The sequence below is a fragment of the Pseudoduganella sp. LjRoot289 genome (genome assembly GCF_964252925.1).
GTDB lineage: Bacteria > Pseudomonadota > Gammaproteobacteria > Burkholderiales > Burkholderiaceae_D > Rugamonas.
Window position 1 is genome coordinate 4946403 of the sequence record NZ_CAXUPN020000001.1, and the last position, 54974, is coordinate 5001376.

Here is a 54974-nt window from a genome sequence, read left to right on the forward strand (position 1 = left end):
TCAGCGCGCCCAGCGCGCTGCCGGTGGCCTTGTTGCCGATGCCGACGGGATTGCTCACGCGCGAACCGCCCTGGGCGTAGCCGTAGCAGCCGGCATGCGCCTGGGTCGGCACCGCGAAGCCGGCGGCGGCCACGCCGTCCAGGCCGGTCAGGGCGGCGCAGGGAGCGGGCAGGCCCAGCTGGGCGGCGACCAGTTCGGTCCAGTTCTTGCCGGTCAACGCCGCGTTGATGCTGGTGTTGTTGCCGTTGATGTTAAAAAGGCCGCCGCCCATGGCCTTGACGCCGCCGACCGCGTAGGTGCCGACGTCGGACAGGCTGTCGCCGAAGGAAACCTGGGACGCGAACTTGACTTTGGGGGTTTGGTCGCCGGGGCGGGGATCGCCGCCGCCGCAACCGGCAATGACAATAGCCGCCATTGCTGACAGCGCGAGCTTGGTGTGACGCATGTAGTCTCCTGAATGGGAATTTATTCTGCTTTGCGAACGGACGTGCTATTCGCAACCCAGCTAATATGCCAGCCCCCGCCGGGGTTGTATAGCCCATTTTTGTAACACGAAGGATTAGTCTAAACGCCGTTCCTGGTTGTTGAAAGCCAACAACTTCTCCGCAGATGGCCTAGCGGGCCCGGAAGAAGTCGCGCGCGGCGCGCAGGCAGAACGGCGCCACGAGGCCGGCATGGTAGGCGTCGCGCACGGCGGCCTCGCCCGAGCCGCCGGTGACGGCGGCGTTGGCGCGCACCGCCGTCTTGGCGGCGAGGAAGCCCAGCTTGGGCTGGGCATAATCGTCGCCGAACAGCGACGGCGTGGAATCGACGTTGACCACGTGCAGCGTGCCACCCTTGTTCCGGGCGCGGAAGTAATCGGCTGCGGCGCTGGTGTTGTAGTACGGAACGATCGGGTCGGCGTCGCCGCCGCACAACAGCATGGGCGCGCCCGGCAGGAAGCTGCGCAAATCGTTCTTCTTCAGCCACTGGCGCAGCGTGTGCTGCGGCGCGCAAGCAAGCGGATCGCTGGCGCTGCTGTCGCAGGGACGGGTCTGCATGTCGGCCGTGTAGCTGTCGCGGTAGCTGGTGCGGATCAGGTTGCCGTCGTTGAAGAACTCCTTGCTGCCGGCCGCCTGCGGCAGCGAGTTCCAGGCGAACAGCGCGCTGGCCGGCAGCTTGCCGCTGCTGGCCAGTTCGCCCAGGCTGAGCGTGCCGGGCAGGATGTTGTCGATGCCGCCGGCGTAGCGTGCCTCGTAGACCTCGCCGGCGCTGCCGTACAGGCCGCCGTTGGCGCGCTGGCCGGCGTTGATCAGCATGGGCAGGAAGGCGGTGGCCCCGACGGTGGGCGCGCCGCCGAACATGCTGTCGCCGAACTTGAGCAGCGCGTACGGGCCGGACAGGGGCGCGCTGGCGGTCACGGCGAATTCGGCTGGATAGCGGGTCTGCATGGCGCGCTGGGTGGCCATGGCCACGAAGCCGCCCTGCGAATAGCCGGTGACGTAGAGCTTGGCCGAGGCGCTGGCGCCGAGCTGGCCGAAGGCGCTGCGGGCGGCGCGCAGGCCGTCCATCATGTCGGCCGATTGCTGCTCGGCGTCCAGGTAAGCGTGGTAGGCCAGCGTGGAGCCGGCATAGCCGGCGTAGTTGGGCGCGACCACGATGTAGCCCTGGGCGGCGAAGATGGCCGCGATCAGGCGCGCCTCGGTCCCGTCCAGCTTGCTCATGTCATAGGATTTCAACGGCGAGGTGCCGTGCGCGTACAGCAGCACCGGACGCGGACCGCCGCAAGCCGGGTCGGTGCCGGACGGCAGCATGACGGCGGTGCTGGCCTCGGCCGCTTCGCCTGTCGAGCCTATCGTGTTGTAGCGCAGCGTGTAGCTGCTGACGGCGCACAGCGGCGTGCTGGTGATGCCGCTCATGCCGTTCTGCGCGTTCTCCAGCAATTGTTTGAACTGCTGCGGGGAGATGGTGGCGACGCTGCCGCTATCGGACGCGACAGGAACCGACACCGGGCCGCCGATCAGCGTGCCGCGCGGCGGCGGCGGCGGCGCCACGATCACCGGGAGTGTGCTGCCGCCGGGGCTGGACGCGCCGCCGCTGCCGCCGCCGCAAGCGGCCACGGCAACTCCAAGTACCAAGCACACAACAACCTTCTGGTAAAACATCGCAACTCCGCCGATTCTGCTGTCATCGCAGAATAGCAGACTCAAGGCATTGCGGATTGGAAAAAGCTGCGCGCGGACATCAAACAGAACTGCGCCGCCAGGCGGCTGTGGTAGCGGTCCGACACCGCCTTGGCAGGATCGTTGCCTTTTTTGACAGCATCGGCCCGCATCGCGTCGCGCTCCTTGGCGAACGCTTGTTTGAACGGCAAATACGGGTCGTCCGGCAAAGGCCTGGACGTATCCTCCAGATCGACCAGCACCGGCGCGGCGCCGTGCTCCTTGAAATAGGCATGCGCGGCGGCGGCGTTGGCGAAGGGCACCACCGGGTCGTCCTGCCCGCCGCACAGCAGCAGCGGGCTGGCCGGGACGTAGGCGCGCAGGTCGTTCTTGCGCATCCATTTGCGCAGGTTGTGCTGCGGTTCGCAGGCCAGCGGTTCGGCCATGCCGCCACCTTCCGGACCGCTAGCCTGCACGCCGCAGGGGTTGGCCTGCATGTCCCGCAGATAGGCGTTGCGGTAGCTGGTGCGCACCAGGTTGCGGTCGGCGAAGAAGGCGGAGGCGTCGGCCGCTTGCGGCTGCGAATCGCGCGCGAACAGCGCGCCCTTGGGCAGCTTGCCTTTGCTGACCAGTTCGTCGAGCCTCACCTTGTTCGGCAACAGGGTTTCGATGCCGCTGGCGTAGCGCGCCTCGTACAAGTCTTCCGGCGCGGCATACAGGGCGGCACCGGCGCGCTGGCCGGAGGTGGTCAGCAGCGGCAGGTAGGAAGTGACGCCGGTGTTGGGGTGGCCGCTGAAGATGTCGTCCGCCATCTGCGCCAGCGCGTAGGGGCCGGACAGGCCCGCCGTGGCGGTGACGGTGAACTCCTCGCTGTAATGCTGCTCGATGGCGCGCTGCGTGGCCACCGCGACGAAGCCGCCCTGCGAGTAGCCGGTGAGGAAGAGCTGCGGCGCGGGTTTGACGCCCAGCACGCCATACGCGGTGCGCGCGGCGCGCAGCGCGTCCACCATGTCGCTGGCTTGCTGCTCGGCGTTCAGATAGGGGTGGTAGGGCAAGGACGAGGCGCCATAGCCGGCGTAATCGGGGGCGACGACGATGTAGCCTTGGGCGGCGAACATGGACGCGATCAGCCGCGCTTCGCCGTTCAGGCGGGCCATGCTGAAGGATTTGTCGAGCACTGTGCCGTGGGCGTACAGCAGCACGGGGCGCGGACCGCCGCAGTGCGGATCGGCGCCGGACGGCAGCATGATGACGCCGCCGGCGTCGGTGGGCTCGCCCTGCCCGCCCACGGTCTGGTAGCGCATGCTGTGGATGGCGATGCTGCAGCGCGGCTCGCCGGTGACGCCCAGCAGGCCATCGCGCCGCTTGAGCAGCGTGCGCAGCAAGGCCGGTTCCAGCTTGTCGACCACTTCGACGACGATGTCGATGGGCACCACGGTGGGGCCGGACAGCAGCGTGCCGCGCGAGCGCGGCGCAGCCGTAGCCGGGGACGGCGGCGGCGATGGGGAAACCGAATGCGGGACGGTGGCGGCGGAGGCGGTGCGCGGCGGTGCGGTTGCGGCGGACGCCGGCGGCAGCATCGGTTCGGCCGGGGCCGCGCGCGACGGAGCCGGGCTGGCGGGCACCGGCAGCATCGCTGGTCCGGCAAGCGCCGCAGGGACAAGGACGGGTGCGGCCGGCGCGGGCAGCGATACAGGCAATAACGCGGGCTCGGCGGCCTGGACCGATGGCGCGGCTGCCGCCACGAGGGCGGCGGCAGCCGTCGCGGCCAGGCCGGCATACAAGGTTCGGGTCATGGTGACCTCCTGGGCTTGTCATGCGCGCCGGACCGGGCCCGGCGTGGTTCCTATTAAGATCGCAGGAACGCCTCAACAATACCAGAAGAACCGAAGGCGGCGCGCCGCAATCTGTCGTTCACGCCCAGCCAGGCGTCGTGCTGTGGCGGCGTTTCCACCAGTATCAGCTCGGCACCGGTCTGGTCCATGGCGCGCAGCGCCGCGTACAGGCCGAAGGCGTAGCCGGCCGCATCCGGCGGCATGTGCTGGTGCGCCGCCCTGGCGCCGGCCTCCGCTTGCGGCAGCGCCGAGTAGTGGATCACGGCGGCGCGGCGGCCCTTGGCGGCCAGGCTGGCCAGCGTGTCCGGCAGCGCGGCGCCGTCGACCAGGGCCACCGGGGCTTTCGGCGCGTAATGCGATTCCAGCGTGCCCGACGCGCGCGGTGCGCTCTGGTCCGGCAGATTGGGCATGACGCCGATCACGTCGGCGATGTCCTGCGCGCCGATGTGGCCGGGACGCAGCAGCACCGGGCCGTGCGTGGCCATGCGCGACAGGTCGACGATGGTCGATTCGATGCCGACCTGGCTGGAGCCGCCGTCCAGCACGGCCAGGCGCGGGCCGGGGCCGCCGGAACCGGAAGCGCCGCCGGCGGCAGCGGCCGGACCGGAGCGCGGCGGCGCGCCGGCAGCGTCCGCCGGATCGGCCATGCGGGCCGCGATGTTCGCCGCAAAGGCGTGCGCGGCGGCTTCGGCGGTTTCGGCCTGGTCCAGCACCGCATCGCCGAACTCGTCGCGCACGTGCTGCGCCGTGGTCGGGCTGACGTTGCCGAACTTGTTGGCCGACGGCGCGGCCACGCCGCCCCTGCCGCCCTTGAAGGCCGACAGCAGCGCGATGGCGACCGGGTGCGACGGGCAGCGCATGCCGACCGTGTCCTGGCCGCCGGAGACGGCGTCCGGGATATGGCTGGCGCGCTTCAGGATTAGGGTCAGCGGGCCGGGCCAGAAGGCGGCGACCAGCTGGCGCGCCGCTTCCGGCACGTCGGTGACCCAGTAATCAAGATCGGCGCCGGGCGCCACGTGCACGATCACAGGATGATCCTGCGGCCTCCCCTTGGCGGCGTAGATGGCGGCCACCGCTTGCGGGTTCTCGGCGTCCGCACCCAGGCCGTACACGGTCTCGGTGGGGAAAGCGACCAGCGCGCCCGCTTCCAGCAAGGTCGCGGCGGCGCGGATGTCGGCCGTGCCGACCGCCGCCTGAACCTGGCTAGCCTGGACCGGATCGTTCACGGTGCGATACCCAGGATGGCGCAGGCGGCGTCCAGCTGCCGCTGCGCTTCGGCCAGGGTCGGCGCGATGAAGGTCAGGTGGCCCATCTTGCGCGCGGGGCGCGGGTCGTCCTTGCCGTACAGGTGCAAGCAGGCGCCCGGCAGCGCCAGGACCTTGTCCCAGGCCGGCTCGCGCGCTTCCGTGCTGCCGGCCTCGAACCAGGCGTCGCCCAGGATGTTGAGCATGACGGCCGGCGAATGCTGGCGCACCTCGCCCAGCGGCAAGCGCGCCATGGCGCGCACCTGCTGCGCGAACTGGCTGGTGACGCAGGCGTCCATCGTGTAATGGCCGCTGTTGTGCGGGCGCGGCGCCATTTCGTTGACGACCAGCGAGCCGTCGGCCAGCACGAAGAACTCGATGCACAGCACGCCGACATAGCCCAGCTCCGCGACGATGGCCTGGGCCGCCGCCTGCGCCGTCCTGGCGCAGTCCTCGGACACGTTCGGGCCCGGCACGGTGGTGGTGAACAGGATGCCGTCGCGGTGCACGTTCTCGGCGATCGGATAGACCACCGAGGCGCCGTCCGCGCCGCGCGCCGTCAGCACCGACACTTCATAGGCCAGCGGCAGCATTTTCTCGAGCAGGCAGCTCACCTGCCCCATCTCTTCGAAGGCCGCGCGCACGTCCTCGCGCGAGCGCACGCGCACCTGGCCCTTGCCGTCGTAGCCCATGCGCACGGTTTTCAGGATGCCCGGCAGCAGGTCGTCGCCGATCGCGTCGATATCGGCCTGCGTGGCGATCACCTTGTGCGGCGCGGGCATAACGCCCGACCTGGGCGCGCAGTCGACGAAGAAGCGCTTCTCGGCGATGCGGTCCTGCGCCACCGACACGCCGTGGGCGTTGGGCGCGACGAAGACGTGCTGCGCCAGCCGGGACAGGCTGTCGGCGGGCACGTTCTCGAATTCGGTGGTGACGGCGAAGCACTGGGCGGCCAGCACGTCGAGGCCGGGGCCGTCGCTGTAGCCGGCGTTGATCAGGCGCTGCGCCACCTGCCCAGCAGGGCATTCGTCGGCCGGCTCCAGCACGGCGACCTGGTAGCCCATGCTTTGCGCGGCCTGGGCGAACATGCGGCCCAGCTGGCCGCCCCCCATCACGCCCAGCCAGGCTTGCGGATTGGCGTTAGGCAGGAAGGGGGTCAACTGCGTTGCCGGCTGCGTGGCAGCCGGCGGTGTAGACTTGGAATGACTCATTGTTCAAACGTTAGTATCGGCAAGCGGCAAAGTCATGGCCTTGGCGGCTGCGGTTTGCGTGGCGCGGAAAGCTTCCAGCTGGTCGGCCAGGGCGGCGTCGGTGCCGGCGATGATGGCCACCGCCGTCAGCGCTGCGTTGGCGGCGCCGGCTTCGCCGATGGCGAAGGTCGACACCGGCACGCCCTTGGGCATCTGCACGATGGACAGCAGCGAATCCTCGCCGCGCAGGTACTTCGACGGCACCGGCACGCCCAGCACCGGCACGATGGTCATCGCGGCCACCATGCCAGGCAGGTGGGCCGCGCCGCCGGCGCCGGCGATGATGGCGCGCAGGCCGCGCGCGCGGGCGCTTTTCGCGTACGTGAACATCTCGTCCGGCATGCGGTGCGCGGAAATGACTTGCGCCTCGAACGGCACGCCGAACTGCTTGAGTATGTCCACGGCGTTTTTCATCACGTCCCAGTCCGAGGACGAGCCCATGATGACGCCGACGAGCGGCTTGTTTTGATCGGCCACGGGTTTGATCTCAGCCATCATGCCTTCAGCTTCTCGCCGGTCAGGCGTTCGATGGCTTCGAAGTACTTGGCCTGGGTCTTGTCGATGACGTCGGCCGGCAGCGCCGGCGCCGGTGCGGTCTTGCCCCAGGTCAGCGTTTCCAGGTAGTCGCGCACGAACTGCTTGTCGAACGACGGCGGCGACATGCCCGGCTGGTAGGAATCGGCGGGCCAGAAGCGCGACGAGTCGGCGGTCAGCACTTCGTCCATCAGGTGCATGACGCCGTTGTCGTCCAGGCCGAATTCGAACTTGGTGTCGGCGATGATGATGCCCTTGGTCGCGGCGTATTCGGAGGCGGCCTTGTACAGCGCGATGCTGACGTCGCGCATCTTGGCGGCCAGTTCGGCGCCGATGCGGCTTTCCATATCGGCAAAGCTGATGTTTTCATCATGCTCGCCCAGGTCGGCTTTCGCGGCCGGGGTGAACAGCGGCTCCGGCAGCTTTTCAGCTTGCTGCAGGCCGGCCGGCAGTTTGATGCCGCAGATGCTGCCGGTGTCCTGGTAGTCTTTCCAGCCCGAACCGATGATGTAGCCGCGCACCACCGCCTCGACCATGATGGGCTTGAGGCGCTTGGCGACCACGGCGCGGCCTTTGACCTGCTCCACTTCGTCCGCCGCCACCACCGACTCCGGCGCCACGCCGGTCAGGTGGTTGGGCACGATATGGCCCAGTTTTTCGAACCAGAAGTCGCTCATCTGGTTCAGGACCATGCCCTTGCCGGGAATCGGCTCGTTCATGACCACGTCGAACGCCGACAGGCGGTCGGTGGTGACGATCAGGATTTTGTCGTCGCCGACAGCGTAGTTGTCGCGGACTTTGCCGTGGCCGAGCAGTGGCAGGGACTTGATGGAGGATTGGTAAAGGCTGTTCATAGCGGGGGATGATGTGATAAAGCGAAACCGGCGCGCGGGTCTGCGTGCCCGCCGGTCAAGAAAGCCGGGGAATGATCCCCGGCCCGTTCCAGACAGAATTTTACTTCACAATCTGCGCCAGGGCGCCGGCCTTGTAACGCTCGGCCATTTTTTCCAGCGCCAGCGGCTTGATCTTGCCGGCCTGGCCTTCGCAACCGAAGGCCTGCATGCGCGCGCGCACGATTTCCTCGGCGGCGGCGCGGGCCGGCTTCAGGAAGTCGCGCGGGTCGAACTTGGACGGGTTCTCGAACATGTACTTGCGCACGGCGGCGGTCATGGCCAGGCGGATGTCGGTGTCGATGTTGATCTTGCGCACACCGTGGCGGATGCCTTCCTGGATCTCTTCGACCGGAACGCCGTAGGTTTCCTTCATGTCGCCGCCGAATTCGCGGATGATGGCCAGCAGGTCCTGCGGCACCGACGAGGAACCGTGCATCACCAGGTGGGTGTTGGGGATGCGGGCGTGGATTTCCTTGATGCGGTCGATCGCCAGGATGTCGCCGGTCGGCTTGCGGGTGAACTTGTAGGCGCCGTGCGAGGTGCCGATGGCGATGGCCAGCGCGTCGCACTGGGTGCGCTGCACGAAGTCGGCCGCTTGCGCGACGTCGGTCAGCAGCTGTTCGCGGGTCATGGTGCCTTCGGCGCCGTGGCCGTCTTCCTTGTCGCCCTTCATGGTTTCGAGCGAACCGAGCACGCCCAGTTCGGCTTCCACCGTCACGCCGATGGCGTGCGAGAACTTGACCACTTCGCGCGACACTTCGACGTTGTAGTCGTAGGAGGCGACCGATTTGCCGTCCGCTTCCAGCGAACCGTCCATCATCACCGAGGTGAAGCCGGAGCGGATCGCGGCCATGCAGACCGCCGGCGACTGGCCGTGGTCCTGGTGCATGACGACCGGGATGTGGGGGTAGGCTTCGACGGCGGCGTCGATCAGGTGGCGCAGGAAGGCTTCACCGGCGTACTTGCGGGCGCCGGCCGACGCTTGCATGATGACCGGGCTGTTGAGGGCATCGGCGGCGGCCATGATGGCCTGCACCTGCTCCAGGTTGTTGACGTTGAAGGCCGGGATGCCATAGCCGTTTTCGGCGGCATGGTCCAGCAGCTGACGCATGGATACGAGGGACATGGTATTACTCCAAACAATAAAAAAACTAGTTGGCTTGTCGTCCCCGCGCATGCGGGGACCCATACTGAGCATGCTGAGCATGGGCCCCCGCCTGCGCGAGGGCGACAGCTGTGGTCAGGCGAATTCGCCGACCTTCACAATTTTCAATGCATTCGTGCCGCCCACCTGGCCCATCGGCTCGCCCCAGGTCACGACGATCATGTCGCCCTTCTTGACGATGCCGTATTCGACCAGCAGGTCCTCCACCTGGTGCAGCACGACGTCGCTCGACGGGTCTTGCACCAGCTGGTAGGCGCGCACATTGCGGTACAGCGAGGCCTTGCGCGCGGTGGTGACGCTGGGGGTCAGCGCGAAAATCGGGGTATCGATGCTGTGGCGGCTCATCCACAGCGCGGTGGAGCCGGATTCGGTCAGCGCCACGATGGCCTTCACCCGCAGGTGGTGCGCGGTAAACAGCGCGCCGTAGGCGATCGACTGGTCGATGCGGGTGAAGCGCACGTTCAGGAAATCGGCGTCCAGCTTGTTGTATTCGGATTGCTCGGCCTCGACGCAGATCGCGGCCATCATTTCCACGGTCTCGATCGGGTACTTGCCCGAGGCCGTTTCGGCCGACGTCATCACCGCGTCGGTGCCGTCCAGCACCGCGTTGGCCACGTCGGACACTTCGGCGCGGGTCGGCACGGCGTTGACGATCATGGACTCCATCATCTGGGTCGCGGTGATGGCCAGCTTGTTCGATTCGCGCGCCATCTTGATCATGCGCTTTTGCAGCGCCGGCACGGCGGCGTTGCCCACTTCCACGGCCAGGTCGCCGCGCGCGACCATGATGCCGTCGGAGGCATCCAGGATCTCCTGCAGCGCAGGGATCGCTTCGGCGCGCTCGATCTTGGCGATCATCATCGGCTTGTGGCGGAACGGTTCGCCGGCGATATTGGCCAGCTGGCGCGCCATCGCCATGTCGGTGGCGTTTTTCGGGAAGGAGATGGCCAGGTAGTCGGCCTGGAAGCTCATCGCGGTCTTGATGTCTTCCATGTCCTTGGCGGTCAGGGCCGGCGCGGTCAGGCCGCCGCCCTGGCGGTTGATGCCCTTGTTGTTCGACAGCTCGCCGCCGATCTTGACGGTGGTGTGGATTTCGCTGCCGGCGATGCGGTCCACGATCAGCACGATCAGGCCGTCGTTCAGCAGCAGCACGTCGGCCGGACGCACGTCGGCCGGCAGCGCCTTGTAGTCCAGGCCCACGCGTTCCTGGTTGCCCAGTTCGCCGTTCTCGCCCCACTTCGCGTCCAGGATGAACTTGTCGCCGTTGGCCAGTTCGATCTTGCTGTTTTCGAACTTGCCGATACGGATCTTCGGCCCTTGCATGTCCGCCATGATCGCCACTTCGCGGCCGCACTCGGCGGCGGCCCTGCGCACCAGCGCGGCGCGGTCGATGTGGTCCTGCGCCTTGCCGTGCGAGAAATTCAAACGCACGACGTCGACGCCGGCCCTGATCATCTTGACCAGGATGCCGAATTCAGTGGACGCGGGGCCGATGGTGGCGACGATTTTGGTACCACGGGGCATAGTGTTCCTTAGCGCGAAAGTGGACAGGGCTGTCGTCCCCGCGAAAGCGGGGACCCATACTCAGCATGGATCCCCGCTTTCGCGAGGATGACAAGTCGGCTTACTGCTTGCTGTAGCGTTGCGTCAAAATTTCCACTGCAGGCAGGGTCTTGCCTTCCAGGAATTCCAGGAAAGCGCCGCCGCCGGTCGAGATATAGCCAATTTTATCGGTAATGTCATATTTTGCAATCGCCGCCAGCGTATCGCCGCCGCCGGCGATCGAATATGCCTTGGAGTTGGCGATGGCCAGCGCCAAGGTCTTGGTGCCTTCGCCGAACTGGTCGAACTCGAACACGCCGACCGGGCCGTTCCACACCACGGTGCCGGCGGCGGCGATCTTCTCGGCCAGCAGCTTGGCGGTCTTGGGACCGATGTCGAGGATCATGTCGTCGTCCGCCACGTCGGCCACATCCTTGGTGGTGGCCACGGCGGTAGGCGAGAATTCCTTGGCGCACACCACATCCACCGGGATCGGCACTTCGGCGCCGCGCGCGGCCATGATGGCGATGATGGCCTTGGCTTCCTCCACCAGGTCGTTTTCCACCAGCGACTTGCCGATGTTCAGGCCGACCGCCTTCATGAAGGTGTTGGCGATGCCGCCGCCGACGATCAGGCCGTCCACTTTCTCGGACAGCGCTTTCAGGATGGACAGCTTGGACGACACTTTCGAGCCGGCCACGATGGCCAGCAGCGGACGGGCCGGGGCGCCCAGCGCCTTGCCCAGCGCGTCCAGCTCGGCGGCCAGCAGCGGGCCGGCGCAAGCGACCGGGGCGAACTTGGCGATGCCGTGGGTCGAGGCTTCGGCGCGGTGCGCGGTGCCGAAGGCGTCGTTGACGTAGACGTCGCACAGGGCGGCCATCTTCTGCGCCAGCTCATCCGCATTCTTTTTCTCGCCCTTGTTGACGCGCACGTTTTCCAGCAGCACCACCTGGCCGGCCTGCAGGCCTTCCAGGCCAGCGCCGTCCACCCAGTTCTGCTTCAGCTCGACCGGCTGCCCCAGCAGCTCGGACAGGCGCTTGGCGACCGGCGCCAGGCTGTCTTCGGGCTTGAACTCCCCTTCGGTCGGACGGCCCAGGTGGGACGTGACCATGACCTTGGCGCCAGCGGCCACGGCGGCGCGGATGGCCGGCACGGAGGCGCGGATGCGCGTGTCTTCGGTGATATTGCCGGCATCATCTTGCGGCACGTTCAAGTCGGCGCGGATGAACACGCGCTTGCCTTGCAGCGCATTTTGGTCGATCAGATCTTGCAGACGAATGAAGTTCAGAACAGCTTGCATGGCTACCCAAGGGACGGAGGTTGGAAAGACCGCTATTCTACCGCAACGGTGATATCGAATCCCTTAGAAAATATGCAACAGTCTCAGGGCCGTGAAAAACGCCATGCCGAAAATGATGGTTTCGAGCATGTTGCGGCGGATGGCGTAAAAGGCGATGGCGACCACGCCGGACACCAGTTTCAAATTCGACAAGGCGAGATGGGCATGCCCGTCCGCCGCCAGCACCAGGTCGGGCGCGACGATGGCCGCCAGCGCGCAGGCAGGGGCGTAGCGCAGCACTTCGTGCACCCGTTTCGGCAGGTGGATGTGGTGGCCGACCAGCCAGAACGAGGCGCGGGTGGCCGCCGTGGCCACCGCCAGCGCGACGATGGTGAGCCAGATTTCCCAGTCAGCCATGTTTGCCTTTGGCGTTTTTTTTCTCGACGGTTTTTTTTTCGATGATTTCCTCGACCGCGATCGCCGTCAGCATGCCGACCACCATCGCCGCCAGCAAGCCCAGCTTGTAGGGCATGCCGGCGCCCGCCACGGCCACCGCGCCGGCCACCAGCACGCCGCACACTGCCGGCACGCTGGCCACCAGGGGCACCATGATGCAGATGATGGCCAGCGTGCCGGCAAAGCCCAGGCCCCACTCGGCCGGCACCGCGCTGCCGAGGAAGATGCCGGCGATGGAGCCGACCTGCCAGGCGGCCCAGTTCGGGTACATCAAGCCTTTTAAATACGACACCTTGCCGGCCACCGGCTTCTCGCTGGGATATTTTTGCAGGAACAGCGCTGCCGTCATGTCGCCGGAGCAGTAGCCGAGCACGAAGCGCGAGCGCCACGGCAGGCCGGCGAAATGCGGCGCCAGGATGACGGAAAAGATGACAAAACGCAGATTGACCGCCAGCGCGGTGAGGAAGATGACCCAGACCGGCGCGCCGGCCGCGATCAGCGGCAGCGAGGCCAGCTGGGCGGAGCCGGCGAAAGCGAGCAAGGTCATGCCCAGCGCCTGCGGCACCGTCAGGCCGCTCTTGACCATGGCCATGCCCACCACCAGGCCCCAGGCGCCGATGCCGAACAGGGTCGGCACGCCCATGCGCAAACCCTCGCGCCAGGAGGCTTCGTGGTGCAGCGCTACATCGGGGGGAGCGATGGGGTCGCGGTCGCGGTCAGGGATAACGTCGGTCATGTGGTTTTCCTGCCACGCGCGCCTCGTTTTAGTGGAAACTATCGCCGCCGGCCAGTACTTTGGAACAGGCGCTATTCTACCGATGATTCAGACTATTGCGCGAATCCGTTAAAATCGGTGTTTTCAGCCTACGTTTCACGGAGATAGTTAAGATGACCAACGCCACCCAGTCCGCAGCAGCCGCAGCAGTCGAGCTCGACGGGAAAGACCTGCCGGCCCACTGCCCGAACCCGGCCATGCCGCTGTGGTCCTCGCATCCGCGCGTATTCCTGGAGTTCAACCACGACGGCGTGGCCAAGTGTCCGTACTGCGGCACCGCCTACCGTTTGAAACCCGGCGCCGTCGTCCCGCACCATTAATTACACCCATCCACACCGCCCGGAGCGTGCCATGTCCAACAAGAAAAAGCAGCTGAACGGCAGTGCCAGCGAAGTGGAAGCCGCATTCTACGACGCGCTGAACCGGGCCGATGTGGACGCGCTGATGGCGCTCTGGGCCGACGACGAGGAAATCGCCTGCATCCATCCGGGCGGACCGCGCCTGGTGGGGCACCGCGCGATCCGCGAATCGTGGTCCATCATCCTGGAGCACGGCGGCCTGCACATCATGCCGGCCGTGCTGCACGAGACCCACAACCTGATGAGCTCGATCCATTCCGTGGTCGAGGGCGTCACCGCCGCCAGCGGCGAGCCGGCCCACCTGGTGGCCAGCAACGTCTACATCAAGACGCCAAGAGGCTGGCGCATCGTGCTGCGCCATGTCTCGGTCGCGCCCGGCCCCATCCCGATCGACAACCCGGCGCAGATTCTGCACTGACGCCTGTACCGACCCCTGCACCGATTCCCGCAACGATGCCGAAGCGATGAACTACACCGCCCCATTCTGGCTGCCCAGCGGCCACTTGCAAACGATCTACCCGGCCACCTGCATCGCCAAGCCGGCGGTAGCATACCGGCGCGAACGCTGGCAGGCGCCGGACGGTGATTTCGTCGACGTCGATTTCGTCGACGGCCAGCCCGGCCAGCCCTTCGTGGTGCTGTTCCACGGGCTGGAAGGCTCGTCCGACAGCCACTACGCGCGCGCCATGATGGCCGACGTGCGGGCGCGCGGCTGGTCCGGCGCGGTGCCGCATTTCCGGGGCTGCTCGGGCGAGCCCAACCTGGCGCCGCGCTTCTACCATTCCGGCGACGCCGCCGAGATCGACTGGATCATCCGCCGCCTGCGCGCGCGCGCCAGGGAGGCCGATTGCAGCCGCTTCTACGCCACCGGCGTCTCGCTGGGCGGCAATGCGCTGCTGCGCTGGCTGGGCGAATCGCAGCACCAGGCCGAGATGGTCGACGCGGCATGCGCGGTGTCTGCCCCGCTCGACCTGGCGCGCGGCGGCGACGCCCTGTCGCGCGGCTTCAACCGCGTCTACACACGCATGTTCCTGAACACGCTGAAACCCAAGTGCGTGGCCAAGCTCAAGCAGTTCCCCGGCCTGTACGACCTGAACGCGCTGATGGCGGCCAACGACCTGTACGCCTTCGACAACGTGGTCACCGCGCCGCTGCACGGCTACCGCAACACCGAGGACTACTGGGACCGCGCCAGCGCCAAGCACGTGCTGCTCGACATCACGGTGCCGACCCTGGTGCTGAACGCGCAAAACGACCCCTTCCTGCCCGGCATCCATCTGCCGCGCAAGGCGGCACCCAACGTGGTGCTGGACTACCCGGAGCATGGCGGCCACGTCGGCTTCGCGGTGGGCGGCCTGCCCGGCTCGCTGAACTGGCTGCCGCAGCGCATGATCAATTTCCTGGAAGGCGGCGCCGCCAGCAGTGCGGCCAGCGCCAGCCGGATGTGCGAAGCTTGAACGATGGATGACATCGTAAAACAAGCGCTGGCCAAGTGGCCCAACGTTCCGCACTGCTACGGCTGGCTGGGCCTGGACGCCCGTGGCAACTGGCGCATGCGCGACGAGCGCGCGCAGCATTTGAATCTGCCGGGGGACAAGCTGAGCAATGCGGCACTGGTCGGCTTCATCGTGCGCAACTACGCCAGCGACGAGCGGGGCTGCTGGTATTTCCAGAACGGTCCACAGCGCGTGTATCTGAACCTGGAGAGCACACCCTTCGTGGCCCGCACCGACCCGGCGCAGGGTTTCGTGCTGCACACCGGCGCGGCGCTGGGGCCGGTGGACGCGGCCTTCCTGACCGAGGCCGGCGAACTGCTGCTGCAAAGCGGCGCCATCGTCGCCCAGCTGGACGACCGCGACATGGCGCAGGCGGTGGCGCTGTTGGAACAGAATGGCCGCGCCGTCGATGACGAGGCGCTGATGGCGTGGCTGGAAGGCAGCGGATCTGCCGCCCCGCTGACCTTGCGCAGCGGCGGCGCCAGCGTGCCCGTCCAACGCCTGCGCCGCGACGACATTCCGGCGCGCTTCGGTTTCATGCGCGAGCCACAGCCGGTCTGACGTTTCGCCAGCGTACTATGGATTCCCGCCTGCGCGGGAATGACACAGTTGCGGTGTCATTTCCGCGTAGGACTCGACGCTCCCGCAGTAATCCATACCGTATCAAGGCTCCTTGTACTTATCCCCCATCGCATCCTTGCGCCGCTGCTTGAGTTCCCGCTCGCGTGCATCGATCTGCGCCTGGTCGTAAAAGGACGCGTCGCTCGACTTGCGCGCCAGGTTCAGCTGGTCCAGCGCCGCCAGCGTGCCGCCCTGCAACGTGTACGACTCGGCCAGCGCCATATGCTGCAAAGCCATCTTGCCCTGCTTCGAATACGCCTTGGCCAGCAAATCATGCACCTCCGGCTCCTCGCGGTACAGCTGCGCCTGCTCCCTTAAAAAGCGCGCCGCCTCCTCGTGCTGCCCGGACGCGATCATCGCCTCCGCGTACTGGTGCGCGATGCCGCGCGACAGCGGATACTGCTGATGCGCGGCCGTCGCCTCCTTCAGCGCCGCCGCAACCATCTCCGGCCTGGTCTCCTGCGCCAGCTTGATATCGAGCGACAGGTGCAGGAACACCGTGGGCGCATTGTCGCGCTTGCCCATGCCGAAGGTGCCGGCCGGCATGGGCGCGTCGATGGTCGCGCGCGCCTTGTCCAGCCAGCGCTGCGCCGCCGCGAAATCGTTCTTCTTGAACATCGCAAACGCCATGCCGTACTGCCCGGCCGTCTTCTGCTGGCGGTTGTCCTGCTCCATCAGGCCCTCGAAATACTGTATCGATTCCGCCAGCCCCTGCGTGCTCAAGTCCTGCAGCACGCGCGCGCGCGAACGCACCAGGTAGAAGGCCAGGCTGTCGAGCCGCTGCTTGTAGGGCTGCTCGCGGATGCGGGCCTGGATGTCGGCGATGCGCTCGGTGGTCAGCGGGTGCGTCAGCAGATAAGCCGGCACCAGGTCGCTGTAGTTGCGGCTGGCGGTCTGCATGCGCTGGAAGAACGCCACCATGCCGCTGGTCTCGAAACCGGCCTCGCCCATGATCTGGAAACCGACCCGGTCCGCCTCGCGCTCGGCGTCGCGGCCGAAGTTCAGCTGCCGCTGGATGGCCAGGCCCTGCCCGCCCATCATGACACCCATCGCCGCGTCCGGGCTGGACTTGGCCGCCAGGATGGCCAGGATCATGGCGGCCAGCGGGATCAGCGCGTCCTGCTTCTGCTGCCCCAGCTGGCGCGCGATGTGGCGCTGCGCCACGTGGCCGATCTCGTGGCCCAGCACGGAGGCCAGTTCGGATTCGGTCTGCGCCGCCAGCAGCAGCGCCGAGTGCACCGCGATGAAGCCGCCGGGCAGCGCGAACGCGTTCAGCTGGCCGTCGCGCACCGCGAAGAAGAAGTAATTGAAACCCGCCTCGCCGCGCGCGCCCGGATGGGCCGACACCAGGGTGTTGCCCAGCGTGTTCAGGTATTCCAGGGTAGGGGCGTCGTCGAGATAATCCTTATTGCTGCGGATGTCATACATGATCTCCTCGCCCAGCTTGCGCTCGATCAGCGGCGACAGTTCCTGGCGCTCGGTGTCGCCCAGGCTGGGGAGATTCAGGGGTTTGGACAGCGGCATCTGCGCCATGCCCATGGGAGCGGCGAACAGCAATGCGGCGGCCAGGGGGAGCAAGCGAGGCAAAAAACGTTTTGATTTCACGGTGATATGATACCTGTCGATACCTGCAACTGACGAACTATACTCCAATGACCAGCACCAGCACCCCAGCCGCCGCCGAGCAGCTCACCCACTTCGACACCACCGGCCAGGCCCATATGGTCGACGTCGGCGCCAAACAGGAAACCCACCGGACCGCCGTGGCCAGCGGCAGCATCCGCATGAAGCCGGAGACGCTGGCGATCATTTTAGCGGGAAGCGCGAAAAAAGGTGACGTGCTGGGAATCGCGCGCATCGCCGCCATCATGGGCGCCAAGCGCACCAGCGACTTGGTGCCGCTGTGCCACCCGTTGGCGCTGACGCGCGTGACGGTCGACTTCAGCACCGACGAGGCCAATTCCAGCGTTCACTGCACGGCGCAAGTGGAAACCTACGGCAAAACCGGCGTCGAGATGGAGGCGCTGACGGCCGTGCAGGTCGGCCTGCTGACGGTGTACGACATGTGCAAAGCGGTCGATCGCGGCATGGTGATGTCGAATATCCGCGTGATGGAAAAGCACGGCGGCAAGAGCGGCGACTGGACTGCGGAGATTGATAAGTAGTCCTGCGTGCTGCCGATGAGCACAGCTGCTTTTCGGGATTCGCATCACTTCGCGCGGCCATCGGCCATAGCCCCCTTAGCACGTCAATGCTAGCCTGACGATGAAGTACGTACTGTTCATCGTAGCACGTGCAGATACGTTACACTATTTATACAGGGGAGGAGGTTCGCCATGACCAAGCTGAAAAAAGCACTCGACGATGGTCGCCTGCCAAGTGCTCCGCCGGCAGCCAGTCAGATGGCTGAGGATACGATTGAAGCGCGGCGTGCGCGGCGCATGGCTGCGCTCAAGAGGGTTGCTGGTATCTGGAAAGATCGCCCGGACATTCCCGCTGACGGCTTGGAGTATCAGCGTGCGATGAGGGCTGAATGGCCTTAGTACTCTTCGATACCAATATACTTATCGATTGGAGCAAGGACTATCCTGAGGCGCTAGCGGGGCTTGCCTACTGGGACAACCCTGCCATCAGCGTGATTACCTGGATGGAACTCTATAGCGGCGCCAATCCCGAGGACGTTCCACGATTCGACGCCTTCATGGTGGAATTCGGGTTCGAGATCGTGGAGATTGACGCCGAGATCATGCATGCAGCCGCAGCGCTGGTATCGGCCCGCCGTCGCACCGGGCGTAAAATCGCACTGTCGGACGCGATCATTGCCGCCACGGCTCAAGTGAGAGGGCTGACCATCATTACTCGAAATACCAAGGACTTCAAGGGCGCCAACGTGCGGGTACCATACGAGCTGAAAACGACCACAGTCGTCACGGTCGTCAACGTCGATCCACCCGGCGGCGGCGCGCCAAACCAGCATCAGTCCGCCAAGCCGTCCCTTAAACGCCTACGCTAGATGTGGCATCGTAACTGTTTGAGACAAAGGCTGTTTTATTGCATTAGTGTAAAAGTTTTGTTGCCGGTATATAATCAAATTTATAGCTATATGCACAACAAAAGGCGCGCCAATGAGTATCGGTACTCCGCCATCTGACATCAAGCCGCAGGAATACGAGTTCGAACAGATGAATCTGCAGGTGGGCGGCAGGATACAGTTCATCACGCACCGCACGATGAAGCCTGTCCAGCATTTCTCCACGCTGATCGGCTGGGTCAAGGACGAGTACATGATCGTCAAGGTGCCGGTCGAAAACGGTGCGCCCATTGCCGTCAATGATGGCGACAAGCTGACCATCCGCGTGTTTTCTGGCGTAAATGTGTGCTCGTTTTCGGCCATCGTCCAGCGGGTGTTCGGCCGGCCGCTGTTCTACGCCCACCTGAGTTTCCCCGAGAAGATCCAGGGCACGAGCTTGCGCACGGCGATGCGGGTCAAGGTGGACATCCCGGCGCAGATTGCGTGCGAGAGAACGGGCAGCGTATCGGTGTTCCTGGTGAACCTGAGCGTGTCGGGGGCGTTGATCGAATCGCAGCGGCAACTGGAGTCCGGCGATGCGAAAGTCGGGCTGTCGTTTACGCTGATCGCCCAGCCGGGCAACCGCCAGGTGCTGGTCAACACCAAGGCCAGCATCCGCAACGTCAACATCGTCAAACCGGCCACGACGGACAAGGCCGAAGTGTTCACCTACGGCGTGCAGTTCATCGACCTTGATCCAATCCACTACAGCCTGCTGCAAAACCTGACTTACGAAGCACTGATCGCCGACCGCCAGAAGATCGTTTGAATCGTACAGGCAAAAAAAAACCGGGCCTAAGCCCGGTTTTTTCATTGCCAGCCAGATTATGGAGTTGCTGCGGCTGCGGCTGGTGGATTATTCTTGGTAATCGCCGCCAAAGCTGCAGCCTGGGTCACGGTAGTGGTATTCGTCCACTTGATTGCGGACTCACCTGCACCAATGGATGGCGTCATGGTGATGGTCGCGCCGTCCACGCCGGAACCGATGCCGGTTGAAGCCAGGGTCAGCACAATCGTGCCATTGGTCGCCACAGCACTTGCAACTTCTTTAGTGGCCGCGAAGGTAGGAACGCCGCCACTACCGGAATCGCAAGTATCCATCACGCCGCCAGCCTCCTGGGCGCACAGGCCAATCGCGGTCTTGATCGAATTAACCGAACCCAGCGCGTTACCGATTTTGGCCTTGATGGTGTAGTCGCTGTACGCTGGAATCGCCACAGCAGCCAGAATACCGATAATGGCAACAACGATCATCAGTTCGATCAGGGTGAAGCCGGCTTGAGCTTGCTTCTTCATCATTTTCATCGATTTCATTTTAGTACTCCTTGAGAGGTGATCCGAGTTTGGTGCCACACTTGAGTTAGAGCAATTGGTGTGCCAGCTCAAATAGCGGTGTTTATCTCGAATTTTGGACAATTTCTGTCACTTCTATCAAGCTGATCTGACAGTTTTTGTCAGTTTCACTGCCAGAGTTTGGCAGATGACGGATTTCGTCAGGCGGAATCTTGTTTGAATGCCATCTGCGTGCCGCTCAGGTCGATCACGTCGCCGTCTTTCAGGCGCTGCGGCTGTTTGCCGAGCGGCGTGCCGTTGAGCAGCGGCACGGCGTCGCCTTCGACATGGGCCACCGAGTAGGCGTCGGCCGCGCGCGAGATGACAATCACCTGCACGCCGGGCCGGCCCAGCGTGGTCAACGGCTTGGTCAGCGCGAGCTGCTTGCCGGCATTTGCACCGTTGAGGACTTCGATGTGGCCGAGCACGCCGGCAGGGGCGGCGGCCGAATTGCCCAGGGCGGCTGCGGAGGCGGCGGAGGCGGCTGCTATGGAGGCGGCTGCGGCGGCGGCCCTAAGCGGCGGCGCCACCGGCACGGTCGCCCCATCCTGCATGCCGCCAACCGTGGACGCGGATGCCGGGCGCTGGCCGTCGGCCAGGTATTCAATCCGGTATTTGGCGATCTTGATCATGTCCTGGTGCTGCAGGAAGTGCTTGCCGATGCGGTGACCGTTGACGAAGGTACCGTTGGTGCTGTGCAGGTCTTCCAGGAAGGATTCGTCGCGGATGGTGGTGATGACGGCGTGCTCGCCGCTGACCGCCGCATGGGCCAGCACGATGTCGTTGCGGCTGCGGCGCCCAATGGTCATGCGCTCCCGGCTCAGCGGGACTTCCTGCTCCACCACGCCGTCGCGTGAAATGATGATCTTCCCCAACCTACCCTCCGAAATGAAAAACGGGGAGCCTAAGCTCCCCGTCATTATTCACTAAAAAGAGTGAATTACAGCATTGCTTTCAGCAGACGCGCCATTTCGGACGGGTTCTTGGTGACGGTGATGCCGCAGGCTTCCATGATTTCCAGTTTGGCTTGCGCGGTGTCGGCGCCGCCGGAGATCAGCGCGCCGGCGTGGCCCATGCGCTTGCCCGGAGGAGCGGTAACGCCGGCGATGAAGCCGACCACTGGTTTCTTCATGTTGTCTTTGATCCAGAGCGCAGCGTTGGCTTCGTCCGGGCCGCCGATTTCGCCGATCATGATGACCGCGTCGGTATCAGGATCGTCGTTGAAGGCCTTCATGATGTCGATGTGCTTCAGACCGTTGATCGGGTCGCCGCCGATGCCGACTGCCGACGACTGGCCCAGGCCCAGCGCGGTCAGCTGTGCAACTGCTTCATAGGTCAGGGTGCCCGAACGGGACACCACGCCGATGCGGCCTTTGCGGTGGATGTGGCCTGGCATGATGCCGATCTTGATTTCGTCAGGGGTGATCAGGCCTGGGCAGTTAGGGCCCAGCAGCAGGGTCTTCGAGCCGGCTTTGGCCATGCGGTCCTTCAGGGCCATCATGTCGCGGACTGGAATGCCTTCGGTGATGCAAATGGCCAGGTCCAGCTCGGCTTCCACGGCTTCCCAGATCGCGGCGGCAGCGCCTGCTGGTGGGACGTAGATGACGGACACGTTGGCGCCGGTTTCTTTTTTCGCTTCGGTGACGTTAGCGAAAATCGGGATGCCTTCGAAATCTTCGCCGGCTTTCTTCGGGTTCACGCCCGCGACGAAGGCATTTTTGCCGTTCGCGTATTCGCGGCACATACGGGTGTGGAACTGGCCGGTCTTGCCGGTGATGCCTTGGGTGACGACTTTGGTGTCTTTATTGATCAGAATGGACATGTTTATTCCTTAATTAAGCTTGACCGGCTGCAGCGGCGACGACGCTCTTGGCTGCATCTTCCATGGTGTCGGCTGCAATGATAGGCAGACCGGAATCGGCCAGCATCTTCTTGCCCAGGTCTTCGTTGGTGCCCTTCATGCGGACCACCAGCGGCACTTTCAGCGAAACGGCTTTCGATGCGGTAATCACGCCTTCGGCGATCACGTCGCAGCGCATGATGCCGCCGAAGATGTTCACCAGGATGGCTTTCAGTTCCGGGTTCTTCAGCATGATCTTGAACGCTTCGGTCACTTTCTCTGCGGTTGCACCGCCGCCGACGTCCAGGAAGTTGGCAGGCTCGCCGCCGAACAGCTTGATGGTATCCATGGTGGCCATGGCCAGGCCGGCGCCGTTCACCAGGCAGCCGATGTTGCCGTCCAGGGAGATGTAGGCCAGGTCGAATTTCGATGCTTCGACTTCAGCTGGATCTTCTTCGTCCAGGTCGCGGTAGGCGACGATTTCCGGCTGGCGGAACAGGGCGTTGGCGTCGAAGTTGAACTTCGCGTCCAGGGCGATGACCTTGCCCGAACCGGTCAGGATCAGCGGGTTGATTTCGGCCAGCGACGAGTCGGTTTCCCAGTAGGCTTTGTACAGGCCTTGCAGGTTGGCGCGCGCGTCGGCGATCGACGCAGCAGGTACGCCGATCTTGGCGGCGATCGAATCGGCTTCAGCGTCGGTCAGGCCGATGGCTGGATCGATGGCGATGGTGTGGATCAGTTCAGGGTGGGACTCGGCAACTTCTTCGATGTCCATGCCGCCTTCGGAGGAAGCCATCAGCACGACTTTCTGGGTAACACGGTCGGTCACCAGCGAAACGTACAGTTCCTTCTTGATGTCGGCGCCTTCTTCGATCAGCAGGCGGCGGACTTTCTGGCCTTCGGCGCTGGTCTGGTGCGTGACCAGCTGCATGCCCAGGATCTGGTCAGCGTATTCTTTGACTTGTTCCAGCGATTTCGCCACTTTCACGCCACCGCCTTTGCCGCGGCCGCCAGCATGGATCTGCGCCTTGACTACCCAAACCGAACCGCCCAGCGTCTCAGCAGCTTTTACCGCTTCGTCAACGGACAGGCACGGGATACCGCGCGGAACCGTCACTCCGAATTTTCGGAGGATTTCTTTGCCTTGATACTCATGGATTTTCATGCTGGCTTCCCTTCTGATTGAAACTGATGTGTAAAGTTTATGTTTAGAAACTAAGTGGAAACTAAGGTAGTGCTGTGCGCTAGGCCAACTCGGATTTCTTTGCTACCCAGCGCGGGTAGAACTGGGCAACTGCCCCGCCATCGGTACGGAGGGCGTGGCATTTGTCGAGCTGGAAAGGCTTGTCATGCGGCAGGTGATCGCTGGCCGCATCATGCGTAGGCCAGACATCGTTGGCGAAGGCCTGGACCGCTGCCGTGGGCAGGATCTGGGCCAGTTCCGTCAGGTGGGTGCAGCCGGCGATGCCATGCAGGCGCTGCTTGAGTTCATGCCGGAAACCCTGCATCAGGTTCAGTCCCACCAGGGCCGCGTAGGCGGGGCCGATGGTGTTGCAGAAACCGGGATAGGGAACCGCGTCTGAGACGGCTTCGGCGGCAACGATGTTCAGTTGGCGGTCGACAGTGATGCGAAGAGAGAGGTCGTGCAGAGGCGTGCCGCCCTCGCGCCGGCCGGAGGCGAGCGTGGTGGCGTTTACTTTGATGTCGGTAATACGGGCGTCAAGGTCCCATAAGCCATCGTCGCGCGCAAACGCTTGGATGTCTATGGCGCGCGTGTGCCGCAGCGCACGTCGGGAGACTGGAGTTGACAGGGACATAAGACCGATGCCGCTCGCGCGGCAAAAATAGTTAGCAGCCTTGCACATTTCTCTTAACAAGAAAGCACGTTGCCGTAGCTTCTACGGACAACCACCGCACCCGCGGTGCTGCAAAAACCCCAAAAGTGTAGCACACCCCGGCGCGACTTGCGATGAGGCATATATCAACTAGATGCAAATAATGAGCCGGAATACGGCAATTTGAGAGTGAAAACGGGGGTGGCGAAAAAGCTGGAATCCGGCCTCAATCCTGGTCCAGATCGTCGAGGTCGACGCCTTTGAGCGCGGCGCGGATGGCGTTCTGCGAGAAGCCGCGCGCCATCAGGAAGCGCAACTGCTTGCTGCGCTCCTGCGCGTCTTGCGGCGGGGTGCCGAACTTGCGGCGCCACACTTCGCAGCAGCGCGCGGTTTCGCCTTCGGCCAGGCCGGCCTTCAGGTCCTGCAGCGCTTCGCCTTTGATGCCGTGCTGTTGCAGTTCGGCCAGGATACGGCCGTTGCCGTAGCGCGCGGAGCGGCGGTGGATCAGGGACTCGGAAAAACGCTCCTGGGACAGCCAGTTGTTCTTTTCCAGGAAGTCGAGCAGGGCTTCGACGTCCTCACCCTCTTGCGCATGGCGCGCGAGCTTGCGCGCCAGCTCCAGCCGGCTGTGCTCGCGCTGGGACAGCAGGCGCAGCGCACGGCCTTTCAGGCTGAGGGGAGGCATGGGCATAAGTAAAAAGCGGACCTTGCGGCCCGCTTGTCTTGATTAGTCTACGGCTTTGAGCTTGGGTGCGGGCTCGCTGCCCAGCAAGGGCGGCAGTTCGCGCACGCCCAGCGAGGCGCGCACCTTGTTCTCGATTTCGCGCGCCAGTTCCGGGCGCTCTTGCAGGTAGCTGCGGGCGTTGTCCTTGCCCTGGCCGATGCGCTCGCCGTTGTAGCTGTACCAGGAACCGGACTTCTCGACGATCTTCGCTTCCGAACCCAGGTCGAGGATCTCGCCTTCGCGCGAGGTGCCGGCGCCGTACAGGATGTCGAAGTGCGCTTCCTTGAACGGCGGCGCGATCTTGTTCTTGACGACCTTGACCTTGGTTTCGTTGCCGATCACCTCGTCGCCGGACTTGATCGAGCCGGTGCGGCGGATGTCCAGGCGCACGGAGGCGTAGAACTTCAGCGCGTTGCCGCCGGTGGTGGTTTCGGGCGAACCGAACATCACGCCGATCTTCATGCGGATCTGGTTGATGAAGATGACCAGGGTGTTGGTGCGGTTGATGGAACCGGTCAGCTTGCGCAGCGCCTGGGACATCAGACGGGCTTGCAGGCCCGGCAGGGAGTCGCCCATGTCGCCTTCGATCTCGGCGCGCGGCGTCAGCGCGGCGACCGAGTCGATGACCACCAGGTCGACCGAGCCGGAACGCACCAGCGCGTCGCAGATTTCCAGCGCTTGTTCGCCGGTGTCCGGCTGCGAGATCAGCAGCTCGTGCAGGTTCACGCCCAGTTTCTGCGCGTAGCCGACGTCCAGCGCGTGCTCGGCGTCGATGAAGGCGCAGGTGCCGCCCAGTTTCTGCATCTCGGCGATGGTCTGCAGGGTCAGCGTGGTTTTACCCGACGATTCCGGGCCGTAGATCTCGACCACGCGGCCGCGCGGCAAGCCGCCCACGCCCAGCGCGATGTCCAGGCCCAGCGAGCCGGTGGAGACCACCTGCACTTCTTCGATCGGCGCGCTGGCGTCCATGCGCATGACGGAGCCCTTGCCGAACTGCTTTTCGATTTGTGCCAGCGCGGCGGCGAGCGCCTTGGCTTTTTCCGCTGACGGAACTGCGCCTTTTTTGTCGTCCATGATGATCTTTCGGCAAGTGGTTATTCGTACAGGTGGTACTGTATAAAAGACCAGTGCTTTTGGCAAGCACTGTTTTCAAACGTTTTGAAATTGATCAAACGCTGGCAATGTTAAGTAAAATAAAACAGAATGCAAACTTCAGCTGCCAAGTGAAGCGATTCCAAAAATGCGTATTCTACTTGCCGAGGACGACAGTGTGCTGGCCGACGGGCTCACCCGTTCGCTGCGCCAGTCCGGTTATGCCATCGATTGCGTGAAAAACGGCCAGGAGGCCGACACCGCCCTGTCGACCCAGGAGTTCGACCTGCTGATCCTGGACCTGGGCCTGCCCAAGATGTCCGGCCTGGAAGTGCTGCGCCGCCTGCGCGCGCGCTCTTCGCTGCTGCCGGTGCTGATACTGACGGCGGCCGACTCGATCGAGCAGCGCGTCAACGGCCTCGACCTGGGTGCCGACGACTACATGGCCAAGCCCTTCGCGCTGTCCGAACTGGAGGCGCGGGTGCGCGCGCTGACCCGGCGCGGCCAGGGCGGCGGCGCGGCCGTCATCAAGCACGGTCCGCTGAGCTACGACCAGGTCGGCCGCAGTGCCTATATCAACGAGCAGATGCTGGACCTGTCGGCGCGCGAACTGGGCCTGCTGGAGATTTTGCTGGCGCGCACCGGCCGCCTGGTGTCCAAGGAGCAGTTGGTCGACCACCTGTGCGAATGGGGCGAGGAAGTGAGCAACAACGCCATCGAAGTCTATGTGCACCGGCTGCGCAAGAAGATCGAGGTGGGCGGCGTGCGCATCGCCACCGTGCGCGGCCTGGGCTACTGCCTGGAGAAATTCAGCGACACGCCGCGCGGCGAAACCAAGTAAGCCGTGGCCGAGCCGCGCGAGTCCGCAGTGGGCAGGGAATTCGGCGAGGACGACACGTCCTGGCAGGCGCCCGCCGGCCTCGACAAGGAGGAGGACATCCAGCACTCGCTGTTCGGCGAGATCCTGGACTGGATGCTGGCGCCGCTGCTGCTGCTGTGGCCGATGAGCATCGCCATCACCTACCTGGTCGCCAAGTCCATCGCCAACCAGCCCTTCGACCACGCGCTGGAGGACAGCGTGACCGTGCTGGCGCAGCAGGTGCACGAAGTCAACGGCAAGCTGGCGCCGCGCCTGCCCGGCTCGGCGCGCGACATCCTGCGCGCCGACGACGTCGACAGCGTCTACTTCCAGATCGCCGGCCCCGGCGGCGCCTATGTCGACGGCGACCGCGACCTGCCGCCGCCGGCCGAGGAGGACAGGATCAAGCCCGGCACGATCCACTTCCGCAACGGCACCATGCACGGCACGCCGATCCGCATCGCCTATTCCTGGGTGGCGATGGAGGACCGCGGCGGCGAGGAGGAGCGCCTGGCGCTGGTGCAGGTGGCCGAGACGCTGGAGAAGCGCGCCAAGCTGGCCAACGAGATCATCAAGGGCGTGATCCTGCCGCAGTTCATCGTGCTGCCCATCGTGCTGGCCCTGGTCTGGTTTGCGCTGGCCCGCGGACTGTCGCCGCTGGCGCAGCTGCAGGAGCGCATCCGCGCGCGCAGCTCGGACGACTTGAGCCCGATCGATTCGCGCCAGGTGCCGGAGGAAATCACGCCGCTGGTGCGCTCGCTCAACGACATGCTGGGCCGCCTCTCGCTGTCGATCGAGATGCAGAAGCGCTTCATCGCCGACGCCGCCCACCAGATGAAAACGCCGCTGGCCGGCATGCGCATGCAGTCCGAGCTGGCGCTGCGCCAGACCGACCAGGGCGAGATCCACCGCTCGCTGGAGCAGCTGGCGAAAAGCTCGGAGGCGGCCACGCGGCTGGTGAACCAGCTGCTGGCCCTGGCGCGCGCCGAAAACCAGCCGCAGGCCGGCGCCGCCCACCTGCCGGTCGACCTGGCGGACCTGGCGCGCAGCGCCGTGCGGGACTGGGTGCCGGCCTCCTTCAACTACCGCATCGACCTCGGCTTCGAAGCGCCGGACGACGGTGACGGCGCCGGCGCCGGCGTGCCGATCGACGGCAACCCCACCATGCTGCGCGAAATGCTGTCCAACCTGATCGACAACGCGCTGCGCTACACGCCGGCCGGCGGCGCCGTCACCGTGCGCGTGCGCCGCACCGGGGACAGCGCCGTGGTCGAGGTCGAGGACACCGGCCCCGGCATTCCGCCCGCCGAGCGCAGCAATGTATTCCAGCGCTTCTACCGCATCCTCGGCAGCAGCGCCGAGGGCAGCGGCCTGGGCCTGGCCATCGTGCGCGAGATCGCCCAGCAGCACGGCGCCGACGTCGACATCTTCAGCAACCCGCGCAGCGCCAGCGCCAAGCTGCCCGGCAGCCTGTTCCGCCTGACCTTCCCGCTGCGCGCGCCCGACCCGGCGCCCGCGCCAGACGAGAGCTATCATGGATAAGACCCACGGCCCGGCATCCGGCCCGGCACCCGGCACACCCGGCGGCCATCCCGGCGGCAGCGCCGCTCAAGCCGGCGGGCCGGACAGCCGCAGCCGCCTTGAGCGGCACTGGCGCGGCACGCGCCGCGTCACCGCCGCCCTCTTGCTGCTGTGGCTGGCCACCGGCTTCTGCGCCGTGTTCTTCGCGCGCGAGCTGAGCGGCCTGACGCTGTTCGGCTGGCCGCTGTCGTTCTACCTGGCGGCGCAGGGCGCCTCGCTGGTCTACCTGGCCATCATAGCCGTGTATGCCTGGCGCATGCGCTGCCTGGACCGGCAGTACGCCGCCGGTGCGCGCGGCGCGGGCCACGCAGGCCACGCGGGCGAGGGCGGCGCATGAGCGTCAAGCCCGGTTACTTCAAGCGCCTGTCGCGCTACTACCTGCTGTTCTCGGCCGGCTTCGCCGGCTTCCTGGTGTCGCTGGCGGTGCTGGAAAACGAAGGCATGCCGCGCGTGTGGATAGGCTATCTATTCATGCTGGCCACCATCACGCTGTACGCCGCCATCGGCCTGGTCAGCCGCACCTCCAACGTCTCCGAATACTACGTGGCCGGCCGGCGCGTGCCGGCCATGTTCAACGGCATGGCCACCGCCGCCGACTGGATCTCGGCGGCCAGCTTCATCAGCCTGGCCGGCACCTTGTACCTGCACGGCTTCGACGGCCTGGCCTACATCATGGGCTGGACCGGCGGCTACTGCCTGGTGGCGCTCTTGATCGCGCCCTATCTGCGCAAATTCAGCCAATACACCATCCCCGACTTCCTGGCCGCGCGCTACGGCGGCCCGCACCACGGACGCTACGTGCGCATCATGGCGGTGGCGGCCACCATCATCATCTCCTTCACCTACGTGGTGGCACAGATCTATGCCGTGGGGCTGATCGCCTCGCGCTTCACCGGCGTCGATTTCTCGGTCGGCATCTTCCTCGGCCTGGCCTCCATCCTGGTGTGCTCCTTCCTCGGCGGCATGCGCGCCATCACCTGGACGCAAGTGGCGCAGTACATCATCATCCTGGTGGCCTTTTTGATCCCGGCCATCTGGCTGTCGGCCAAGCACAGCGACAACCCCATCCCGCAAGTGGCCTACGGCAAGCTGCTGCCCAAGCTGAGCGCACGCGAGGCCAGCCTGGGCACGGACGCCAAGGAACGCGAAGTGCGCGCCATCTTCCTGCAGCGCGCCGACGACTACGGCCAGAAGCTCGACGGCCTGCCCGCCAGCTGGGACGCCGGCCGCGTGGAGACGCAGCGCCGGCTGGACGCGGTCAAGCAGCGCAACGCCACTTTGCTCGAAATCCGCGCGGCCGAAAAGGCGCTGATCAACTATCCCAAAACCGTGGAGGAGGCGGCCGACGCCTGGAGCGCCACGCGCAACTACAACCTGCGCCGCGCCGCCCCGCCCGCGCCGCACGCCGAGCCCTTCGCCGCGCCCGACCGCGAGCAGTCCGACAGCAAGCGCAACAACTTCCTGGCGCTGGTGTTCTGCCTGATGGTGGGCACGGCCGCCCTGCCCCATATCCTGATGCGCGCCTACACCACGCCGTCGGTGCACGAGACGCGCGTGTCGGTGTTCTGGACGCTGTTCTTCATCCTGCTGATCTACCTGACCATACCGGCGCTGGCGGTGCTGGTGAAGTACGACATCTACACCGCCATGGTGGGCAGCGACTTTTCCAGGCTGCCCACCTGGGTCTCGTACTGGGCCAACGTGGACAAGCTCAATCCCCTGATCAGCATCGCCGACGTGAACCGCGACGGCATCGTGCAGCTGGCCGAAATCGCCATCGACGGCGACGTGCTGGTGCTGGCCACGCCGGAGATCGCCGGCCTGCCCTATGTGATCTCCGGCCTGGTCGCGGCAGGCGGGCTGGCGGCCGCGCTGTCGACGGCGGACGGCCTGCTGCTGGCCATTTCCAATGCGCTGTCGCACGACATCTATTACCGCATCGTCGACCCCAGCGCCTCCACCCAGAAACGCGTGACCATTTCCAAACTGCTGCTGCTGGCGGTGGCCTTCATCGCCGCCTACGCCGCCTCGACCAAGCCGGCCGACATCCTGTCGCTGGTCAGCGCGGCCTTCTCGCTGGCCGGCTCGACCTTGTTCCCGGCGCTGGTGCTGGGCGTATTCTGGCGCCGCGCCAACCGGCACGGCGCGGTGGCCGGCATGGTGGCCGGCTTCGGCGTGTGCCTGTACTACATGCTGCACACCAATCCCATCCTGGGCGGCAGCGCGGCCGGGCAATGGTTCCACATCGCGCCGGTGTCGGCCGGCATATTCGGCGTGCCGGCCGGGCTGCTGGCGATGGTGGCGGTGAGCTGGCTGACCCCGGCGCCCGGGCGCGACGCGATGGCGCTGGTGTCGCATATCCGCGCGCCTGAGGCTTGACGCAGGCAAGGAAGGCTTATCTGTCGTACTAGGCAAATTGGCAAGCAAATGTTATCCTGTGGCAATTATTTATTTTACAAGCCACCGATGCACAACCCGTTCACCCCCCTCCTCACCGCCCTGACCGCTGCCATCCTGGCGCTGTCCGCCGGCAACGCCGCCGCCGTGACAGAGGCCGCTCCGACGGCCGTCCCTGCGGCCGCACCTACGGCCGTCCCCATCCCCGCCAGCCATTTTTTTGACAATCCCGGCTTCAGCCGTCCGCGCCTGTCGCCCAGCGGCAGCCATCTGGCCGTGCTCACCACCGGTCCCCGGCAGCGCCTGCGCCTGGGGGTGCTGGACCTGCGCGACCTCAGCGCCAAGGTGGTGGCCGATTTCGGCGACGGCGACGTCGGCGACTTCCGCTGGATCAGCGAGGAGCGGCTGATGTACACGCTGGCCGACAGGCAGGCCGCGCAGGGGGAAACGCGCTACGCACCCGGCCTGTACGCGGTCAACCGCGACGGCACCGGCTACCGCCAGTTGGCGCGCACCATGGGCCAGCCCTTCGTCGGCAACGGCGAGTACTCCACGCTGCTGCCCTGGCACACCTTCATGCTGCGCCAGGCCGGCCCGCAGGACGGCGCGCAGGTCTACCTCGCCAACGTGCTCTACGAGGGCATCGGCGTCACACCCAAGGTCGAACTGCTGCGGCTGAACACCCTCAACGGCAAGTCGACCGAATTCGACGGCCCGACAGGCATGCGCAGCTGGATGCTGGACCATGGTGGCGCGCCGCGCCTGGCCATATCGGCCAGCGGCGACAGCACGCTGATCCATTACCGCGACCCGGCCAGCGGCGCGTGGCGCGAACTGAGCCGCTACAGCGCCTATACCGGCGCCAACCAGGCCTTCGAGCCGCTGGCGTTCGGCCCCGACGGCATGCTGTACGTGGCGGCCAACGCCGGCGGCAATTTCAAGGCGCTGTACACCCTCGACCCCGCCACCGGCAAGCTGGGCAAGGAGCCGCTGCTGCGGCTGCAGGGCTACGACTTCAAGGGCGACTTGATTTTCGGCGCCGACAAGCTGCTGGGCGTGGCCTTCGAGGCGGACGGCAAGGGCATCGAATGGCTGGATGCCGGCATGAAGGCCGTGCAGCAGGCGGTGGACGCGCGCCTGCCCCATACCGTCAACCTGGTGACGCCGCCGGCGCGGCCGCAGACGCCATGGGTCCTGGTCAGCGCCTATTCAGACCGCCAGCCCATGGTCCACATGCTGTACAACACGCAGACCAAGGTGCTGCAGCGCCTCGGCGACAGCCACCCCGCCATCAAACCCAGCCAGATGGGCTCGCAGGACATGGTGCGCTACAAGGCGCGCGACGGCCTGGAGATCCCCGCCCTGCTGACCCTGCCCAAGGGCCGCGACAAGAACCTGCCGCTGGTGGTGCTGGTGCACGGCGGCCCGTATGTACGCGGCGACAGCTGGGGCTGGAGCGCCGACGTCCAGTTCCTGGCCTCGCGCGGCTATGCCGTGCTGCAGCCCGAATTCCGCGGCAGCACCGGCTTCGGCAGCGCGCACTTCCGCGCCGGCTGGAAACAATGGGGCCTGAAGATGCAGGACGATATCGCCGACGGCACGCGCTGGGCCATCGCGCAGGGTTATGCCGATCCGCAGCGCGTCTGCATCGCCGGCGCCAGCTACGGCGGCTACGCCACCCTGATGGGGCTGGTGAACGATCCCGGCCTGTACAAGTGCGGCGTGAACTGGGTGGGCGTCACCGACATCGAGCTGATGTACAAGGGCCAGTGGACCTTCCAGTCCGATCTGCCCGAGGAATGGAAGCGCTACGGCCTGCCCGCCCTGGTCGGCGACCTGGAAAAGGACGCCGAGCAGCTGAAAGCCACCTCGCCGCTGGCGCAGGCGGCGCGCATCACGCAGCCGCTGCTGCTGGCCTACGGCGGCGCCGACCGGCGTGTGCCGATGTACCACGGCACCAAGTTCCGCGACGCGGTCAAGGCCACCAACAAGGGCGTGGAATGGGTGGAGTACGAGCACGAGGGCCACGGCTGGTATCTGCCCGAAACCCGCATCGATTTCTGGACCCGGGTTGAAAGATTTCTGAACCGCCATATCGGTCCGCAGCAGGAAGCGGCCGGGAAATAAGGCGGCCGGCGCCGCCGATTTGTCAAAATAGTACGCTAGTGCTAGCCTACGGGGTTATTTATTTTGCAAGAAAAATCACACCATGCCAACTAAGCCGAACAGCATTTCCAGGACGGCAGCGCCGTCGTTGACCGTCCTGCTGGCCATCGTCCTGGCCAGCCAGGCGGCACCTGCCGCCGCGCAAGCAGCCGCCGCGCAGCCCGCAGCCGCCATCCCGGCCAAGGCGCAGTCCCCCGTCCCGCCGGTGGAAGACTTCTTCAGCAACCCGGAATTCAGCGCGGCCCAGCTCTCGCCAAGCGGGCGCTACCTGGCAGCCAAGCTAGCCGGCAACAGCGGCCGCGAACGCCTGGCGGTGGTCGACCTGGCGGGCGGCGGCGTGAGCGCGGTGGCCAGCTTCAGCAACGCCGACGTCGGCAGGTTCGCCTGGGTCAACGACGAACGCCTGTTGTTCGACACGGCGGACAAGCAGCTCGGCCAGGGCGACTTGCGCTACGCGCCCGGCCTGTACGCAGCGAACCGCGACGGCACCCAGTTCCGCCAGCTGGCCAGCCGTAGCGGCGGTCCGCAGAACACGACCGGGAGCTCGATCTCCGGCCGCGTACTGCCGTGGTACACCTATATGCTGGACCAGGCCGGCGCGCAGGACAGCGACGAGGTGTATGTCACCAGCGTCAAATCCACCGGACCGGGACAGATCGAATATGTCGATCTGCAACGCCTGAACACCAGGAACGGCTACGTCACCACCATCAACCGCCCGGGCGACGCGCGCAGCTGGCTGCTCGACAGCAAGGGCGAACCGCGCCTGGTGACCACGGTGGAAAAAGGGATCAGCTCGGTGCAGTACCGCGACCCCGACACCAAGGCCTGGCGCACGCTGGCCTCCTTCGGCCAGTTCATCGGCGGCAAGGGCTCCTTCCGTCCGCTGGCTTTCGGGCCGGACGGCACGCTCTACGTGGTGAGCCACGCCCGCAAGGACAAATCGGCCGTGCACAGCTACGACCTGGCCAGCGCCAAGGTCAACGAGAAGCCGCTGGTGGAGCTGGAAGGCTTCGACTTCAACGGCCGCCTGATCATGGGCCGCGACAAGCTGCTCGGCGTGCGCTTCCTCACCGATGCGCAAGGCACGCGCTGGTTCGACCCGGCCATGCAGGCGGTGCAGGCCGACGTCGACGCGCAGCTGCCCGGCACCGTCAACCTGATCTCGCTGCCGGCGCGCCCGGAAACGCCGAACATGCTGGTCGAAGCCTATTCCGATGTGCAGCCGCGCGTGTTCCTGCTGTATGACAGCGCCACCAAGAAACTCAGCAAAGTCGGCGACTCGCGCCCGAAAATCAAGGCGGCCCAGATGGGCCAGCAAGCACTGGTCCACTACGCCGCGCGCGACGGCCTGAAGATCCCCGCCTGGCTGACCCTGCCGAAGGGCAAAGACAAAAACCTGCCGCTGGTGGTGCTGGTGCACGGCGGCCCTTATGTGCGCGGTGGCCAGTGGGGCTGGCACGCCGATGCCCAGTTCCTCGCCTCGCGCGGCTACGCCGTGCTGGAACCGGAATACCGCGGCAGCACCGGTTTCGGCGAAGCGCACTTCCGCGCCGGCTGGAAGCAATGGGGCCTGAAGATGCAGGACGACATCGCCGACGGCACGCGCTGGGCCATCGCACAGGGCATCGCCGACGGCAAGCGCGTCTGCATCGCCGGCGCCAGCTACGGCGGCTACGCCACACTGATGGGATTGGTCAACGATCCGGACCTGTACAAATGCGGCATCAACTGGGCCGGCGTGACCGACATCAAGCTGATGTACACCGGCCACTGGAGTTTCCGCTCCGACCTGCCGGAGGCGTGGAAGCAGTACGGCATGCCGCACCTGATCGGCGACCTGGAGAAGGACGCGGAGCAATTGAAAGCCACCTCGCCGCTGGAGCAGGCGGCCCGCATCAAGCAGCCGCTGCTGCTGGCCTACGGCGGCGCCGACCTGCGCGTGCCCATCTATCACGGCAAGAAGTTCCGCGACGCGGTCAAGGAGACCAACCCGCAGGTGGAATGGGTGCAGTACGACGAGGAGGGCCATGGCTGGGCCCTGCCGAAAAACCGCTACGACTTCTGGACCCGGGTCGAGCAATTCCTGGCCCGCCATATCGGCCCCACCCAACCCTGATCCACATGAACAGCAAGCAACTCCTGACCATCGCCCTGCTGCTGGGCTCAGCCTGCGGCGCGCCAGCGCACGCCGCCGCGCCGCCGGCCGAGCACTTCTTCGACAACCCGGCCTTCAGCCAGCCCAAGCTCTCGCCGGACGGAAAATTCCTGGCCTTCAAAGGCAGCCGCAACGGCGAGCGCACCGGCCTCTACGCGCTGGACCTGGCCAGCCGCGCGATCAAGGGCCTGATGCAGTATTCGGACGTCGACATCGACGATTTCGAGTGGGTCAACAACCAGCGCCTGGTGTTCGATACGAACGACGACAAGGTGGCGCCGGGCGACATGACCAAGGCGCCGGGCATGTACGCGATCAACCTCGACGGCGGCGAATACCGCGTGCTGGTCGACCGCAGCTACAGCCCCGCCAGCGAAACCGGCAGCATGATCAAGCAGCGCATCCTGCCCTACAACACCTACCTGCTGGGGCAGCGGGGTGCGCAGGACAGCGAGTCCATCTATGTGCGCCGCGCCCACTGGGACGAGGTCAGCTGGGACCTGGACTACTTCGACCTGCAGCGCCTGAACACGCTGACCGGCAGGGCTGAAACCCTGCAGCGTCCGGGCAAGGTGATCAGCTGGCTGCTCGACGCGCGCGGCGAGCCGCGCGTGGCTGTGGCCGTGCAGGACGGCACCGCCAGCGTGCTTTACCGCGACGGTGACGGCAAGAGCTGGCGGCAGCTGGCCGCTTTCCCCGCATATGGCGACGCACCGGGCAGATTCTGGCCGCTGGGCTTCGCCGCAGACGGCAAGCTCTACGTGAGCAGCCGCGCCGGCAAGGACAAGGAGGCGCTGCACCTGTACGACGTGGCCAAGGGCCAGATGGCGCCGGAGGCGCTGGTGTCGCTGGCGGACTACGACTACGACGGCAAACTCATTTACAGCAATGGCAACATCATCGGCCTGGAATTGCTGTCGGACGCGCGCAGCACGGTCTGGCTGGACGAGCGCATGAAGGCGGTGCAAAAGGCCATCGACGCCAAGCTGGCCGGCACGGTCAACCTGGTGCGCCCGCCGCTGCGCCCGCAAACGCCGTGGATGCTGGTGCGCTCGTATTCAGACCGCACGCCGGTGCGCTACTACCTGTACAACGCCGATAGCGGGGAACTGGGCGCGCTCGGCGCGCTGCATCCGCTCATCGATCCAGCCCAGATGGGCCAGCAGGACCTGGTGCAGGTCAAGGCGCGCGATGGCCTGGCGATACCGGCCTGGCTGACCCTGCCCAGCGGCCAGAGCAAGAAGCTGCCGCTGGTGCTGCTGGTGCACGGCGGCCCGTTCGTGCGCGGTTCGGAATGGGGCTGGGACGCGCAGGCGCAATTCCTGGCCTCGCGCGGCTACGCGGTGCTCGAGCCCGAGTTCCGCGGCAGCACCGGCTTCGGCGCGCGCCACTTCGAGGCCGGCTGGAAGCAATGGGGACTGGCCATGCAGGACGACATCGCCGATGCCGCCCGGTGGGCAGTCGCGCAGGGCTATGCGGATCCGCAGCGCATCTGCATCGCTGGCGCCAGCTACGGCGGCTATGCAACCTTGATGGGCCTGGCGCGCAATCCCGAGCTGTTCAAATGCGGCGTCGAATGGCTGGGCGTGACCGACCTGGGTCTGCTGTACAAGGACCACTGGAACTTCCTGTCCGACCTCGACGAAGGCTGGAAGCAGTACGGCCTGCCGCAGCTGGTGGGCGACCCGGTGCGGGACGCGCAGCAGTTGAAGGACACCTCGCCGCTCAACCTGGCCGCCCGCATCACGCAGCCGCTGCTGATGGCCTACGGCAGCGACGACAGGCGCGTCCCCATCCCGCACGGACGCGCCTTCCATGCCGCCGTCAAGGCGCACAATCCGGACGCCGAGCTGGTGGTCTATCCCGGCGAGGGACACGGCTGGGCGGTGCAGAAGACCCGCATCGACTTCTGGACCCGGGTTGAAAAATTCCTGGCGCGGCATATCGGCGCGCAGGCCAAAACGGAGTAAGCTGGCGGCAGTCCACTCATCAAGGAGCTGCGCATGCCGTCGGGAAAAATTCTGGTCGCACAGGGAGGCGGGCCCACCGCCGTCATCAACCAGTCGCTGGTGGGCGTGGTGCTGGAGGCGCGGCGCTTCCAGCATGTGACCCGGGTGTACGGCGCGCTGCACGGCGTGCGCGGCATCATCAACGAGGACTTCGTCGACCTGACCCAGGAGACCAGCCACAACCTCGAAATGGTGGCCGCCACGCCCTCCTCCGCGCTGGGCTCGACGCGCGACAAGCCGGACGCGGCGTACTGCGACCAGATCTTCGACGTACTGCGCGCGCACGAGATCGAACAGTTCTTCTACATCGGCGGCAACGACTCGTCCGACACGGTGCGCATCGTCAGCGAACGCGCCAGGGCGGCCGGCTATCCGCTGCGCTGCATCCACATCCCCAAGACCATAGACAACGACCTGGTCGGCAGCGACCACACGCCCGGCTTCCCGTCGGCGGCGCGCTTCGTCGCGCAAGCCTTCGCCGGGGCCAACCTGGACAACGCCGCGCTGCCCGGCGTCTATGTCGGCGTGGTGATGGGGCGGCACGCCGGCTTCCTGACGGCGGCCTCCGCGCTGGGCAAGAAGTTCGACGACGACGGCCCGCACCTGATCTACCTGCCCGAACGCGTGTTCGCGCTGGAGCAGTTCCTGGCCGACGTGAAGGCGGCCTACGAGAAATTCGGCCGCTGCGTGATCGCCGTCTCCGAGGGCATCCACGACGCCAGCGGCGAGCCGATCGCCAGCCTGCTGGCCAAGGAGGTCGAGCGCGACGCGCACGGCAATGTGCAGCTGTCGGGCACCGGTGCGCTGGCCGATCTGCTGTGCGACGAGATCAAGGACAAGCTGGGCATCAAGCGCGTGCGCGGCGACACCTTCGGCTATTTGCAGCGCTCCTTCATCGGCTGCGTGTCCGACGTCGACCAGCGCGAGGCGCGCGAAGTGGGCGAGAAGGCCGTGCAGTTCGCCATGTGGGGCGAGCGCGACGGCTCGGTGGCCATCAAGCGCACCGGCACCTACTCGGCCGACTACGAGCTGCTGCCGCTCGACGCCGTGGCGGGCAAGACGCGCACCATGGAGGACGAGTTCATCAGCGCCAGCGGCACCGACGTGACGGACGCCTTCCGCCTGTATCTGCGCCCCCTGCTCGGCTCCGGCATGCCGGACGCGTTCCGCCTGCGCCCGGCGCCGGTGGCCAAGATCCTGCGTACCACGTAGGGCGGGTTAGCGCAACGCGCGTAACCCGCCAGAGCCGCCGAGACACACGGCGGGTTACGCTGCGCTAAGCCGCCCTGCGATCTCCTCCAGCTGTGCCTCCAGCTGTTCGACGCGGGCGTAGCCGGGACTGACTTCATACAGGCCGTCCTCCGTCTCCAGCAACAGCGCCGGGAAGCTGCGCACGCCGAGCGAGCGCACGTAGGTGAACTCGGCGGCCGTCACTGCGATGGCCGCCGCGCCGTCCCACTCGGCGTGGAAAACCGCCGGCGTCACCCGATGGCCGTCCCGCTCCAGCGCCGCGCTGGCGACGTCGGACAGCACGCGGCCGTCGGTGGTGTCCAGGCCGTCCACGTAGAAGGCGTGCTGCAGGGCGCGGAAGACGGCCAGCTGGTCCGCCTGCGGCGCCAGTCTGCGCGCCGCCACGACCGCGCGGCACACCGGCTCGGTGTCATAGACGAAGTTCTCCCGCGCCAGGAAGGCCGCGCGGTTGAACGGCAGTCCGCTGCTCTGCTCCACGCGCGCCCAGTGTCCGAGGCGGAACTGCTTGCCCGTGTCGTCCAGCACATCTGTGGCGCCGGCCCGCACGCCGCCCACCAGGATCTGCATCTGCAGCTCCGGGTGGCGCTGCGCCAGCGCCGCCAGTTCCTTGCCGAAGCCGTAGCACCACGAGCACATCGGGTCTCCGGCATAGATCAGCTTCATGACTGGGCCGCGGCTTTCTCGGCCGCCTCGCGCTGGCGCCGGGTGGTGATGTTTTCGCTGTTCAAGCCCCAATTGTCCATCTCGACCTCGTCGATGATGACGAAGGTGGTGGCCGGATTCTTGTTGAGCACGCGCTGCAGCAGATCGGTGACGCCTTCGATCAGTTCCAGCTTCTGCGCAGGGGTGACGCCTTCTTTGGTGATGCGGATATTGACGTATGGCATGGTGATGCTCCTTGAGTTGGTGGGTTGTGCTTGATGGGACGAAAGCTTACCAGACGCCGGCCGCCGCGCCGCCGTCGACCACGGCCACGGTGCCGCTGACGAAGGAGGAGTCGGTCAGGTAGAGCACGGCGTTGACGATGTCGTCGGTCTCGCCGATGCGGTTGCTGGGCGACAGGCCTTTCAGGAAAGCCTGCGTGCCCTCGTCGGTGCCGTGCATCGGGGTGCGGATGATGCCGGGTGCCACCGCGTTGACCTGCACATTGGAGCCGGCCAGTTCGATGGCCAGGCCGCGCGTGGCGTAGTTCAGGCCGCCCTTGAGCAGGATAGGCAGCAATGCCGGCACCTTGGCGTTGGGCTGCTCGGCAATGGCGGCGGTGATGGTGACGATGTGGCCGGCTTTGTTGGCGCCCATGTGGCGCGCAGCCTGCTGGGACGGGTAGAAGAAGCCCAGCAGATTGGTGCCGACGATGGTGCTGACTTCGTCTTCCGTATAGTCCGCCGTGGCCTTGGGCAGGAAGATGCCGGCGTTGTTGATCAGGATGTCGACCTTGCCGAATGCGGCGATGGCCTGCTCGAACAGCGCGGCGGCGGTGGACGCCAGCGCGATGTCGCCAGCCACGGTCAGGAAGTTGGCGGGATTGCCCAGCTGGGCGGCGGCGGTCTGCAAGCCGTCGGCGCTGCGGGCGTTGCCGACCACATTGTAGCCGCGCGCCAGGTAAGCCTTGGCGATGGCGAAACCGATGCCGCTCGAGGCGCCGGTGACGATGACGGTGGTGCTGTTATTGGTGCTGTTCATGGTGTGCTCCGATCCAGGTTGGGTTGGCTTGCCGTCGCGTTCGTCGCCGGCATGGAACACACTTTACTTATTCCATCAGCGCCGATAAATGGCTAATATGGAACATGACTTGATACATGGTGTAATGTATGCAGAGAAACTTCGACGAAATGCAGCTGGGCACGATCGAGCTGTTCTGCCAGGCGGCCGAGCTGGGCAGCTTCACGGCGGCGGCCAGCCAGAGCGGCGTGACGCCGGCGGCGGTGAGCCGCTCCATTGCACGGCTGGAAGAGCGGCTGGGCGTGCGCCTGTTCGTGCGCACCACGCGCCAGATCCGGCTCACCGACGGCGGGCGCCGCTACTACGAGCAGTGCCGCGAGGCGCTGGAGCAGCTGCTGGAAGCCGAGCGCGAGGTGACGGGCGCGCAAAAGACGCCGGCCGGGCCCTTGCGCATCAGCGTGCCCACGCCCTTCGGCCACTACCGGCTGCTGCCGCTGCTGCCGCAGTTCCGCCTGCTGTATCCGGACGTGACGGTGCAGGTCCACATCAGCAACCGCAATATCGACTTCGCCGAGGAGAGCTACGACATGGTGGTGCGCGGGCGCGACCCGGCCGATTCCTCGCTGATCGCGCGCAAGCTGGAGGATGCGGAACTGGTGCTGGTGGCGGCGCCGGCCTACCTGAAGCGGGCCGGCGCGCCGAAGTCGCTGGACGAGCTGGAGCGGCACGAGTGCATCCAGTTCGACCTGCCCAGCAGCGGGCGCAAGATCCCCTGGCTGTTCAAGGTGGACGGCAAGCCGGTCGACGTCGAGACGCACGGCGGCTATACCTGCGCCGAGGACGTGCTGGGCATCGTGACCCTGGCGCGCGCGGCGGCGGGGCTGGTGCAGACCTACCGCTTCATCGTCGAGCGCGACCTGGCCGAGGGCAGCCTGGTCGAGCTGCTGCCGCAGCACGGCGGCCGCTCGCGTCCCTTCATCCTGCTGTACCCGCACGCGCGCCATTTGTCGCTGCGGGTGCGGACGTTTGTCGATTTCCTGACGGAGCGGCTGAGCCCGCGATCGTGAATCAACGGGCCGTGCGCGACCGAAGTGCCGTCAAGCTGCGTCCAGGTCCGGGAAAGAGAAAGGCCGAACCGTCGTTGGATCAACTGAGGTCCTGGCCCGTTCGAGATCGTACGAGGTCTGCATATTTATCCATGACTCGGGCGACCGGTCAAAGGCAAGCGAAATGCGCACCGCCATCTCCGCCGTCAAATCCTGTTCCTTGTCCAGGAAAGCCTGGACCACTTCAACCGGCAAGCCCAGGCATAGAGAAATTTCCGCCGAACTAAGTCCATACTACGCTAGGACATTTTGCTATTCCGGGACGAGAAGATATTCCACCAGAACAGCAGCACCGAGACCAGCACTACGATCGACGAGATGCCGGCGATGGGTCCGGCTTCGCGGTGGCCAAGGTAGATGGCGGCCACGGCGGCCATCATCAGCGGCACTGCGGCCTGGAACAGCCAGAAGTGCCAAACGGCGAGGACAGATTGCGCTGCGGCGGGGAAGACACGGTACAGCAGCCCCGTCAAGCTCATGGCAACCCAGCCCAGCAGATTGATGTGCGCATGCACCGGGAACAAGGTGTGGTCCTCGCTCGCCCCCATGAACACACCCAGGCTGATACCGACGACGAAATAGGAAATGGCGCACAGAAACCAGCGGCGCGACAGGGTATCAACGTTCATGGCTTTCTCCGGGGGAAGAGTAAGACTCGGTCGATCTCCAGTGTAGTCAACGTTTATCAATTCCACAAGCGACAAGATTGCAAAATTAACACTACTAGAAAAGCATGAAATATTCAGCAGGATGCATTGTGATCATGGCGGCCTCGTAGGCTCGGGGCATCACGCCTGTCACTTCAGCAGCAGGAAATCATTTCTCTCGACTTTCTTGTCCACGGAGAATCGAATTGCTGAAGACCAGAAAGTCGTCCAGATGGTTTTCCACGACGGCGACAGTGATCGCCGACTGCAAGGCCTGGTAGTCATGCACAGCAATATTGCGGAAACCGACCATGCGTTTCATGACGTCGGCCAGCGCGGCGTCGATCCAGCCTGCGGTGTGCAGCAGCGTGAAGACGTCGCGCGAACTTTGCGGCACGCCCAGGCGCTCGCGGCGTACCACGTGCTGCCCGATGTCCAGCGCGGCTTCGCAGGCACGCTGGATGTTCAGGATGGCTGCGTCGTGGCGGGTGTGGTCTGCCGTGAAGGTGGCGGGGTCTTTCGCATACTCCTCGCGCACCCGCGCAACGCAGCGTTCGATCGTCGCCGCCTTGTTGACGATGACATCCTCGCCGTTATGCTCTGCTGCCATACACTCTACCTTCGCGTTGGATATCCTGCAGTAAACCGGCCCTCGCCTCGTCCAGCGTGGTTTTTTCGCTCAGCACCATGCACTCGAACAGCCCGGCCTGGACGTCCTTGGCCCACAAGCGCTTGCCGCTCGTAATGACCTGGTATTGCATCACGGTAGAGGCGTCGCGCAGGTCGAGCAGGTCGACGTCGTGGTCGAAGCGGATCGCCAGCGTCTGCGCCAGATCCCACGTCTGCAGCGGCGGCACCTTGCCCGCCACCAGCACGGCGAGGTCCAGGTCGCTGTCCGGCCCAGCAGTGCCCTGCACGCGGCTGCCGAAGGCGTACACCGCCAGCAGGTTCGGCAGGGCCGCTTGCAGCGTGGAGACGATTTCATCTTCCGGTATCGGATTCATGCAGGCTCCAAAAGACAAAAGCGGACGATGCCGGGGCATGGTCCGCTTTTTTCAGCAAATGCGCGGCATCTCATGGCGCGGATCAGCTCCGCGCCCTAGCCATTAAACCACAACGCACTGATGCTCGCCTTCCGCGCTGGCGCGGATCGCGCCGATGCGGTACACGGTCTCGCCGGCCGCTTGCAGCTGGGCCATGGCGGCGTCCGCGTTGGCGGCCGAGACGATGACGGTCATGCCGATGCCGCAGTTGAACACGCGGTGCATTTCAGCGTCGGCCACGCCGCCGTGCTGCTGCAGCCACTGGAACAGCGGCGGCATGGTCCACGACTTGCCGTCCAGCTCGCAGGTCAGGCCGGGCTGCAGCACGCGCGGGATGTTTTCCACCAGGCCGCCGCCGGTGATGTGCACCAGGCCTTTGACTTCCATCGCGGCCATCAGCGCCAGCAGCGGCTTGACGTAGATGCGGGTCGGCTCCATCAGCACGTCGGCCAGCTTGCGGCCGTGGAAGTCGCCTTCCAGGTCCGGCTTGGCCACTTCGATGATCTTGCGCACCAGCGAATAGCCGTTCGAGTGCACGCCCGACGAGGCCAGGCCCAGCACCACGTCGCCCGGGGCGATCGTCTTGCCGTCGATGATCTTGGCCTTTTCCACCACGCCCACCGCGAAACCGGCCAGGTCGTACTCGCCGGCCGGGTACATGCTCGGCATTTCAGCCGTTTCGCCGCCGATCAGCGCCGCGCCGGACTGCTCGCAACCCTGGGCGATGCCCTTGATGACGTCGGTCGCCTGCGCCACGTCCAGCTTGCCGCACGCGAAATAGTCGAGGAAGAACAGCGGCTCGGCGCCCTGCACCAGGATGTCGTTGACGCTCATGGCGACCAGGTCGATGCCGACCGTGTCGTGGCGGTTCAGCTCGAAGGCCAGCTTGAGCTTGGTGCCCACGCCGTCCGTGCCCGACACCAGAACCGGCTCCTGGTACTTCTTGCTGATCTCGAACAGCGCGCCGAAGCCGCCGATGCCGGCCATGACGCCTTCGCGCATGGTGCGCTTGGCAAACGGCTTGATCGCTTCGACTAAAGCGTCGCCCGCGTCGATATCGACGCCGGCGTCACGGTAGGACAGGGAAACATTAGAAGGTTGGCTCATGGTGTATTTCGCAGCGGAGGCGGTAAAATAGAAGGCGGTGGCCGGAATTTGTGCATTTGACACGCAAAACCCGGCAAGTCCGCTATTTTATCAAAATGCCCCGTCAACTTGCCGTTTTTAACAAAAACATCTTCCTACATGCCATTTCCCCTCTCGGTTGAACAAAAGCAAACGGCATTCTGGATAGCACTCTGGCTGGCATTCGTACTGCTCCTGGTCGCGCTCGGCCCGGTGCTCACACCCTTCATCGCGGCGGCCATCATCGCCTACGCGCTCAACCCTGGCGTCGACCGCATCGACCATCTGCGCCTGGGCCGCTTCGACGTGCCGCGCCCGCTCGCCGTGGTGGTCGTGGTGCTGCTGTTCCTGGCCGCCATCCTGTCGCTGGTGCTGATCGTGGTGCCGGTGCTGCAGACCGAGATCCCGCTGCTGCAGGCGCAGATCCCCGCCTTCATGGCCAAGGCCAACGACCTGCTCGGACCGCGCCTGCGCGACATGGGCATCAAGGTGCAGCTCGACAGCGACGGCATCAAAAAACTCGTTTCGCAGCAGATGGTCACCAGCGGCGACGAGATCTGGACCGCCGTGCTGGCCTCGGCCAAGGTCGGCGGCACGGCCGTGCTGGGCTGGATCTTCACCGTGGTGCTGGTGCCGGTGCTGCTGTTCTACCTGCTGCTGGACTGGCACCCGATGATCGCGCGCATCGCCGCCGCGGTGCCGCGCCGCTACATCGGCAAGACCATCGCCATGGCCGAGGAGGTCGACACCCTGCTGGCGCAATACCTGCGCGGCCAGCTGCTGGTCATGCTGGTGCTGGCGGTGTACTACTCGAGCTGCCTGGCCATCGCCGGCTTCGACGTCGCGCTGCCGGTCGGCATCCTCACCGGCCTGCTGGTGTTCATCCCCTACCTCGGCTTCGGCCTGGGCCTGGTGCTGGCGCTGATCGCCGCCGTGCTGCAGTTCACCGACTGGAGCGGCGTGATCGCGGTGGCCGTGATCTACGGCGCCGGCCAGGTCATCGAGGGCTTTTTCCTGACCCCGCGCCTGGTGGGCGAGCGTATCGGCCTCAACCCGCTGGCCGTGATTTTCGCCCTGCTCGCCTTCGGCCAGCTGTTCGGTTTCGTCGGCGTGCTGCTGGCGCTGCCCGCCTCGGCCATCCTGATGGTCGCCTTCAAGCATCTTCGCAGCCACTACTTGAGCAGCAGCTTTTATAATGCGTAGTGTGAAGACGAAAATGCAAACTGCGGGGCGTGAGCCATGAAGCAACTGGTGCTCGATTTAGGCGCCGAGCCGGTGCTCACCCTCGATTCCTTCGAGGTGGGGCAAAACGACGAGGTGGCCGCGCTGATGCGCGAGTTCGCCGCGCGCACCTCGCGCGAGCATTTCGCCTACCTGTGGGGCGACATCGGCGCCGGCAAGAGCCACATCCTGAAGGCGCTCGGCGCGCTCGAGGGCGCGCGCTACATCTCGCCGTTCTCGATCGAATCCGAATTCGTCTATTCGCCCGAGGTGGACCTCTACCTGCTGGACGACTGCGAAAAACTGTCGCCGCTGGCCCAGATCGACGCCTTCGCCCTGTTCAACGAAATCCGCGCCAACAACGCCTTCATGGTGTGCAGCGGCGCGGTGGCGCCGGCCGTGCTGCCGGTGCGCGAGGACCTGCGCACGCGCATGGGCTGGGGCCTGATCTACCGCCTGCACGGCCTGACCGACGACGAAAAGGTGGCCGCGTTGACCACGGCGGCGGCGGCCCGTGGTTTGACGCTGTCGCCCGGCGTGTTACCCTATTTGCTGTCCCATTACCGGCGCGACATGCGTTCGCTGTCGGAGATGCTGGACGCGCTCGACCAGTATTCCCTGGAAACCCAACGTCCCATTACCCTGCCGCTCTTGCGCGAATGGCTGCAGGCAGAAGCGAAAGAATGATGAACCTGGCCCTGTTTGACCTCGACCACACCTTGTTGCCCATCGATTCGGACTACGAATGGGGCCAATTCCTGTGCCGCATCGGCGCCGTCGACGCGCAAGCCTTCGCCCGCCGCAACGACGAATTCTTCGCCCAGTACCAGGCCGGCACGCTGGACCCGGTGGAGTACCTCGAGTTCTCGCTGGGCACCCTGGCCGGCTTCCCGCGCGCCAGACTCGACGACATGCACGCGCAATTCATGCGCGAAGTGATCGCCCCGGCCATCAAGCCGGCCGCGCGCGCGCTGCTGAAGAAGCACCTGGACGCGGGCGACCTGGTGGCCATCGTCACGGCCACCAACCGCTTCGTCACCGCCCCCATCGCCGAGGCGCTGGGCGTTGAGCACCTGATCGCCGCCATGCCGGAAGTGGCGCCCGACGGCGCCATCACCGGCAAGCTGCTGGGCACCCCGACCCAGGGCGCCGGCAAGGTGACGCACACCAAGGCCTGGCTCGAAAAACTGGGCAAGCGCCTGGAAGACTTCGAGACCGTCCATTTCTACAGCGACTCGCACAACGACATTCCGCTGATGTCGGTCGTCACCCATCCGGTGGCCACCAATCCGAATGCCGCACTGACCAGCCACGCCGCCGCTCAAGGCTGGCCAACAATCAAACTATTCAATGATTAAGAAATTGATCCGCAAAATCCTCGGTGTCAAAGAAGCCCCCGTGCGCGACACCAGCGTGCCCGTCATCCTCGGCGCGCAGCAGCACGGCATCGACCCGCGCCTGCTCTCGTCCAACGCGGTCCGCGTCACCAGCACCCTGCAGGAGGCGGGCTACCAGGCCTTCGTGGTGGGCGGCGCCGTGCGCGACCTGCTGCTGGGCGTGAAGCCGAAAGACTTCGACATCGCCACCGACGCCACGCCCGACCAGGTGAAACGCCTGTTCCGGCGCGCCTTCATCATCGGCAAGCGCTTCCAGATCGTGCACGTGATGTTCGGCCAGGACCTGCTGGAGGTGACCACCTTCCGCGGCCCGTCGATCGAGAATGCGCCCAAGGATGAACACGGCCGTGTCCTGCGCGACAATACCTTCGGCAGCATGGCGGAGGACGCCGAGCGGCGCGACTTCACCATCAACGCCATGTACTACAACCCGGCCAACGAGGAAGTGTTGGACTACCACGGCGGCATCGAGGACATCCGCGCCAAGACGCTGCGCATCATCGGCGTGCCGGAAGCGCGCTACCGCGAAGACCCGGTGCGCATGCTGCGCGTGACGCGCTTCGCCGCCAAGCTGGGCTTCCAGATCGAGCCGAACACGCGCGAGCCGATCACCGTCATGGCGCCGCTGATCAACAACGTGCCGCCCGCGCGCGTGTTCGACGAGATGCTCAAGCTGCTGATGTCCGGCCAGGCGCTGGCCTGTCTGCAGCAGCTGCGCAAGGAAGGCCTGCACCACGGCCTGCTGCCGCTGCTGGACGTGGTGCTGGAACAGCCGCTGGGCGTGAAGTTCGTCACCCTGGCGCTGGCCTCGACCGACAAGCGCATCCACGCCGGCAAGACCGTCTCGCCGGGCTTCCTGTTCGCCTCCCTGCTGTGGCACCAGGTGCTGGAGAAGTGGAACGCCTACAAGGCCGCCGGCGAATTCCCTATTCCGGCGCTGCACCTGGCGGCGGACGACGTGCTCGATTCGCAGACGGAAAAACTGGCCCTGCAGCGCAAGATCGGCTCGGACATGCGCGACATCTGGTCGATGCAGCCGCGCTTCGAGCGCCGCACCGGCAAGAATCCCTACAAGCTGCTGGAGCATCTGCGCTTCCGCGCCGGCTACGACTTCCTGCTGCTGCGCTGCGGCTCCGGCGAGATCGACGCCGAGCTGGGCGAGTGGTGGACCGCCTTCTACGAGGGCGACGAAACCGAGCGCGAGCAGCTGGTCGCCGGCGTGAACCAGGGCGGCAGCAGTGCCGGCGGAGCGAAACGCAAGCGTCCGCCGCGCCGCGGCGGCCGCAGCAAAGGTGAGGACGAAGGCGGCGGTGGCGGCGAAGGCGGCGGTGCTGGCGTTTCGCATGGCCGTGACGTTGGCCGTGACCGTGACGTCGACCATGGCCGTGACCGTGACCGTGACCATGAGCGGGATCATGATACCGGCGGCAGCGACGCAAGTTACGGCGAAATCAGCCGCGCCGAGTCCAGCGGCCGTACGCAAGGCGGCAGCGCGGAAAGCGCTCCGGCTGCGCCGCGCGCTCCGCGTGCGCCCCGCGCCCCACGTGCACCGCGCGCCCCCCGCACCCGCGCTCCGGCAGGCGCGGACACGGGCAATGGCGGCGGCAACGACGGCGAATGAGCCAGGCCGTGAGCACCACCGCCTACATCGGCATCGGCGCCAACCTGGGCGACGCGCAGGCCAATGTGCAGGACGCCATCGCGCGCCTGCGCCGCCTGTCCGGCTGCACCGTGGGCGCCGTCTCCTCGCTGTACCGCACCGCCCCGATCGACTCCAGCGGCGACGACTACATCAACGCCGTCGCCTGCCTGGAAACAACGCTGGGCGCCGAAGCGCTGCTGCAAGCGCTGCACGGCATCGAACAGGCGCACGGCCGCGAGCGGCCCTACCGCAACGCCCCGCGCACGCTGGACCTGGACTTGCTATTGTACGGCCAGGAAGAGATCAACAGCCCCACGCTGCAAGTGCCCCATCCGCGCATGTGCGAACGCGCCTTCGTCATCGTGCCCCTGCTGGAAATCGCCCCCGGTGCCACCATCCCCGGCCGCATCCCGGCCAGCTGCTACGCCTCCGCCGTCGCCGACCAGGCCATCACCCGGCTTTGACGCCTTATGCAAACACTCCTGCTGCTCGCTGCCTCCAACATCTTCATGACCGTCGCCTGGTATTGGCATTTGAAGGGCGGGATGAACAAGCCGCTGTTCATGGTCATCATGATCAGCTGGGGCATCGCATTCGTAGAGTACTGTCTGGCTGTGCCGGCAAACCGGATCGGCTTCGCCAGCGGCTGGAGCGCGGGTCAGCTGAAGGTGACGCAGGAGGCGATTGCGCTGGTCGTGTTCGGCGTGTTCATGGTGACCGTGCTCGGCGAACCGGTGAGCTGGCGGCATCTGGCGGCGTTCGGCTGCATCATGGCGGCCGTGGGCTTCCTTTTTGTGGGCAAATAGCCAAAGCGCCACACGTGCTGGCGGGCTGCGCCTATTTCCTCTTGTCTATCTGAAAAGAACGTTCGTTCGCAGGTAGAATACGCGGTTCGGCGCCCAGCGATACTCTGGCGCCACTTGGCCACACTATTTGAGGAACACCCATGTCTAGTTACTTGCAAGGAAACGAAATGGCGGGCAGCGCTCCCGTGCCGGCCGCTGGCGCAACCGTGGCGCCTGGCGCGGCGCCCGCCAAGCCTGTGGCCCAGAAGGCTGTCACCATCCCGGCGCTGAACGCGCTGCGCGCCGCCGGCAGCAAGATCGCCATGCTGACCTGCTACGACGCGAGCTTCGCTTCGCTGATGGACCGCTGCGGCGTGGAAGTGCTGCTGATCGGCGACTCGCTGGGCATGGTCTGCAACGGCCTGGATTCGACGCTGCCGGTCACCCTGGACGAAATCGCCTACCACACCAGGGCTGTCGCGCGCGGCAACAAGTCGGCGCTGGTGCTGGCCGACATGCCGTTCGGGACGTACGCGACGCCGCAGGCGGCCTTCGACAATGCCGTCAAGCTGATGCAGGCCGGCGCCCACATGATCAAGATCGAGGGCGGCGCCTGGCTGGCCGACACCGTGCGCTTCCTCACCGAGCGTTCAGTCCCGGTGTGCGCCCACCTGGGCCTGACGCCGCAGTCGGTGCACCAGCTGGGCGGCTACAAGGTGCAGGGCAAGACCACCGAGAGCGCGGACCTGCTGAAGGCCGACGCGCTCAAACTGCAGGCTGCCGGTGCCGCCATGCTGGTGCTGGAGGCGATTCCGACCCAGCTGGGCAAGGAAGTGACCGAGATGCTGGCGATCCCGACCATCGGCATCGGCGCAGGCCCGGACTGCTCCGGCCAGGTGCTGGTGATGCACGACCTGCTGGGCGTGTTCCCGGGCCGCAAGGCGCGCTTCGTGAAGAACTTCATGGACGGGCAGACCAGCATCGACGCGGCGGTCAGCGTCTATGTGGCGGCGGTCAAGGACGGCAGCTTCCCGGGTGCTGAACACTGCTTCTGAACGCGAACGCTGGCGGATTACGCACTCCGCGCTAATCCGCCCTACGCGGTAACCAGACTCAGTAGGGCGGTTTAGAGCGGCACGCTCGTAACCCGCCAACATCACCCGATCTGTATCCAGGTCGTTTTCAATTCCGTGTATTTGTCGAAGGCGTGCAGCGACTTGTCGCGGCCGTTGCCGGACTGCTTGTAGCCGCCGAAGGGCACGGTGATATCGTCGCCGTCGTACTGGTTCACGTGCACGGTGCCCGCCCTCAAAGCCCGCGCCACCTGGATCGCCTTGCTCATGTTGGCGCTCCACACAGCCGCCTGCAAGCCGTAAGGCGTGGCATTGGCCTGCTTCACCGCGTCATGCACGTCGCTGAAGCCGAGCACCGACAGCACCGGCCCGAATATCTCCTCCCGCGCTATCCTCATGCCGCTGTCCACCTGGTCGAACAAGGTCGGCGCGACGTAATAGCCGCCGCTTTGCGCCCGCTCCCGCACGCCGCCGGCCAGCAGGCGCGCGCCGTCCTCCTTGCCCGCCTCGATATAACCCAGCACGGTTTTCATCTGCACCTCGTCCACGATGGCGCCCATCACCGTCGCCTCGTCGAGCGGATCGCCCGGCTGGAAACGCGGCACCATGGCCAGCGCCTTTTCGATGAAGCTGTCCTTGATCGCATCCTCGACAAACAGGCGCGAGGGCGCGTTGCAGCTCTCGCCCTGGTTGAAATAGATGGAACCCACGGCCGCCGCCACCGCCGCGTCCAGGTCCGGGCAGTCGGCGCAGACGATGTTGGCGGACTTGCCGCCCAGTTCGGTCCAGGCGCGCTTCAGATTGGACTGCCCCGCCATCTGCATGATCTGCTTGCCGACCCGCGTCGAGCCGGTGAAGCCGATGCAGTCCACGTCCATATGCAGCGCGAGCGCGCTGCCGGCCTCGTTGCCGTAACCCGGCAGCACGCTGAACACGCCGGCCGGTATGCCCGCCTCCAGCGCCAGCTCGGCCAGGCGCAAGGACGTCAGCGGCGCCTTCTCGGACGGCTTGAGCACCACGCTGTTGCCGGCCGCGAGCGCCGGCGCGATCTTCCACGCGGCCATGATCATCGGATAGTTCCACGGGATGACGGCGGCCACCACGCCCACCGGTTCGCGCGTGATGAGCGCCAGGCTGCTGGCGTGCGTGGGGGCGATCTCGTCGTACACCTTGTCCACCGCCTCGCCGTACCATCGGATGCAGTTGGCGGCGGCGCCCACGTCCACGCTCTGGCTGTACTGGATAGGCTTGCCCATGTCCAGCGTTTCGAGCAGCGCCAGTTCGGCGGCGTTCTGCTGGACCAGGTCGGCGAAGCGTATCAGCACGCGCTTGCGTTTGGCGGGCGCCTGGCCGGCCCAGCGGCCGTCCTCGAAGGCGGCGCGCGCCGCTTGCACGGCGGCGTCCACGTCGGGCGCGGCGCAGCGGGCCACTTCCGCCAGCTTGCGGCCGTCGATGGGGGAATGTTTGTCGAACCGTTGTTCGGTGCGGGACCAGGCGCGCTCGCCGTTGATGAAGGCGCGGCCGTCGATGTTCAGCGCCAATGCGCGCTCGTGCCAATTTGCGTCTGCCATGCCAAGCTCCTTGTGTGTAGGCGGCTTGGCGCTTGGCGGGTTACGGCGCGGGGCGCCTAACCCGCCCTACAAACGCGCGGCCGCGTTCGGCGGGGGGCCGATGTGCTTCGATTTTACCCTTTGCCGGCGCTGGAGATCTGTTTCATTCGTGCGCGCTGGGCACGGGCCATGTAGATGCTCGATGCAATCACCGCTACCGTTACCACCAGGATAGTCAGGGCGGCCACGGCGTTCACGCGCGGGTCCAGGCCGAGGCGGGCGCGCGAGAAGATCACCAGCGGCATGGTCGTCGAGCCCGGGCCGGACAGGAAGGCCGACAGCACCACGTCGTCCAGCGACAAGGTGAACGTCAGCAGCCAGGCCGAGCCCAGCGCCTGCTTGATGTTGGGCAGCGTGACCAGGAAGAACACCTGGTGCGGCCGGCAGCCCAGGTCCATCGCCGCCTCTTCCAGCGACTTGCTCATCTCCTGCAGGCGCGACTGCACCACCACGGTGGCGTAGGCCATGCCGAGCAGCGTGTGGCCGATCCAGATGGTGCCCAGGCCGCGCTCCGGGAAGCCGAACATCTTCTGCACCGACACCAGCATCAGCAGCAGCGACAGGCCGATGATCACCTCCGGCATCACCAGCGGCGCGCTGGCCATGGCCGAGAACAGCGTGCGGCCGTGGAAGCGGCGGTGGCGGTTCAGCACGAAGGCGGCGAAGGTGCCCAGCACCACCGAGGAGCAGGCGGTGAAGAAGGCGATGCGCAGCGACAGCCCGAACCCGGAGATGATTTCGGCGTCTTTCATCAATTCGCCGTACCACTGCGTGGAAAAGCCGGTCCACACCATGTCCTGGCGCGAGCTGTTGAACGAGAACACCACCAGCACGATGATGGGCAGGTAGAGGAAGAGGTAGCCGAATGTCAGCCAGCCGCGGCCGAACCAGCGCGGGATCAGCGTGCCTTTCATGGGCGCAGTCACAGGTTTGCTCATGCCCGGCCTCCTTCGCGTTGCTCGGCTTGCTGTTTGTTCAGGATGGCCATCGGCACTAGGATCAGGAGGATGACCACCACGGTGACGGAGGACGCCATCGGCCAGTCGTTATTGGTAAAGAACTCGTCCCACAGCACGCGGCCTATCATCAGCGTTTCCGGGCCGCCCAGCAGCTCGGGGATGACGTATTCGCCAACGGCGGGGATGAACACCAGCATGGAGCCGGCGATGATGCCGGACTTCGACAGCGGCACCGTGATGCGCCAGAACGCCTGCCACGGCGTGGCGCCCAGGTCGGCCGCCGCCTCCAGGAAGCGCATGTCCATCTTGGCCAGGTTGGTGTACAGCGGTAGTATCATGAACGGCAGGTAGGCGTACACCATGCCGATCACCAGCGAGAACGGGGTGTTCATCATCTGCAGCGGTTCCTGGATCACGCCGATGGAGATCAGGAAGTGGTTCAGGATGCCCTGGTTGGCCAGGATGCCCTTCCACGCGTAGATGCGCAGCAGGAAGGAGGTCCAGAACGGCAGCATCACCATCATCAGCAGCACCGGCCGCAGCGAGGGGCGCGCGCGCGCCATGAAATAGGCGAAGGGGTAGCCGATCAGCAGGCAGCAGGCGGTGGTGATGGCGGCGTATTTCAGCGAACTGAGATAGGTCAGCACGTACAGCTCGTCGGCCGCGATGAACAGGTAGTTCGACACCCGGATCTTGAAGTTGACCACGCCGTCGGCGTAGGTCATCAAGGTGCCGAAGGGGTTGCCGGCGTCGATTTCGGTGAAGCTGATGCGCGCGACGATCAGGAAAGGCACCAGGAAGGCGCCCGCCAGCCACAGGTAGGGCACAGCGATGACGAAGGTGCGCCCGTTCAGCCAGCGCAGCGTCAGCAGGTCTTTGAGGAACTTGGACATGGCTATCCTGTCGCTCAGCGGGTCAGCACGACGACATCGCTGCCGTCCCACCAGGCGTGCACGCGCTGGTCGCGCTGCAGGCCCGCTTCGGCGTGGCGCGCCGAATTGGTGCGCGCCACCTTGATCTGCATGCCGCTGGCGAGCTTCACCTGGTAATGTGTTTCGTTGCCGAAGTAGGAAATCGACGAGACCGTGCCCTGCACGCAGTTGTGGCCATGCTCCTCCACCTTGGCGCGCTGCGACATGGTGGGCGCGTGCGGCTGCAGCACGATTTTCTCGGGCCGCACGGCCACGCCCACCTCCATGCCGTCGGTGCCGGTGATGCCGTGGCTGACATAATGGCTGGTCTCGTCCGATTCGATGACGACGTAGCCAGGCTGGTCTTCGACGACGCGGCCCTCGAACAGGTTAACCGAGCCGATGAAGTCGGCCACGAAGCGGCAGTTCGGGGTTTCATAGATTTCGCCCGGCGCGCCCACCTGCAGGATGCGGCCCTCGCTCATGACGGCGATGCGGGTGGCCATGCTCATGGCCTCGTCCTGGTCGTGCGTCACCATCACGCAGGTCACGCCGACCTGCTCGATGATGTTCACCAGCTCGACCTGGGTACGCTCGCGCAGCTTTTTATCGAGCGCGCCGAGCGGCTCGTCGAGCAGCAGCAGCTGCGGGCGCTTGGCCAGGCTGCGCGCCAGCGCCACGCGCTGCTGCTGGCCGCCGGACAGCTGGTGCGGCTTGCGCCGGCCGTAGGGCGTCAGCTGCACCAGCGAGAGCATCTTGTCGACGCGCTCGGCCACCTCGCCCGGCTTCATGCCGTCGCGGCGCAGGCCGAAAGCGATGTTGTCCCACACGGTCAGGTGCGGGAACAACGCGTAGGACTGGAACATCATGTTGATGGGGCGCTCGTACGGCGGCGTGCCGATGATGTCCTTGCCGCCCAGCGAAATGGCGCCCGCGGTCGGCGTTTCGAAGCCGGCCAGCATGCGCAGCAAGGTCGACTTGCCGCAGCCGGAACTGCCCAGCAGGGCGAAGATCTCGCCCTTGTTGATCGTCACCGACACATCGTTGACGGCGCGCACGCCGTCGAATTCCTTGACCAGATTACGGATGAACAGGAAGGGTTGTCCAGCAGCGTCGGCGGGTTGGGCTATCGTCATATTGGCGAATGAATAACTAAGTGTAAACGCACGCGCGCGGCAGAGCCGCACGGCAAAAGACGTGATTATAAATGCAGCAGATCGAGGACGACTACCAAAATGCGGTTACAAGTAGCCCTTTTGGCGCACTTCCTCCAGGGTCAGGTCCAGCGCGCGGCGGATCAGGCCCACCATCTCGTCGATCTGCGCGTGCGTCATCACCAGCGGCGGGGCGATGATCATGCGGTCGCCGACGGCGCGCATGATGATGCCGGTGTTGAACATGTGCGCGCGGCACAGCATGCCCACGCCGTGCGCCGGGTCGAAGCGCACCTGGTAGTGCACGTTCTCCGCCTTGCGCTTGACCAGGTTCAGCCCGGCCACGAAGCCGCAGGACTCGGCCGAGCCAACCAGCGGATGATCCGCCAGCGCGCCGAAGCGCTCCTTCAGGTACGGCCCGGTGTCGCTGGCGACGCGTTCGACCAGTCCCTCCTCCTCGATGATGCGCAGGTTCTCCAGCGCCGCCGCGCATGCCACCGGGTGGCCGGAATACGTGAAGCCGTGGTTGAAATCGCCGCCCTGCGCTATCAGCACGTCGGCCACGCGGTCGCTCACCAGCACACCGCCCAGCGGCACGTAGCCGGACGTGACGCCCTTGGCGAAGGTGATCAGGTCCGGCTTGTACGGCGCGGACGCGAACCAGCGCCCCAGCCTGCCGAAGCCTGTGATCACTTCGTCGGCGATCAGCAAGATGCCGTACTTGTCGCAGATGCG

Annotated in this window: 56 protein-coding genes and 1 pseudogene (2 of these 57 cut by a window edge); 24 read left to right on the forward strand and 33 right to left on the reverse strand. The window is 65.6% G+C overall.

The window, feature by feature from the left end:
• The 12 genes from ACSQ8Y_RS21140 to ACSQ8Y_RS21195 all read right to left on the reverse strand — a co-directional run.
• Positions 1-445 carry the 5' end (the start) of an SGNH/GDSL hydrolase family protein gene (locus ACSQ8Y_RS21140; RefSeq protein WP_436268392.1) on the reverse strand. 923 nt of this gene lie to the left of the window's left edge, so 445 of the gene's 1368 nt are visible here — the first part of the coding sequence; it begins with the start codon at positions 443-445; its stop codon lies off the left edge, out of view.
• A gap of 169 nt (positions 446-614) precedes the next feature.
• Positions 615-2099, reverse strand: a complete 1485-nt coding sequence (locus ACSQ8Y_RS21145; protein WP_436268393.1) for an alpha/beta hydrolase — start codon at positions 2097-2099, stop codon at positions 615-617.
• 86 nt (positions 2100-2185) lie between these two features.
• On the reverse strand, positions 2186-3937 hold the full coding sequence (locus ACSQ8Y_RS21150; RefSeq protein ID WP_436268394.1) for an alpha/beta hydrolase family protein: 1752 nt from the start codon (positions 3935-3937) through the stop codon (positions 2186-2188).
• Positions 3938-3990: 53 nt separating this feature from the next.
• Positions 3991-5202 carry an L-threonylcarbamoyladenylate synthase gene (locus ACSQ8Y_RS21155; RefSeq protein ID WP_436268395.1) on the reverse strand — a complete coding sequence of 404 codons (1212 nt, stop codon included), beginning with the start codon at positions 5200-5202 and terminating at the stop codon, positions 3991-3993.
• The gene (locus ACSQ8Y_RS21160) at positions 5199-6431 is read right to left on the reverse strand and encodes a 5-(carboxyamino)imidazole ribonucleotide synthase (protein ID WP_436268396.1); all 1233 of its coding nucleotides are present in this window, start codon (positions 6429-6431) and stop codon (positions 5199-5201) included. Before ACSQ8Y_RS21160 ends, ACSQ8Y_RS21155 begins: the two co-directional genes overlap by 4 nt.
• A gap of 3 nt (positions 6432-6434) precedes the next feature.
• Positions 6435-6965, reverse strand: a complete 531-nt coding sequence (purE, locus tag ACSQ8Y_RS21165; RefSeq protein ID WP_436269881.1) for a 5-(carboxyamino)imidazole ribonucleotide mutase — start codon at positions 6963-6965, stop codon at positions 6435-6437.
• A complete protein-coding gene (locus tag ACSQ8Y_RS21170; RefSeq protein ID WP_436268397.1) occupies positions 6965-7858 on the reverse strand; it encodes a phosphoribosylaminoimidazolesuccinocarboxamide synthase in 894 nt (297 codons plus the stop codon). Before ACSQ8Y_RS21170 ends, purE begins: the two co-directional genes overlap by 1 nt.
• Positions 7859-7958: 100 nt before the next feature.
• Positions 7959-9023: a class II fructose-bisphosphate aldolase gene (fba, locus tag ACSQ8Y_RS21175; RefSeq protein ID WP_436268398.1), complete on the reverse strand. Its 1065-nt coding sequence runs from the start codon at positions 9021-9023 to the stop codon at positions 7959-7961.
• Positions 9024-9137: 114 nt separating this feature from the next.
• Entirely contained in the window at positions 9138-10586 is a 1449-nt protein-coding gene (gene pyk / locus ACSQ8Y_RS21180; protein ID WP_436268399.1) for a pyruvate kinase, read from the reverse strand.
• Positions 10587-10686: 100 nt separating this feature from the next.
• A complete protein-coding gene (locus ACSQ8Y_RS21185) occupies positions 10687-11904 on the reverse strand; it encodes a phosphoglycerate kinase (protein WP_436268400.1) in 1218 nt (405 codons plus the stop codon).
• A 63-nt stretch (positions 11905-11967) separates the two neighbouring features.
• Positions 11968-12300, reverse strand: coding sequence for an AzlD domain-containing protein (locus tag ACSQ8Y_RS21190; RefSeq protein WP_436268401.1), 333 nt, complete (start codon positions 12298-12300; stop codon positions 11968-11970).
• The gene (locus ACSQ8Y_RS21195) at positions 12293-13075 is read right to left on the reverse strand and encodes an AzlC family ABC transporter permease (protein WP_436268402.1); all 783 of its coding nucleotides are present in this window, start codon (positions 13073-13075) and stop codon (positions 12293-12295) included. Before ACSQ8Y_RS21195 ends, ACSQ8Y_RS21190 begins: the two co-directional genes overlap by 8 nt.
• Positions 13076-13227: 152 nt before the next feature.
• Between ACSQ8Y_RS21195 and ACSQ8Y_RS21200 the strand changes: the two genes are divergently transcribed.
• Genes ACSQ8Y_RS21200 through ACSQ8Y_RS21215 form a run of 4 tightly spaced genes read left to right on the forward strand, consistent with a single transcriptional unit; the run spans position 13228 to position 15530 of the window.
• Entirely contained in the window at positions 13228-13434 is a 207-nt protein-coding gene (locus tag ACSQ8Y_RS21200; protein WP_436268403.1) for a zinc-finger domain-containing protein, read from the forward strand.
• 31 nt (positions 13435-13465) lie between these two features.
• Positions 13466-13891 carry a YybH family protein gene (locus ACSQ8Y_RS21205; RefSeq protein ID WP_436268404.1) on the forward strand — a complete coding sequence of 142 codons (426 nt, stop codon included), beginning with the start codon at positions 13466-13468 and terminating at the stop codon, positions 13889-13891.
• A 46-nt stretch (positions 13892-13937) separates the two neighbouring features.
• Entirely contained in the window at positions 13938-14930 is a 993-nt protein-coding gene (locus ACSQ8Y_RS21210) for a YheT family hydrolase (protein ID WP_436268405.1), read from the forward strand.
• Between the two features lie 3 nt (positions 14931-14933).
• Positions 14934-15530: a DUF2946 family protein gene (locus ACSQ8Y_RS21215; RefSeq protein ID WP_436268406.1), complete on the forward strand. Its 597-nt coding sequence runs from the start codon at positions 14934-14936 to the stop codon at positions 15528-15530.
• 102 nt (positions 15531-15632) lie between these two features.
• Here ACSQ8Y_RS21215 and ACSQ8Y_RS21220 read toward each other — a convergent pair whose 3' ends face one another.
• Positions 15633-17129 (reverse strand): beta-barrel assembly-enhancing protease, encoded by a 1497-nt coding sequence (locus tag ACSQ8Y_RS21220; protein WP_436269882.1) that lies wholly within the window; start codon positions 17127-17129, stop codon positions 15633-15635.
• Positions 17130-17242: 113 nt separating this feature from the next.
• On the opposite strand from ACSQ8Y_RS21220, the gene moaC reads away from it, so the two are divergent.
• From moaC to ACSQ8Y_RS21240, 4 genes are all read left to right on the forward strand, one after another.
• On the forward strand, positions 17243-17755 hold the full coding sequence (gene moaC / locus ACSQ8Y_RS21225) for a cyclic pyranopterin monophosphate synthase MoaC (RefSeq protein WP_436268407.1): 513 nt from the start codon (positions 17243-17245) through the stop codon (positions 17753-17755).
• Between the two features lie 171 nt (positions 17756-17926).
• The gene (locus ACSQ8Y_RS21230) at positions 17927-18133 is read left to right on the forward strand and encodes a hypothetical protein (protein ID WP_436268408.1); all 207 of its coding nucleotides are present in this window, start codon (positions 17927-17929) and stop codon (positions 18131-18133) included.
• The gene (locus ACSQ8Y_RS21235; RefSeq protein ID WP_436268409.1) at positions 18124-18603 is read left to right on the forward strand and encodes a type II toxin-antitoxin system VapC family toxin; all 480 of its coding nucleotides are present in this window, start codon (positions 18124-18126) and stop codon (positions 18601-18603) included. The genes ACSQ8Y_RS21230 and ACSQ8Y_RS21235 overlap by 10 nt, the downstream gene beginning before the upstream one ends.
• Before the next feature lie 112 nt (positions 18604-18715).
• Positions 18716-19429, forward strand: a complete 714-nt coding sequence (locus tag ACSQ8Y_RS21240) for a flagellar brake protein (RefSeq protein WP_436268410.1) — start codon at positions 18716-18718, stop codon at positions 19427-19429.
• A gap of 56 nt (positions 19430-19485) precedes the next feature.
• Here the strand turns inward: ACSQ8Y_RS21240 and ACSQ8Y_RS21245 are convergent, their stop codons facing one another.
• The 7 genes from ACSQ8Y_RS21245 to recA all read right to left on the reverse strand — a co-directional run bounded on the left by ACSQ8Y_RS21245 (position 19486) and on the right by recA (position 25465).
• Complete coding sequence (locus tag ACSQ8Y_RS21245) at positions 19486-19974, reverse strand: pilin (protein WP_436268411.1); 489 nt, start codon at positions 19972-19974, stop codon at positions 19486-19488.
• A 179-nt stretch (positions 19975-20153) separates the two neighbouring features.
• Positions 20154-20867, reverse strand: coding sequence for an FHA domain-containing protein (locus tag ACSQ8Y_RS21250; protein ID WP_436268412.1), 714 nt, complete (start codon positions 20865-20867; stop codon positions 20154-20156).
• Between the two features lie 65 nt (positions 20868-20932).
• Positions 20933-21814: a succinate--CoA ligase subunit alpha gene (gene sucD / locus ACSQ8Y_RS21255; protein WP_436268413.1), complete on the reverse strand. Its 882-nt coding sequence runs from the start codon at positions 21812-21814 to the stop codon at positions 20933-20935.
• A gap of 13 nt (positions 21815-21827) precedes the next feature.
• Positions 21828-22997 (reverse strand): ADP-forming succinate--CoA ligase subunit beta, encoded by a 1170-nt coding sequence (gene sucC / locus ACSQ8Y_RS21260; RefSeq protein WP_436268414.1) that lies wholly within the window; start codon positions 22995-22997, stop codon positions 21828-21830.
• 79 nt (positions 22998-23076) lie between these two features.
• Positions 23077-23649 carry a DUF2889 domain-containing protein gene (locus ACSQ8Y_RS21265; protein WP_436268415.1) on the reverse strand — a complete coding sequence of 191 codons (573 nt, stop codon included), beginning with the start codon at positions 23647-23649 and terminating at the stop codon, positions 23077-23079.
• Between the two features lie 244 nt (positions 23650-23893).
• The gene (recX, locus tag ACSQ8Y_RS21270; protein ID WP_436268416.1) at positions 23894-24358 is read right to left on the reverse strand and encodes a recombination regulator RecX; all 465 of its coding nucleotides are present in this window, start codon (positions 24356-24358) and stop codon (positions 23894-23896) included.
• A gap of 36 nt (positions 24359-24394) precedes the next feature.
• The gene (gene recA, locus ACSQ8Y_RS21275; protein ID WP_436268417.1) at positions 24395-25465 is read right to left on the reverse strand and encodes a recombinase RecA; all 1071 of its coding nucleotides are present in this window, start codon (positions 25463-25465) and stop codon (positions 24395-24397) included.
• 166 nt (positions 25466-25631) lie between these two features.
• Here recA and ACSQ8Y_RS21280 point away from each other — a divergent pair, with 166 nt between their 5' ends.
• The 8 genes from ACSQ8Y_RS21280 to ACSQ8Y_RS21315 all read left to right on the forward strand — a co-directional run bounded on the left by ACSQ8Y_RS21280 (position 25632) and on the right by ACSQ8Y_RS21315 (position 37865).
• Positions 25632-26324: a response regulator gene (locus ACSQ8Y_RS21280; protein ID WP_436268418.1), complete on the forward strand. Its 693-nt coding sequence runs from the start codon at positions 25632-25634 to the stop codon at positions 26322-26324.
• Between the two features lie 27 nt (positions 26325-26351).
• Complete coding sequence (locus ACSQ8Y_RS21285) at positions 26352-27884, forward strand: sensor histidine kinase (RefSeq protein WP_436269883.1); 1533 nt, start codon at positions 26352-26354, stop codon at positions 27882-27884.
• On the forward strand, positions 27877-28260 hold the full coding sequence (locus ACSQ8Y_RS21290; RefSeq protein ID WP_436268419.1) for a DUF4212 domain-containing protein: 384 nt from the start codon (positions 27877-27879) through the stop codon (positions 28258-28260). The genes ACSQ8Y_RS21285 and ACSQ8Y_RS21290 overlap by 8 nt, the downstream gene beginning before the upstream one ends.
• A complete protein-coding gene (locus ACSQ8Y_RS21295; RefSeq protein WP_436268420.1) occupies positions 28257-30302 on the forward strand; it encodes a sodium:solute symporter family protein in 2046 nt (681 codons plus the stop codon). Before ACSQ8Y_RS21290 ends, ACSQ8Y_RS21295 begins: the two co-directional genes overlap by 4 nt.
• A gap of 87 nt (positions 30303-30389) precedes the next feature.
• Positions 30390-32447, forward strand: coding sequence for an alpha/beta fold hydrolase (locus tag ACSQ8Y_RS21300; RefSeq protein WP_436268421.1), 2058 nt, complete (start codon positions 30390-30392; stop codon positions 32445-32447).
• 82 nt (positions 32448-32529) lie between these two features.
• On the forward strand, positions 32530-34605 hold the full coding sequence (locus tag ACSQ8Y_RS21305; protein WP_436268422.1) for an alpha/beta fold hydrolase: 2076 nt from the start codon (positions 32530-32532) through the stop codon (positions 34603-34605).
• A 5-nt stretch (positions 34606-34610) separates the two neighbouring features.
• On the forward strand, positions 34611-36614 hold the full coding sequence (locus tag ACSQ8Y_RS21310) for a prolyl oligopeptidase family serine peptidase (protein WP_436268423.1): 2004 nt from the start codon (positions 34611-34613) through the stop codon (positions 36612-36614).
• 33 nt (positions 36615-36647) lie between these two features.
• A complete protein-coding gene (locus tag ACSQ8Y_RS21315) occupies positions 36648-37865 on the forward strand; it encodes a 6-phosphofructokinase (protein WP_436268424.1) in 1218 nt (405 codons plus the stop codon).
• Between the two features lie 54 nt (positions 37866-37919).
• On the opposite strand, the gene ACSQ8Y_RS21320 is transcribed toward ACSQ8Y_RS21315, so the two are convergent.
• From ACSQ8Y_RS21320 to ACSQ8Y_RS21330, 3 genes are read right to left on the reverse strand one after another with little or no spacing between them, the layout of a single operon-like run.
• Complete coding sequence (locus tag ACSQ8Y_RS21320; RefSeq protein ID WP_436268425.1) at positions 37920-38567, reverse strand: DsbA family protein; 648 nt, start codon at positions 38565-38567, stop codon at positions 37920-37922.
• Positions 38564-38791 carry a 2-hydroxymuconate tautomerase family protein gene (locus tag ACSQ8Y_RS21325; protein ID WP_436268426.1) on the reverse strand — a complete coding sequence of 76 codons (228 nt, stop codon included), beginning with the start codon at positions 38789-38791 and terminating at the stop codon, positions 38564-38566. The genes ACSQ8Y_RS21320 and ACSQ8Y_RS21325 overlap by 4 nt, the downstream gene beginning before the upstream one ends.
• A gap of 46 nt (positions 38792-38837) precedes the next feature.
• A complete protein-coding gene (locus tag ACSQ8Y_RS21330; protein WP_436268427.1) occupies positions 38838-39587 on the reverse strand; it encodes an SDR family NAD(P)-dependent oxidoreductase in 750 nt (249 codons plus the stop codon).
• 128 nt (positions 39588-39715) lie between these two features.
• On the opposite strand from ACSQ8Y_RS21330, the gene ACSQ8Y_RS21335 reads away from it, so the two are divergent.
• On the forward strand, positions 39716-40633 hold the full coding sequence (locus ACSQ8Y_RS21335; RefSeq protein ID WP_436268428.1) for a LysR family transcriptional regulator: 918 nt from the start codon (positions 39716-39718) through the stop codon (positions 40631-40633).
• A gap of 30 nt (positions 40634-40663) precedes the next feature.
• On the opposite strand, the pseudogene ACSQ8Y_RS21340 reads toward ACSQ8Y_RS21335, so the two are convergent.
• From ACSQ8Y_RS21340 to purM, 5 genes and pseudogenes are all read right to left on the reverse strand, one after another.
• Positions 40664-40891 (reverse strand): annotated as a pseudogene (locus ACSQ8Y_RS21340) (HigA family addiction module antitoxin); the annotation flags it as partial.
• Positions 40892-40911: 20 nt separating this feature from the next.
• Complete coding sequence (locus ACSQ8Y_RS21345; RefSeq protein ID WP_436268429.1) at positions 40912-41301, reverse strand: hypothetical protein; 390 nt, start codon at positions 41299-41301, stop codon at positions 40912-40914.
• Between the two features lie 187 nt (positions 41302-41488).
• Positions 41489-41929 (reverse strand): type VII toxin-antitoxin system HepT family RNase toxin, encoded by a 441-nt coding sequence (gene hepT, locus ACSQ8Y_RS21350; RefSeq protein WP_436268430.1) that lies wholly within the window; start codon positions 41927-41929, stop codon positions 41489-41491.
• The gene (gene mntA, locus ACSQ8Y_RS21355; protein WP_436268431.1) at positions 41913-42323 is read right to left on the reverse strand and encodes a type VII toxin-antitoxin system MntA family adenylyltransferase antitoxin; all 411 of its coding nucleotides are present in this window, start codon (positions 42321-42323) and stop codon (positions 41913-41915) included. The genes hepT and mntA overlap by 17 nt, the downstream gene beginning before the upstream one ends.
• A 102-nt stretch (positions 42324-42425) precedes the next feature.
• The gene (gene purM / locus ACSQ8Y_RS21360) at positions 42426-43469 is read right to left on the reverse strand and encodes a phosphoribosylformylglycinamidine cyclo-ligase (protein ID WP_436268432.1); all 1044 of its coding nucleotides are present in this window, start codon (positions 43467-43469) and stop codon (positions 42426-42428) included.
• 138 nt (positions 43470-43607) lie between these two features.
• On the opposite strand from purM, the gene ACSQ8Y_RS21365 reads away from it, so the two are divergent.
• The 7 genes from ACSQ8Y_RS21365 (at position 43608) to panB (ending at position 49587) form a co-directional block, all read left to right on the forward strand.
• Entirely contained in the window at positions 43608-44690 is a 1083-nt protein-coding gene (locus tag ACSQ8Y_RS21365; RefSeq protein ID WP_436268433.1) for an AI-2E family transporter, read from the forward strand.
• Between the two features lie 36 nt (positions 44691-44726).
• A complete protein-coding gene (gene hda / locus ACSQ8Y_RS21370) occupies positions 44727-45395 on the forward strand; it encodes a DnaA regulatory inactivator Hda (RefSeq protein ID WP_436268434.1) in 669 nt (222 codons plus the stop codon).
• The gene (locus ACSQ8Y_RS21375; protein ID WP_436269884.1) at positions 45395-46066 is read left to right on the forward strand and encodes an HAD family hydrolase; all 672 of its coding nucleotides are present in this window, start codon (positions 45395-45397) and stop codon (positions 46064-46066) included. Before hda ends, ACSQ8Y_RS21375 begins: the two co-directional genes overlap by 1 nt.
• Positions 46059-47726, forward strand: coding sequence for a polynucleotide adenylyltransferase PcnB (pcnB, locus tag ACSQ8Y_RS21380; protein WP_436268435.1), 1668 nt, complete (start codon positions 46059-46061; stop codon positions 47724-47726). Before ACSQ8Y_RS21375 ends, pcnB begins: the two co-directional genes overlap by 8 nt.
• Positions 47723-48211, forward strand: coding sequence for a 2-amino-4-hydroxy-6-hydroxymethyldihydropteridine diphosphokinase (gene folK, locus ACSQ8Y_RS21385; protein WP_436268436.1), 489 nt, complete (start codon positions 47723-47725; stop codon positions 48209-48211). Before pcnB ends, folK begins: the two co-directional genes overlap by 4 nt.
• A 6-nt stretch (positions 48212-48217) precedes the next feature.
• Entirely contained in the window at positions 48218-48553 is a 336-nt protein-coding gene (locus ACSQ8Y_RS21390; protein WP_436268437.1) for a DMT family protein, read from the forward strand.
• A gap of 140 nt (positions 48554-48693) precedes the next feature.
• Positions 48694-49587: a 3-methyl-2-oxobutanoate hydroxymethyltransferase gene (gene panB / locus ACSQ8Y_RS21395; protein ID WP_436268438.1), complete on the forward strand. Its 894-nt coding sequence runs from the start codon at positions 48694-48696 to the stop codon at positions 49585-49587.
• A 101-nt stretch (positions 49588-49688) separates the two neighbouring features.
• On the opposite strand, the gene ACSQ8Y_RS21400 is transcribed toward panB, so the two are convergent.
• The 5 genes from ACSQ8Y_RS21400 to ACSQ8Y_RS21420 form a co-directional block, all read right to left on the reverse strand.
• Positions 49689-51176 carry an aldehyde dehydrogenase gene (locus ACSQ8Y_RS21400; RefSeq protein ID WP_436268439.1) on the reverse strand — a complete coding sequence of 496 codons (1488 nt, stop codon included), beginning with the start codon at positions 51174-51176 and terminating at the stop codon, positions 49689-49691.
• A gap of 113 nt (positions 51177-51289) precedes the next feature.
• Positions 51290-52129, reverse strand: a complete 840-nt coding sequence (locus ACSQ8Y_RS21405; RefSeq protein ID WP_436269885.1) for an ABC transporter permease — start codon at positions 52127-52129, stop codon at positions 51290-51292.
• A gap of 20 nt (positions 52130-52149) precedes the next feature.
• Positions 52150-53067: an ABC transporter permease subunit gene (locus tag ACSQ8Y_RS21410; protein WP_436268440.1), complete on the reverse strand. Its 918-nt coding sequence runs from the start codon at positions 53065-53067 to the stop codon at positions 52150-52152.
• A 14-nt stretch (positions 53068-53081) separates the two neighbouring features.
• Positions 53082-54221 carry an ABC transporter ATP-binding protein gene (locus tag ACSQ8Y_RS21415; protein ID WP_436268441.1) on the reverse strand — a complete coding sequence of 380 codons (1140 nt, stop codon included), beginning with the start codon at positions 54219-54221 and terminating at the stop codon, positions 53082-53084.
• Between the two features lie 105 nt (positions 54222-54326).
• Positions 54327-54974 carry the end of an aspartate aminotransferase family protein gene (locus tag ACSQ8Y_RS21420; RefSeq protein ID WP_436268442.1) on the reverse strand. The gene runs 729 nt beyond the window's last position, so only the last 648 of its 1377 coding nucleotides appear in the window; its start codon lies beyond the right edge, outside the window; it ends in the stop codon at positions 54327-54329.

What these genes read in the sequence shown, in the direction of transcription:
- ACSQ8Y_RS21215 (WP_436268406.1), top strand. Translation starts at nt 14,934, where the DNA reads ATGGATGACATCGTAAAACAAGCGCTGGCCAAGTGGCCCAACGTTCCG.
- ACSQ8Y_RS21200 (WP_436268403.1), top strand. Translation starts at nt 13,228, where the DNA reads ATGACCAACGCCACCCAGTCCGCAGCAGCCGCAGCAGTCGAGCTCGAC.
- fba (WP_436268398.1), bottom strand. Translation starts at nt 9,023, where the DNA reads ATGTCCCTCGTATCCATGCGTCAGCTGCTGGACCATGCCGCCGAAAAC.
- ACSQ8Y_RS21230 (WP_436268408.1), top strand. Translation starts at nt 17,927, where the DNA reads ATGACCAAGCTGAAAAAAGCACTCGACGATGGTCGCCTGCCAAGTGCT.
- sucD (WP_436268413.1), bottom strand. Translation starts at nt 21,814, where the DNA reads ATGTCCATTCTGATCAATAAAGACACCAAAGTCGTCACCCAAGGCATC.
- moaC (WP_436268407.1), top strand. Translation starts at nt 17,243, where the DNA reads ATGACCAGCACCAGCACCCCAGCCGCCGCCGAGCAGCTCACCCACTTC.
- hepT (WP_436268430.1), bottom strand. Translation starts at nt 41,929, where the DNA reads ATGGCAGCAGAGCATAACGGCGAGGATGTCATCGTCAACAAGGCGGCG.
- ACSQ8Y_RS21375 (WP_436269884.1), top strand. Translation starts at nt 45,395, where the DNA reads ATGAACCTGGCCCTGTTTGACCTCGACCACACCTTGTTGCCCATCGAT.
- ACSQ8Y_RS21195 (WP_436268402.1), bottom strand. Translation starts at nt 13,075, where the DNA reads ATGACCGACGTTATCCCTGACCGCGACCGCGACCCCATCGCTCCCCCC.
- ACSQ8Y_RS21335 (WP_436268428.1), top strand. Translation starts at nt 39,716, where the DNA reads ATGCAGAGAAACTTCGACGAAATGCAGCTGGGCACGATCGAGCTGTTC.
- panB (WP_436268438.1), top strand. Translation starts at nt 48,694, where the DNA reads ATGTCTAGTTACTTGCAAGGAAACGAAATGGCGGGCAGCGCTCCCGTG.
- ACSQ8Y_RS21400 (WP_436268439.1), bottom strand. Translation starts at nt 51,176, where the DNA reads ATGGCAGACGCAAATTGGCACGAGCGCGCATTGGCGCTGAACATCGAC.
- mntA (WP_436268431.1), bottom strand. Translation starts at nt 42,323, where the DNA reads ATGAATCCGATACCGGAAGATGAAATCGTCTCCACGCTGCAAGCGGCC.
- recA (WP_436268417.1), bottom strand. Translation starts at nt 25,465, where the DNA reads ATGGACGACAAAAAAGGCGCAGTTCCGTCAGCGGAAAAAGCCAAGGCG.
- ACSQ8Y_RS21170 (WP_436268397.1), bottom strand. Translation starts at nt 7,858, where the DNA reads ATGAACAGCCTTTACCAATCCTCCATCAAGTCCCTGCCACTGCTCGGC.
- ACSQ8Y_RS21235 (WP_436268409.1), top strand. Translation starts at nt 18,124, where the DNA reads ATGGCCTTAGTACTCTTCGATACCAATATACTTATCGATTGGAGCAAG.
- ACSQ8Y_RS21205 (WP_436268404.1), top strand. Translation starts at nt 13,466, where the DNA reads ATGTCCAACAAGAAAAAGCAGCTGAACGGCAGTGCCAGCGAAGTGGAA.
- purE (WP_436269881.1), bottom strand. Translation starts at nt 6,965, where the DNA reads ATGGCTGAGATCAAACCCGTGGCCGATCAAAACAAGCCGCTCGTCGGC.
- ACSQ8Y_RS21315 (WP_436268424.1), top strand. Translation starts at nt 36,648, where the DNA reads ATGCCGTCGGGAAAAATTCTGGTCGCACAGGGAGGCGGGCCCACCGCC.
- ACSQ8Y_RS21325 (WP_436268426.1), bottom strand. Translation starts at nt 38,791, where the DNA reads ATGCCATACGTCAATATCCGCATCACCAAAGAAGGCGTCACCCCTGCG.
- ACSQ8Y_RS21310 (WP_436268423.1), top strand. Translation starts at nt 34,611, where the DNA reads ATGAACAGCAAGCAACTCCTGACCATCGCCCTGCTGCTGGGCTCAGCC.
- ACSQ8Y_RS21150 (WP_436268394.1), bottom strand. Translation starts at nt 3,937, where the DNA reads ATGACCCGAACCTTGTATGCCGGCCTGGCCGCGACGGCTGCCGCCGCC.
- pcnB (WP_436268435.1), top strand. Translation starts at nt 46,059, where the DNA reads ATGATTAAGAAATTGATCCGCAAAATCCTCGGTGTCAAAGAAGCCCCC.
- ACSQ8Y_RS21210 (WP_436268405.1), top strand. Translation starts at nt 13,938, where the DNA reads ATGAACTACACCGCCCCATTCTGGCTGCCCAGCGGCCACTTGCAAACG.
- purM (WP_436268432.1), bottom strand. Translation starts at nt 43,469, where the DNA reads ATGAGCCAACCTTCTAATGTTTCCCTGTCCTACCGTGACGCCGGCGTC.
- ACSQ8Y_RS21365 (WP_436268433.1), top strand. Translation starts at nt 43,608, where the DNA reads ATGCCATTTCCCCTCTCGGTTGAACAAAAGCAAACGGCATTCTGGATA.
- ACSQ8Y_RS21410 (WP_436268440.1), bottom strand. Translation starts at nt 53,067, where the DNA reads ATGTCCAAGTTCCTCAAAGACCTGCTGACGCTGCGCTGGCTGAACGGG.
- ACSQ8Y_RS21320 (WP_436268425.1), bottom strand. Translation starts at nt 38,567, where the DNA reads ATGAAGCTGATCTATGCCGGAGACCCGATGTGCTCGTGGTGCTACGGC.
- ACSQ8Y_RS21415 (WP_436268441.1), bottom strand. Translation starts at nt 54,221, where the DNA reads ATGACGATAGCCCAACCCGCCGACGCTGCTGGACAACCCTTCCTGTTC.
- ACSQ8Y_RS21240 (WP_436268410.1), top strand. Translation starts at nt 18,716, where the DNA reads ATGAGTATCGGTACTCCGCCATCTGACATCAAGCCGCAGGAATACGAG.
- ACSQ8Y_RS21280 (WP_436268418.1), top strand. Translation starts at nt 25,632, where the DNA reads ATGCGTATTCTACTTGCCGAGGACGACAGTGTGCTGGCCGACGGGCTC.
- ACSQ8Y_RS21390 (WP_436268437.1), top strand. Translation starts at nt 48,218, where the DNA reads ATGCAAACACTCCTGCTGCTCGCTGCCTCCAACATCTTCATGACCGTC.
- ACSQ8Y_RS21405 (WP_436269885.1), bottom strand. Translation starts at nt 52,129, where the DNA reads ATGAAAGGCACGCTGATCCCGCGCTGGTTCGGCCGCGGCTGGCTGACA.
- ACSQ8Y_RS21220 (WP_436269882.1), bottom strand. Translation starts at nt 17,129, where the DNA reads ATGGGCATGGCGCAGATGCCGCTGTCCAAACCCCTGAATCTCCCCAGC.
- ACSQ8Y_RS21185 (WP_436268400.1), bottom strand. Translation starts at nt 11,904, where the DNA reads ATGCAAGCTGTTCTGAACTTCATTCGTCTGCAAGATCTGATCGACCAA.
- ACSQ8Y_RS21345 (WP_436268429.1), bottom strand. Translation starts at nt 41,301, where the DNA reads ATGAACGTTGATACCCTGTCGCGCCGCTGGTTTCTGTGCGCCATTTCC.
- pyk (WP_436268399.1), bottom strand. Translation starts at nt 10,586, where the DNA reads ATGCCCCGTGGTACCAAAATCGTCGCCACCATCGGCCCCGCGTCCACT.
- sucC (WP_436268414.1), bottom strand. Translation starts at nt 22,997, where the DNA reads ATGAAAATCCATGAGTATCAAGGCAAAGAAATCCTCCGAAAATTCGGA.
- ACSQ8Y_RS21330 (WP_436268427.1), bottom strand. Translation starts at nt 39,587, where the DNA reads ATGAACAGCACCAATAACAGCACCACCGTCATCGTCACCGGCGCCTCG.
- ACSQ8Y_RS21305 (WP_436268422.1), top strand. Translation starts at nt 32,530, where the DNA reads ATGCCAACTAAGCCGAACAGCATTTCCAGGACGGCAGCGCCGTCGTTG.
- ACSQ8Y_RS21190 (WP_436268401.1), bottom strand. Translation starts at nt 12,300, where the DNA reads ATGGCTGACTGGGAAATCTGGCTCACCATCGTCGCGCTGGCGGTGGCC.
- recX (WP_436268416.1), bottom strand. Translation starts at nt 24,358, where the DNA reads ATGCCCATGCCTCCCCTCAGCCTGAAAGGCCGTGCGCTGCGCCTGCTG.
- ACSQ8Y_RS21245 (WP_436268411.1), bottom strand. Translation starts at nt 19,974, where the DNA reads ATGAAATCGATGAAAATGATGAAGAAGCAAGCTCAAGCCGGCTTCACC.
- hda (WP_436268434.1), top strand. Translation starts at nt 44,727, where the DNA reads ATGAAGCAACTGGTGCTCGATTTAGGCGCCGAGCCGGTGCTCACCCTC.
- ACSQ8Y_RS21290 (WP_436268419.1), top strand. Translation starts at nt 27,877, where the DNA reads ATGGATAAGACCCACGGCCCGGCATCCGGCCCGGCACCCGGCACACCC.
- ACSQ8Y_RS21160 (WP_436268396.1), bottom strand. Translation starts at nt 6,431, where the DNA reads ATGAGTCATTCCAAGTCTACACCGCCGGCTGCCACGCAGCCGGCAACG.
- ACSQ8Y_RS21300 (WP_436268421.1), top strand. Translation starts at nt 30,390, where the DNA reads ATGCACAACCCGTTCACCCCCCTCCTCACCGCCCTGACCGCTGCCATC.
- ACSQ8Y_RS21295 (WP_436268420.1), top strand. Translation starts at nt 28,257, where the DNA reads ATGAGCGTCAAGCCCGGTTACTTCAAGCGCCTGTCGCGCTACTACCTG.
- ACSQ8Y_RS21265 (WP_436268415.1), bottom strand. Translation starts at nt 23,649, where the DNA reads ATGTCCCTGTCAACTCCAGTCTCCCGACGTGCGCTGCGGCACACGCGC.
- folK (WP_436268436.1), top strand. Translation starts at nt 47,723, where the DNA reads ATGAGCCAGGCCGTGAGCACCACCGCCTACATCGGCATCGGCGCCAAC.